At 43.0% G+C, this 54613-nt stretch carries 67 protein-coding genes, 4 tRNA genes and 1 pseudogene (2 of these 72 running past the window's edge); 23 read left to right on the forward strand and 49 right to left on the reverse strand.

Features of this window, described 5'->3' with window-relative positions; genetic code table 11:
* On the forward strand, positions 1-52 hold the final stretch of the coding sequence (locus M3221_RS05305) for an H-type small acid-soluble spore protein (RefSeq protein WP_242232294.1). 137 nt of this gene lie to the left of the window's left edge; only the last 52 of its 189 coding nucleotides appear in the window; its start codon lies off the left edge, out of view; it ends in the stop codon at positions 50-52.
* Positions 53-300: 248 nt separating this feature from the next.
* On the opposite strand, the gene trhO is transcribed toward M3221_RS05305, so the two are convergent.
* A complete protein-coding gene (trhO, locus tag M3221_RS05310) occupies positions 301-1245 on the reverse strand; it encodes an oxygen-dependent tRNA uridine(34) hydroxylase TrhO (protein ID WP_251270476.1) in 945 nt (314 codons plus the stop codon).
* Positions 1246-1594: 349 nt separating this feature from the next.
* Here trhO and M3221_RS05315 point away from each other — a divergent pair.
* Positions 1595-1664: transfer RNA gene (locus M3221_RS05315), tRNA-Cys, on the forward strand.
* Positions 1665-1826: 162 nt separating this feature from the next.
* On the opposite strand, the gene M3221_RS05320 is transcribed toward M3221_RS05315, so the two are convergent.
* The 4 genes from M3221_RS05320 to M3221_RS05335 all read right to left on the reverse strand — a co-directional run bounded on the left by M3221_RS05320 (position 1827) and on the right by M3221_RS05335 (position 4032).
* A complete protein-coding gene (locus M3221_RS05320; RefSeq protein WP_251270477.1) occupies positions 1827-2333 on the reverse strand; it encodes a GNAT family N-acetyltransferase in 507 nt (168 codons plus the stop codon).
* A gap of 295 nt (positions 2334-2628) precedes the next feature.
* A complete protein-coding gene (locus M3221_RS05325) occupies positions 2629-2925 on the reverse strand; it encodes a putative quinol monooxygenase (RefSeq protein ID WP_251270478.1) in 297 nt (98 codons plus the stop codon).
* Between the two features lie 20 nt (positions 2926-2945).
* Positions 2946-3581: a nitroreductase family protein gene (locus M3221_RS05330; protein WP_251270479.1), complete on the reverse strand. Its 636-nt coding sequence runs from the start codon at positions 3579-3581 to the stop codon at positions 2946-2948.
* Positions 3582-3600: 19 nt separating this feature from the next.
* Complete coding sequence (locus M3221_RS05335; RefSeq protein ID WP_251270480.1) at positions 3601-4032, reverse strand: MarR family winged helix-turn-helix transcriptional regulator; 432 nt, start codon at positions 4030-4032, stop codon at positions 3601-3603.
* Between the two features lie 234 nt (positions 4033-4266).
* Between M3221_RS05335 and M3221_RS05340 the strand changes: the two genes are divergently transcribed.
* On the forward strand, positions 4267-4986 hold the full coding sequence (locus M3221_RS05340; RefSeq protein WP_251270481.1) for a hypothetical protein: 720 nt from the start codon (positions 4267-4269) through the stop codon (positions 4984-4986).
* Between the two features lie 16 nt (positions 4987-5002).
* Here M3221_RS05340 and M3221_RS05345 read toward each other — a convergent pair whose 3' ends face one another.
* Both M3221_RS05345 and M3221_RS05350 read right to left on the reverse strand, forming a co-directional pair.
* Positions 5003-5443: a hypothetical protein gene (locus tag M3221_RS05345; RefSeq protein WP_251270482.1), complete on the reverse strand. Its 441-nt coding sequence runs from the start codon at positions 5441-5443 to the stop codon at positions 5003-5005.
* Positions 5444-5543: 100 nt separating this feature from the next.
* Positions 5544-6239 (reverse strand): hypothetical protein, encoded by a 696-nt coding sequence (locus tag M3221_RS05350; protein WP_251270483.1) that lies wholly within the window; start codon positions 6237-6239, stop codon positions 5544-5546.
* A gap of 177 nt (positions 6240-6416) precedes the next feature.
* On the opposite strand from M3221_RS05350, the gene M3221_RS05355 reads away from it, so the two are divergent.
* A complete protein-coding gene (locus M3221_RS05355) occupies positions 6417-6797 on the forward strand; it encodes a hypothetical protein (RefSeq protein ID WP_251270484.1) in 381 nt (126 codons plus the stop codon).
* 36 nt (positions 6798-6833) lie between these two features.
* Here the strand turns inward: M3221_RS05355 and M3221_RS05360 are convergent, their stop codons facing one another.
* From M3221_RS05360 to ltaS, 12 genes are all read right to left on the reverse strand, one after another.
* A complete protein-coding gene (locus M3221_RS05360) occupies positions 6834-6983 on the reverse strand; it encodes a hypothetical protein (protein WP_251270485.1) in 150 nt (49 codons plus the stop codon).
* A 178-nt stretch (positions 6984-7161) separates the two neighbouring features.
* Positions 7162-7788 (reverse strand): TVP38/TMEM64 family protein, encoded by a 627-nt coding sequence (locus M3221_RS05365; RefSeq protein ID WP_242232303.1) that lies wholly within the window; start codon positions 7786-7788, stop codon positions 7162-7164.
* Positions 7789-7854: 66 nt separating this feature from the next.
* Positions 7855-8742, reverse strand: a complete 888-nt coding sequence (locus M3221_RS05370; RefSeq protein WP_251270486.1) for a TIGR01777 family oxidoreductase — start codon at positions 8740-8742, stop codon at positions 7855-7857.
* 162 nt (positions 8743-8904) lie between these two features.
* Positions 8905-9561 carry a hypothetical protein gene (locus M3221_RS05375; protein WP_251270487.1) on the reverse strand — a complete coding sequence of 219 codons (657 nt, stop codon included), beginning with the start codon at positions 9559-9561 and terminating at the stop codon, positions 8905-8907.
* Between the two features lie 718 nt (positions 9562-10279).
* Complete coding sequence (locus M3221_RS05380) at positions 10280-11500, reverse strand: hypothetical protein (protein WP_251270488.1); 1221 nt, start codon at positions 11498-11500, stop codon at positions 10280-10282.
* 222 nt (positions 11501-11722) lie between these two features.
* Positions 11723-13279: a histidine kinase N-terminal 7TM domain-containing diguanylate cyclase gene (locus tag M3221_RS05385; RefSeq protein ID WP_251270489.1), complete on the reverse strand. Its 1557-nt coding sequence runs from the start codon at positions 13277-13279 to the stop codon at positions 11723-11725.
* Positions 13280-13453: 174 nt separating this feature from the next.
* Complete coding sequence (locus tag M3221_RS05390; protein ID WP_251270490.1) at positions 13454-14023, reverse strand: hypothetical protein; 570 nt, start codon at positions 14021-14023, stop codon at positions 13454-13456.
* The gene (locus M3221_RS05395) at positions 13948-14316 is read right to left on the reverse strand and encodes a hypothetical protein (RefSeq protein ID WP_251270491.1); all 369 of its coding nucleotides are present in this window, start codon (positions 14314-14316) and stop codon (positions 13948-13950) included. The genes M3221_RS05390 and M3221_RS05395 overlap by 76 nt, the downstream gene beginning before the upstream one ends.
* 23 nt (positions 14317-14339) lie before the next feature.
* Positions 14340-15137 carry a DUF4097 family beta strand repeat-containing protein gene (locus M3221_RS05400; protein WP_251270492.1) on the reverse strand — a complete coding sequence of 266 codons (798 nt, stop codon included), beginning with the start codon at positions 15135-15137 and terminating at the stop codon, positions 14340-14342.
* A complete protein-coding gene (locus M3221_RS05405) occupies positions 15130-15690 on the reverse strand; it encodes an HAAS signaling domain-containing protein (protein ID WP_251270629.1) in 561 nt (186 codons plus the stop codon). Before M3221_RS05405 ends, M3221_RS05400 begins: the two co-directional genes overlap by 8 nt.
* On the reverse strand, positions 15683-16006 hold the full coding sequence (locus M3221_RS05410; RefSeq protein WP_251270493.1) for a PadR family transcriptional regulator: 324 nt from the start codon (positions 16004-16006) through the stop codon (positions 15683-15685). The genes M3221_RS05405 and M3221_RS05410 overlap by 8 nt, the downstream gene beginning before the upstream one ends.
* A gap of 691 nt (positions 16007-16697) precedes the next feature.
* Positions 16698-18611 (reverse strand): lipoteichoic acid synthase, encoded by a 1914-nt coding sequence (gene ltaS / locus M3221_RS05415; protein WP_251270494.1) that lies wholly within the window; start codon positions 18609-18611, stop codon positions 16698-16700.
* Positions 18612-18867: 256 nt separating this feature from the next.
* On the opposite strand from ltaS, the gene M3221_RS05420 reads away from it, so the two are divergent.
* Positions 18868-19047, forward strand: coding sequence for a hypothetical protein (locus M3221_RS05420; protein ID WP_251270495.1), 180 nt, complete (start codon positions 18868-18870; stop codon positions 19045-19047).
* 486 nt (positions 19048-19533) lie between these two features.
* Positions 19534-20523 carry an S-layer homology domain-containing protein gene (locus M3221_RS05425; RefSeq protein ID WP_251270496.1) on the forward strand — a complete coding sequence of 330 codons (990 nt, stop codon included), beginning with the start codon at positions 19534-19536 and terminating at the stop codon, positions 20521-20523.
* 41 nt (positions 20524-20564) lie between these two features.
* Here M3221_RS05425 and M3221_RS05430 read toward each other — a convergent pair whose 3' ends face one another.
* Positions 20565-20858: an HNH endonuclease gene (locus tag M3221_RS05430; protein WP_251270497.1), complete on the reverse strand. Its 294-nt coding sequence runs from the start codon at positions 20856-20858 to the stop codon at positions 20565-20567.
* A gap of 285 nt (positions 20859-21143) precedes the next feature.
* Here M3221_RS05430 and thiT point away from each other — a divergent pair, with 285 nt between their 5' ends.
* Positions 21144-21677 carry an energy-coupled thiamine transporter ThiT gene (gene thiT, locus M3221_RS05435; protein WP_251270498.1) on the forward strand — a complete coding sequence of 178 codons (534 nt, stop codon included), beginning with the start codon at positions 21144-21146 and terminating at the stop codon, positions 21675-21677.
* Positions 21678-21796: 119 nt separating this feature from the next.
* Here thiT and M3221_RS05440 read toward each other — a convergent pair whose 3' ends face one another.
* A complete protein-coding gene (locus M3221_RS05440; protein ID WP_251270499.1) occupies positions 21797-22318 on the reverse strand; it encodes a cupin domain-containing protein in 522 nt (173 codons plus the stop codon).
* Positions 22319-22385: 67 nt separating this feature from the next.
* Entirely contained in the window at positions 22386-22769 is a 384-nt protein-coding gene (locus M3221_RS05445; RefSeq protein WP_251270500.1) for a sporulation protein, read from the reverse strand.
* A gap of 240 nt (positions 22770-23009) precedes the next feature.
* Here M3221_RS05445 and M3221_RS05450 point away from each other — a divergent pair, with 240 nt between their 5' ends.
* Positions 23010-23153, forward strand: coding sequence for a hypothetical protein (locus M3221_RS05450; RefSeq protein ID WP_251270501.1), 144 nt, complete (start codon positions 23010-23012; stop codon positions 23151-23153).
* 284 nt (positions 23154-23437) lie between these two features.
* Here M3221_RS05450 and M3221_RS05455 read toward each other — a convergent pair.
* Positions 23438-23600, reverse strand: a pseudogene (locus M3221_RS05455) (low molecular weight phosphatase family protein); the annotation flags it as partial.
* Between the two features lie 357 nt (positions 23601-23957).
* Positions 23958-24152: a hypothetical protein gene (locus tag M3221_RS05460; RefSeq protein ID WP_242232322.1), complete on the reverse strand. Its 195-nt coding sequence runs from the start codon at positions 24150-24152 to the stop codon at positions 23958-23960.
* Positions 24153-24686: 534 nt separating this feature from the next.
* Between M3221_RS05460 and yyaC the strand changes: the two genes are divergently transcribed.
* Positions 24687-25268, forward strand: a complete 582-nt coding sequence (yyaC, locus tag M3221_RS05465; protein ID WP_251270502.1) for a spore protease YyaC — start codon at positions 24687-24689, stop codon at positions 25266-25268.
* An 11-nt stretch (positions 25269-25279) separates the two neighbouring features.
* Here the strand turns inward: yyaC and M3221_RS05470 are convergent, their stop codons facing one another.
* Positions 25280-25633, reverse strand: coding sequence for a hydrolase (locus tag M3221_RS05470; RefSeq protein ID WP_251270503.1), 354 nt, complete (start codon positions 25631-25633; stop codon positions 25280-25282).
* A 91-nt stretch (positions 25634-25724) separates the two neighbouring features.
* Positions 25725-26153: a MarR family winged helix-turn-helix transcriptional regulator gene (locus tag M3221_RS05475; protein WP_251270504.1), complete on the reverse strand. Its 429-nt coding sequence runs from the start codon at positions 26151-26153 to the stop codon at positions 25725-25727.
* A 140-nt stretch (positions 26154-26293) separates the two neighbouring features.
* Between M3221_RS05475 and M3221_RS05480 the strand changes: the two genes are divergently transcribed.
* From M3221_RS05480 to speD, 3 genes are all read left to right on the forward strand, one after another.
* Entirely contained in the window at positions 26294-26761 is a 468-nt protein-coding gene (locus tag M3221_RS05480) for a DUF2798 domain-containing protein (RefSeq protein ID WP_251270505.1), read from the forward strand.
* Between the two features lie 93 nt (positions 26762-26854).
* On the forward strand, positions 26855-27640 hold the full coding sequence (locus M3221_RS05485; protein WP_251270506.1) for an SDR family oxidoreductase: 786 nt from the start codon (positions 26855-26857) through the stop codon (positions 27638-27640).
* A 131-nt stretch (positions 27641-27771) separates the two neighbouring features.
* Complete coding sequence (gene speD, locus M3221_RS05490) at positions 27772-28605, forward strand: adenosylmethionine decarboxylase (protein ID WP_251270507.1); 834 nt, start codon at positions 27772-27774, stop codon at positions 28603-28605.
* A gap of 100 nt (positions 28606-28705) precedes the next feature.
* Here the strand turns inward: speD and M3221_RS05495 are convergent, their stop codons facing one another.
* Complete coding sequence (locus tag M3221_RS05495; protein ID WP_251270508.1) at positions 28706-29293, reverse strand: NAD(P)H-dependent oxidoreductase; 588 nt, start codon at positions 29291-29293, stop codon at positions 28706-28708.
* Between the two features lie 119 nt (positions 29294-29412).
* Here M3221_RS05495 and M3221_RS05500 point away from each other — a divergent pair, with 119 nt between their 5' ends.
* The 3 genes from M3221_RS05500 to M3221_RS05510 all read left to right on the forward strand — a co-directional run bounded on the left by M3221_RS05500 (position 29413) and on the right by M3221_RS05510 (position 30565).
* Positions 29413-29847, forward strand: coding sequence for a MarR family winged helix-turn-helix transcriptional regulator (locus M3221_RS05500; protein ID WP_251270509.1), 435 nt, complete (start codon positions 29413-29415; stop codon positions 29845-29847).
* Between the two features lie 197 nt (positions 29848-30044).
* Positions 30045-30308 carry a DUF3243 domain-containing protein gene (locus M3221_RS05505; protein WP_396120255.1) on the forward strand — a complete coding sequence of 88 codons (264 nt, stop codon included), beginning with the start codon at positions 30045-30047 and terminating at the stop codon, positions 30306-30308.
* A 171-nt stretch (positions 30309-30479) separates the two neighbouring features.
* Positions 30480-30565 (forward strand) — tRNA-OTHER (locus M3221_RS05510).
* A gap of 73 nt (positions 30566-30638) precedes the next feature.
* Here the strand turns inward: M3221_RS05510 and M3221_RS05515 are convergent.
* The 5 genes from M3221_RS05515 to M3221_RS05535 all read right to left on the reverse strand — a co-directional run bounded on the left by M3221_RS05515 (position 30639) and on the right by M3221_RS05535 (position 35248).
* Positions 30639-31640: a LacI family DNA-binding transcriptional regulator gene (locus tag M3221_RS05515; protein WP_251270511.1), complete on the reverse strand. Its 1002-nt coding sequence runs from the start codon at positions 31638-31640 to the stop codon at positions 30639-30641.
* A gap of 77 nt (positions 31641-31717) precedes the next feature.
* Positions 31718-33106, reverse strand: a complete 1389-nt coding sequence (locus tag M3221_RS05520) for a glycoside-pentoside-hexuronide (GPH):cation symporter (protein WP_251270512.1) — start codon at positions 33104-33106, stop codon at positions 31718-31720.
* Positions 33107-33599: 493 nt separating this feature from the next.
* On the reverse strand, positions 33600-34106 hold the full coding sequence (locus tag M3221_RS05525; RefSeq protein WP_251270513.1) for a hypothetical protein: 507 nt from the start codon (positions 34104-34106) through the stop codon (positions 33600-33602).
* A 137-nt stretch (positions 34107-34243) separates the two neighbouring features.
* The gene (locus M3221_RS05530; RefSeq protein ID WP_251270514.1) at positions 34244-34795 is read right to left on the reverse strand and encodes a general stress protein; all 552 of its coding nucleotides are present in this window, start codon (positions 34793-34795) and stop codon (positions 34244-34246) included.
* A gap of 117 nt (positions 34796-34912) precedes the next feature.
* Positions 34913-35248, reverse strand: a complete 336-nt coding sequence (locus M3221_RS05535; protein ID WP_251270515.1) for a hypothetical protein — start codon at positions 35246-35248, stop codon at positions 34913-34915.
* A gap of 33 nt (positions 35249-35281) precedes the next feature.
* On the opposite strand from M3221_RS05535, the gene M3221_RS05540 reads away from it, so the two are divergent.
* Both M3221_RS05540 and M3221_RS05545 read left to right on the forward strand, forming a co-directional pair.
* The gene (locus tag M3221_RS05540) at positions 35282-36403 is read left to right on the forward strand and encodes a mandelate racemase/muconate lactonizing enzyme family protein (protein ID WP_251270516.1); all 1122 of its coding nucleotides are present in this window, start codon (positions 35282-35284) and stop codon (positions 36401-36403) included.
* 117 nt (positions 36404-36520) lie between these two features.
* Complete coding sequence (locus tag M3221_RS05545) at positions 36521-37522, forward strand: LLM class flavin-dependent oxidoreductase (protein WP_251270517.1); 1002 nt, start codon at positions 36521-36523, stop codon at positions 37520-37522.
* Positions 37523-37569: 47 nt separating this feature from the next.
* Here the strand turns inward: M3221_RS05545 and M3221_RS05550 are convergent, their stop codons facing one another.
* Together M3221_RS05550 and M3221_RS05555 are read right to left on the reverse strand one after the other, a co-directional pair.
* Positions 37570-38652 (reverse strand): Nramp family divalent metal transporter, encoded by a 1083-nt coding sequence (locus tag M3221_RS05550; protein WP_251270518.1) that lies wholly within the window; start codon positions 38650-38652, stop codon positions 37570-37572.
* 21 nt (positions 38653-38673) lie between these two features.
* Positions 38674-38838 carry a hypothetical protein gene (locus M3221_RS05555; protein WP_251270519.1) on the reverse strand — a complete coding sequence of 55 codons (165 nt, stop codon included), beginning with the start codon at positions 38836-38838 and terminating at the stop codon, positions 38674-38676.
* Between the two features lie 202 nt (positions 38839-39040).
* Between M3221_RS05555 and M3221_RS05560 the strand changes: the two genes are divergently transcribed.
* Positions 39041-40015, forward strand: coding sequence for an LLM class flavin-dependent oxidoreductase (locus tag M3221_RS05560; RefSeq protein ID WP_251270520.1), 975 nt, complete (start codon positions 39041-39043; stop codon positions 40013-40015).
* A 60-nt stretch (positions 40016-40075) separates the two neighbouring features.
* Here M3221_RS05560 and M3221_RS05565 read toward each other — a convergent pair whose 3' ends face one another.
* The 6 genes from M3221_RS05565 to M3221_RS05590 form a co-directional block, all read right to left on the reverse strand.
* Positions 40076-40498: a hypothetical protein gene (locus M3221_RS05565; protein WP_251270521.1), complete on the reverse strand. Its 423-nt coding sequence runs from the start codon at positions 40496-40498 to the stop codon at positions 40076-40078.
* A 379-nt stretch (positions 40499-40877) separates the two neighbouring features.
* Positions 40878-40950 (reverse strand) — tRNA-OTHER (locus tag M3221_RS05570).
* A 140-nt stretch (positions 40951-41090) separates the two neighbouring features.
* On the reverse strand, positions 41091-42167 hold the full coding sequence (locus tag M3221_RS05575) for a hypothetical protein (RefSeq protein WP_251270522.1): 1077 nt from the start codon (positions 42165-42167) through the stop codon (positions 41091-41093).
* Positions 42157-42789 (reverse strand): hypothetical protein, encoded by a 633-nt coding sequence (locus tag M3221_RS05580; RefSeq protein ID WP_251270523.1) that lies wholly within the window; start codon positions 42787-42789, stop codon positions 42157-42159. The genes M3221_RS05575 and M3221_RS05580 overlap by 11 nt, the downstream gene beginning before the upstream one ends.
* A 36-nt stretch (positions 42790-42825) precedes the next feature.
* Positions 42826-43896 (reverse strand): hypothetical protein, encoded by a 1071-nt coding sequence (locus M3221_RS05585; RefSeq protein ID WP_251270524.1) that lies wholly within the window; start codon positions 43894-43896, stop codon positions 42826-42828.
* Positions 43897-44392: 496 nt separating this feature from the next.
* Complete coding sequence (locus M3221_RS05590; RefSeq protein ID WP_251270525.1) at positions 44393-45463, reverse strand: hypothetical protein; 1071 nt, start codon at positions 45461-45463, stop codon at positions 44393-44395.
* A 786-nt stretch (positions 45464-46249) separates the two neighbouring features.
* On the opposite strand from M3221_RS05590, the gene M3221_RS05595 reads away from it, so the two are divergent.
* Positions 46250-47371: a tyrosine-type recombinase/integrase gene (locus M3221_RS05595; protein ID WP_251270526.1), complete on the forward strand. Its 1122-nt coding sequence runs from the start codon at positions 46250-46252 to the stop codon at positions 47369-47371.
* A 113-nt stretch (positions 47372-47484) separates the two neighbouring features.
* On the opposite strand, the gene M3221_RS05600 is transcribed toward M3221_RS05595, so the two are convergent.
* Positions 47485-47557: transfer RNA gene (locus M3221_RS05600), tRNA-Val, on the reverse strand.
* Between the two features lie 182 nt (positions 47558-47739).
* Complete coding sequence (locus M3221_RS05605) at positions 47740-49461, reverse strand: ABC1 kinase family protein (RefSeq protein WP_251270527.1); 1722 nt, start codon at positions 49459-49461, stop codon at positions 47740-47742.
* A 59-nt stretch (positions 49462-49520) separates the two neighbouring features.
* On the opposite strand from M3221_RS05605, the gene M3221_RS05610 reads away from it, so the two are divergent.
* From M3221_RS05610 to M3221_RS05620, 3 genes are all read left to right on the forward strand, one after another.
* Complete coding sequence (locus M3221_RS05610) at positions 49521-50234, forward strand: alpha/beta hydrolase (protein ID WP_251270528.1); 714 nt, start codon at positions 49521-49523, stop codon at positions 50232-50234.
* A 79-nt stretch (positions 50235-50313) separates the two neighbouring features.
* Positions 50314-50829: a YjcG family protein gene (locus tag M3221_RS05615; protein WP_251270529.1), complete on the forward strand. Its 516-nt coding sequence runs from the start codon at positions 50314-50316 to the stop codon at positions 50827-50829.
* Between the two features lie 3 nt (positions 50830-50832).
* Positions 50833-51261 (forward strand): GNAT family N-acetyltransferase, encoded by a 429-nt coding sequence (locus M3221_RS05620; protein ID WP_251270530.1) that lies wholly within the window; start codon positions 50833-50835, stop codon positions 51259-51261.
* Positions 51262-51329: 68 nt separating this feature from the next.
* On the opposite strand, the gene M3221_RS05625 is transcribed toward M3221_RS05620, so the two are convergent.
* From M3221_RS05625 to M3221_RS05645, 5 genes are all read right to left on the reverse strand, one after another.
* The gene (locus tag M3221_RS05625) at positions 51330-51590 is read right to left on the reverse strand and encodes a hypothetical protein (protein WP_251270531.1); all 261 of its coding nucleotides are present in this window, start codon (positions 51588-51590) and stop codon (positions 51330-51332) included.
* A 155-nt stretch (positions 51591-51745) separates the two neighbouring features.
* Entirely contained in the window at positions 51746-51994 is a 249-nt protein-coding gene (locus M3221_RS05630; protein ID WP_050182196.1) for a stage VI sporulation protein F, read from the reverse strand.
* A 23-nt stretch (positions 51995-52017) separates the two neighbouring features.
* A complete protein-coding gene (locus tag M3221_RS05635; protein ID WP_285879211.1) occupies positions 52018-52131 on the reverse strand; it encodes a YjcZ family sporulation protein in 114 nt (37 codons plus the stop codon).
* 68 nt (positions 52132-52199) lie between these two features.
* The gene (gene spoVAE / locus M3221_RS05640) at positions 52200-52556 is read right to left on the reverse strand and encodes a stage V sporulation protein AE (protein ID WP_242232356.1); all 357 of its coding nucleotides are present in this window, start codon (positions 52554-52556) and stop codon (positions 52200-52202) included.
* A 16-nt stretch (positions 52557-52572) separates the two neighbouring features.
* Positions 52573-53022, reverse strand: coding sequence for a sporulation protein (locus M3221_RS05645; RefSeq protein ID WP_242232357.1), 450 nt, complete (start codon positions 53020-53022; stop codon positions 52573-52575).
* Positions 53023-53154: 132 nt separating this feature from the next.
* Between M3221_RS05645 and M3221_RS05650 the strand changes: the two genes are divergently transcribed.
* A complete protein-coding gene (locus M3221_RS05650) occupies positions 53155-53658 on the forward strand; it encodes a CotY/CotZ family spore coat protein (protein WP_242232358.1) in 504 nt (167 codons plus the stop codon).
* 33 nt (positions 53659-53691) lie between these two features.
* Here the strand turns inward: M3221_RS05650 and M3221_RS05655 are convergent, their stop codons facing one another.
* Both M3221_RS05655 and fabI read right to left on the reverse strand, forming a co-directional pair.
* Complete coding sequence (locus tag M3221_RS05655) at positions 53692-54099, reverse strand: CotO family spore coat protein (RefSeq protein ID WP_251270532.1); 408 nt, start codon at positions 54097-54099, stop codon at positions 53692-53694.
* Positions 54100-54167: 68 nt separating this feature from the next.
* Positions 54168-54613, reverse strand: partial view of an enoyl-ACP reductase FabI gene (fabI, locus tag M3221_RS05660; protein WP_251270533.1) — the 3' portion only. It continues 334 nt past the right edge of the window; the window shows 446 of its 780 coding nt (coding positions 335-780); its start codon lies off the right edge, out of view; its stop codon occupies positions 54168-54170.

A 54613-nucleotide genomic window follows, 5' to 3' on the forward strand; every position in this document is an offset into this window, starting at 1 on the left:
CGAAGAACGGACACAAGTTGGGATTGAAGACTTGAAGGAAGTCACACACTAATGAAAGAGGGCTGTTTCCTTTTAAAAGGAAACAGCCCTCTTTTAGAGCTTTTATTCACATTTTTCAACACACTCGCTGTTTTGGCCGCTGATGAAATTTTTTAAGCCGGGCTGGGCTGAGCACTTCCGCTCTTTTCCTTGTCATAACCTTTTCCTGCTGTAAGAATAAATCGGTTTTTACTTCAAAGGAACGAGAAAAGCCCCCTGTTTTTCAAAACAGGGGGCTGCTTCCGTATGTGTCTATCCAGTTTACATCGTCTGCTTTAAAGCTTCAAGACGCTCTTCTACTTCTTCTGCTGTTAGTCCATGCTCAGCGATGTATCGGTTGCGCGGATGTGTCCGGCATTCGTCTGAACAGCTGCGCAGGAAGCGGTGCTCGGACTCTTCTGATGCCAAAATCTTTTTGTTGCATTCCGGATTGGCACAGCTGACATACCGTTCGCACGGTTCACCGGTAAAGTAATCTTTGCCGACTACAGTCGGGTTTACGCGGTTGACCGGCACACTGAGGCGGTCGTCAAACACAAAGCACTGGCCTTCCCAATCCTCGCCACGTACTTCCGGGTCTTTTCCGTAAGACACGATACCGCCGTGCAGCTGGACAACATCTTCAAAGCCTTCTTTTTTAAGGAAACCAGAAAACTTCTCGCAGCGGATGCCGCCCGTACAGTACGTAAGAATTTTCTTTCCTTCAAGTTCTTCCCGGTGATCCCGGATCCATTGCGGCAGTTCGCGGAATGTTTCCACATCCGGACGAATGGCGCCTTTGAAATGGCCAAGTTCGTGTTCATACGTATTACGCGCATCAAGAATTACCGTATTTTCTTCTTTCATCGCCGCCAAAAATTCTTTTGGCTCTGCATATTTACCAGTCAGCTCAAGCGGATTTACGTCATCTTCAAGGCGAAGCGTCACCAATTCAGGACGTGGACGCACTTTTAATTTTGCAAAAGCATGTTCTTCTGCTTCATCGATTTTAAAGACCATGTCTTTAAAACGCGGATCCGCATGCATCGCCTCCATATATCGCTCTGTTTGCTCGACCGTTCCGGATACAGTGCCGTTAATGCCTTCGTTGGCAACCAAAATACGCCCTTTCAGCTCAAGCCCCTCGCAAAACTGCTTATGTTCCTTCGCAAACGTTTCTGGATCATCTATTGATACATATTGATAATAAAGCAATATTCTGTACATCTTTTTTCCTCCACCTATTTACTTCTTTTTTTCTTTTGGTATCATATCATGTTTATCCGCATTACGGGGATTTGATGCACTGGGTACGGGAGAGGAGTTTTATCCACTTTTTCATTCTTTGGCCTCCACTGCCTCAAGCTGTTTATCAGCTCAATAGCCCTTTCGCTTCTTTCTATCCATTTCATAAAATTTTTTCTTTTTCATAGGAATAAGAGATCAAATAGATTAATAAAATATTCGCAGCTAAAAAAGAAAAAATAGATAAGGATTTTAAAAGAAAATACTTACATAAATACAGCAAAATATATGAGAATTAACAGCTCTTCTTATCAACCTTTAAGAAAAATATGGTGGTACGGCCAAGCGGTAAGGCAAAGGTTTGCAAAACCTTCACCCTCAGTTCAATTCCGAGTCCACCTTTCAAAAAAAAAGGCCGGATCCACAGTTAGTATGTGGATCCGGCCTTTTCTTATGCAGATGCGGACATCCTTTGCAAAAAGAAAAAGAACCTTTTGCCTCTGTTTTCTTTTCCTGCCGGCTAACCTTTCACTGCCTGTTTCTGTGCTGCCAGCCGCATACACTTATGTAATAGAAAGCCGGTATGCTTTGACAATAATTCCGTCGTTAGCTGGTTCAAAATCAAACTGAGGCATGCGCTCAAAGCCCAAACGCTCATAAAGGCGCACAGCTGCTTCCATAAAATCGGCTGTATGAAGGCCAATATAAGGCAGGCCGCTTTCTTTTGTTCGCCGGATACATTCATTGATCAGCGCTTTGGCTGCCCCTTTATTCCGGGCTTGCGGATCAACCGCCAGCATTCGGATCTCCGGGTAATCCAGCATATCAACAAGCCCCGTATACGCGTCTGACTTCGCCGGAAACAGAGCTACACTGCCGATCACTTCTCCTTCTTCAACCGCTACAATCAGTTCAACGCCTTCTTGTTCATCTGTGTTAGATGAGACGGCACTTTTTAATGCTTCCCAATGCCCGGGAGGGATTTGTTTTGCATGCTCTTCATACGATTTTATTCTTTGCTTACGAATAGATGCTTTTTCACTTGGTAATGCCTGCCGAATCGTAATCATCTGATCCACCTTTTTCACATTCCTTTTTTGATTATTTCATCTATAAGCCGACCAGCTGGCAGCGACACTCTTTTGTTCAATCTGTTTGTGGGCTGACAAACTAAACAGATTCCCACATAATGTCGGGAAATTGTGAAGCCGCTCCCTTTATACTTACGAATAAACACAGCTGCCGCTGATTTTATAAACATGTTACCATTGGATTAAGAGGGATGGAACCCTTTTTGTTGAACACAGGAACTTTAGGTGCGAAATAAAAAACAGCCGAAATTACTCCGGCTGTTTTTTCTATTCTTTATTTGGACAAAGGAGACGCTTCATAGCTGTTTACATCCAAAGGCGCTGTTAAAAATTCGGGCGCTTTACCAACGAAAGCCGTAAAGTGGCTGCTCGTATTATGGAAGGCCACTGCATCTGCATCCTTCCATACTTCTACCATTGTGTAAGCATGCGCCTGCTCGGTGTCTTTCATTAAATCGTAAGCAATGTTTCCATCTTCCGCTCTTGATCCTTCAATAAGCGGACGAATTTCCTCCAAAAATGCTTGTTCTTTTGCTGGATTCACTTGAAAGCGTGCATGAATAATAATCATTTTTATATCCTCCTTTTTTCTTATCGCCACTCTGTAATTTGGTCAACAGGCAGCCGAACCGACTGATAGCCTTGATTTGCCGCTTTGCCAATAGAAATAAGCATAACCGGATAATAGCGGTCCTTGTCCAGGCCAAATGCCTGGGCAATCTCAGCTTTCTCAAATCCGCCAATTGGATTTGTATCATACCCATGCGCCCGGGCTGCAAGCATAAGCTGCATGGACACAAGCCCGGCATCAATTAAGTTCATTTCTTTTAACTGATCCGTTGTCATAACTTCAAAAAAACCTTTGATTGATTTGACCTGCTGATTTTTCACATCTTCTGGCATAAACCCTTTTTGAACGGCTGTATCATAAATACCATCCAAATAGTCACTGCTGTTCATATCAGCAAACACGGCGATTACAGCAGCAGACGTTTCGACCTGGGACTGGTTGAACCGGGCAAGCGGCGCAAGCGTTTCTTTGCCTTCCGGTGTATCGATCACAAGAAAACGCCATGGCTGCAGGTTCACAGAAGAAGGTGCAAGCGATGCTGTTTCTAATATTTCCTTTATTTCCTCACGGCTAATTTTAACCGACGGATCATAATACCGAATCGAACGGCGGCCGGTTACAATTTCCTGAAAATCATTTGTTTTGATGTGGTTCATCGATGTCTCTCCTTTATGTTCACTCAATGTTTTCGACGTTTTGCTGTATACGGGCAAGCAGGTCAGCAAGATGAGCACGGTCAGCTTCCGGCACATTCCGCAGAACCTGTTGAATAAACCGCTTTTTTTCACTGCAGTAGCCTTCCATCCGGCTGCGTCCTGCCTCGGTCAAACGAACGAAGGTAACGCGGTTGTCAGCTGGGTTTTTGCGCCGCACAACAGTGCCGCGCTCCTCCAGCTGCTTGAGATGCCGCGTTACAGCCGCATGATCAATATTTATCCTTTTCTGTAAAGCCGTCTGGCTGATCTCTTCTACTTCAAACAGCACATGCAGCAGCTCTAAGCGGGACTGGCTTACACCTGTACATCGTTCAAACTTTGGCATGATCCCCTTGTTGATTTCATGCAAGTGGTAAATGATTCGCTCATCTTCCTTGTATAAATTAGTCAAAAACACCTTCTCCTATCCGTCTCCTCAATTCATTGACGGGTCAACCTTTGATCCATCAATTAATATACAGGATGTGTATATGTGCGTCAAATTATTTGCCCTGACAGCGGACACGGCATTAAACAGCGGCTATATTAAAAGTGAGCAGACCCCGAATGTTTTCAACCGGCATTCTTTGGATAAAAAATGAACACGATGCTTATAGGAAAAAGTGTCCCAAAAGGAGTGTTTTTTATGTGGATGGATATCATGGTACCGATTGACCGCCCAGGTTTTTTACCGGGCTTCCAGGCTGTTTCACCAGAACCATATATGTTTGACCGGCAGGACCGGTTTACAAGCTATCGACACGAGGATTTACCTTATACACTTATGAAAGATGACCATCACCAATGGTATCTTGCCGTACGCTGGGAATGTGAATCGTTGACCGAGGTGAAATATGCACGTCAGGTTCACCGCCCTTCCTATGTGGACAAGCAAACAACATTAAAATTAGTCGATTACATGAACGAAACAGGCTTCAGCGCCAGGATGGCCGACTTCGACAAAGCGTTTGTTCATACAACGGTTTTTGCCGACAGGCTGGAGAAAGTACCGGCAGACCGTCAGCTGCGAATAGCCAATGCGGACGGAGAAGATGATCCCGCAGTTATTCGGAACCTGCACTTTATCGATAACCTATACAAGAGCAGGCGGACACGCTTTCTGTCTGGATTTGAAACGTACTCAATCGCTACCATTACCGAAAACCGCTTCTACCTCGAGCAGGTGCACCTGCCCGCATCAGCTTCTCTTTATTTGCAGTATTTTGTTTATTACCATCAATACGGACATGTTCCTTCTAAACAAATGATGGCCAAGATGCTCGAAAATTTATGGGCCTCTACCCAAGCGATGAACACAGGATGGAATCCAGCACTTTTCACAGCAGAAACCATCCCGGAAAATTGAACCATCTGCCGGACGGCTACAGGGCGCCTGCTTTCTCACGCTGGTGAGTAAAGTCAATACGGCACCCGCCTTTTGTTTGATTGCCCTCAACGATAAGTGAATGCAGCCGATGCTCGGCGGTAAACACAATAGTGCCTTCTTCGTTCTTTGTAAACGTCCGGCTCCAGATAGGAGATGTTCGATCCTGCCACTCGAGGTGCAGTTCTCCTTCTTCGACCTTCACTTCATAGGCAAGCGTGACTGTACTCCCTTTGCTGAAGTAGAAGGAATATTCATCAACACCATGAAACCTTTTATAAGAAATCCGCAGGTGTTCAAAGCTCTGCTTATACACATAGCGGATTTTCGTTACAGCCCTTACTCTCAGCCTGCCTGTTTTCCAAAGAAAAAAGCTAATGAGCCCGATGACTACGAACGGTGCGGCCTCACTGACATAAGTGATAAAATGATTTGGCATATACGTTATTTCTCCTTCAGGGATCCTATGTATTTTTTACTATTATGCTAAATGCAGTTTAAAATTTGATACAATAAAAAGGAGCGGCAAGCGCTCCTTTTTACTCTACCTGGCTTTCAAGAAACGGCTTAATGTCATCATCCAAAATCGCCGTATCCCATGGATGCCAGTAGTAGGTTATTCCATCATATTGCACGCTGTATTGATATGCAACCGCCTCGCCGGTATACAGTACGATATGATACGAGACACCTTCTTCTTGCGTATTTGGTGTAAAGGAATCAACCGGTTCGCTCGTCGTTAACAGTTTTAATAAATGCTTTAAATCTGAACCGGAGATACTTCTTCCCTGTTTTTGTCCATCCGGGAAAACTTCAGCCCGGATTACCTTTTCAATTGGCACATTATCAAAATGCCACCTATAGCCGCCCGCTTTTGTTGAGTAATAGAGCTTGTATCCATTCTTCGCTTGTTTATCCCTTACAGCCAGCAGACCCGGATGTTCTTTAACGGCATAAAGCCCTGTTCCTTTTCCATAAAAAGCGGCATCGCCATCCTTTGGTTTATAGGATGGCTCGGTAATATGGCCCGCTACCGTAAAGGTGACCTGTCCAACTTTTTCGCCAACTGCATTTTTGTCTGCCAAAATTCCGGTATGAATGCCGTGATACTCCACTCCATTCCATTTAACAAAATCAACCCAATCAATGGCATCTGCCTGGCCTTCTTCCGGATCACCGGAACGACAGCCTACAAGCAAAACAGCTAACAGAATCAAAAAAGCGTAGTGTCTCAACAAATCCCTCCTGCCTTGTGAATGGCTTTGCCTCGCTGCTCTTTATAGTATTCGATGCAGGCTGGAAGATCCCTCCGTGCAGAAAGAACGATTGGAAAAATGGAGTATTATTGTTTGAAATATCCTTTGGACGGGCATGCTGATTTTTACCTGTCATAAAAAGAAAGGAGCAAAAAAATGAATGAAGCAATCCGCTTGGTTCTGTCCATGGAATGGCTCACTGAACAAAATATCGTGCGTGTGGTCTCTTATAGCTTTTTCTTTGTAACGATCGCTGTGTTTCTCTGGCAGCTGTTCCGCTCCATTGCAGCAATTAAAACGGCAAGAGTGCAAAAAAAGATCGGATTTCGAACCATCGTACAGTGCCTGGGCGCGTTTTATTTGCTTGTTGTAACCCTCCTTGCCGCCGGGATTAATGGGCTTTCGGGTATTTTCTGGGTACATTCATTTATCGGCTTTTCCCTTACCTGTATTTTTTTTATGGACAGGGCTTCCAAAAAAGGCGTGCAGCCGGCGAAATTAAAACGGCGTTCCATGAAAAAAGCCAATTCTCATTAAAAAAAGAGAATTGGCTTTTTTGTTTATATAAAAAGATTATCTTGATTTTACTTTAATGATTGCTTCTCCATATTGGTCCATAGACTGGCGGAAGCTGTTTACTGCTGCAGCGATTGCCTGTACGTATTTTCCAAAACCTGCTTTTTCTTTTAATACCATTGCTGTATCGATCATATATTTAGTCATTTTATTATCTCCCCTCATCGCTCGTATCTTGCCTTTATTATCCTACACGCCCTCAAAATTGAAAAACCTAAAGAAAACGGAAACATTGGCTATGTAAGCGTGCATCATCGCCTTTTTTCTAACTCTTGCTTTCATTTTCTTTGTTTTTCTTCTTTTTTAAAATAAAAAAGCGCCGGTATTATTCCGGCACTTTGTTCATTCGTTTATAAACAATTACATAATTGACAGCCATAATAATCAGCACATAGACGCCGTACAGCCCAAACGAAAACCATTTGTTTTCCGCAAAGCTTGCACCAGCAAATGACAGCAGAAGAATATTCGGCAGCTTTCCAATTGCTGAAGCGAGTAAAAACACAAATCCGTTAACACGGCTTAATCCGCAGACAATATTTACAACAGGAGATGGAACAACCGGCACTAAGCGCACAAGCAGAATCGCCAGAAACGCATTTTTGTGCAGCTTGTCTTCATAGTCCTTCACCTGTGGATACCGGTCAAGTTTTGCCTGTGCCCATTCTTTAAAACCGTACCGGGCAATGTAGAAAAACAGCATCGTTCCAATCATTGAACCGCTGAGTGTAACAAGTACGCCTTCTGCCGTGCCGAAAATACCACCAATGAGTCCGGCCAGCACCGGAAACGGCACAATCGGAACAAACACACAGATCGCCACGAGCAGCATGCTGACTAAAACAGCATATGTGCCTCCTTCATTTACAATAGCAAGCAGCCCTTCTTTTTGTGTAATGCCAAGCAGCAGAATGCCGGCCAGAACGGCAATGCTGACGATTCTTTTGATCATACTGCACCTCTTCTTTCCTCACGTTGCTGTGTTTAGTTTACCATAGATAGCCTGCGTAAGGCTCGTTTAAGAGGATAAAATAGATTGAAGGGATTTGTCTAATGTTGGAAATAAAAAGGTATAGCCTGCACGCTCCAGCCGCTCTGGAAGTACCCACCGGCTTTTAAGCACGAGCTCGGTTTCTGTCCGGATTACTTTAGCGCCAAGCTCGAGCAGCCATTCGGGCGTAGGAAGGCCAAACCCCACATTTGCCGCTCTGCGCAGGGCTGCCATTAATTCATCATTTTGAACGGGGTTAGGCGCCGCACAGTTAAATACTCCGTTTAACTCAGGCCGTTCATTTAAAAACATGATAATTCCAAACAAATCCTCGAGATGAATCCAGCTGAACCACTGCCGGCCGCTTCCTTGAGGACCTCCAAGACCATATTTCACCAAGTTCCGGTAAGGCGTCATAACGCCACCCCCTGGTCCAAACACAATGGCGATGCGCAGGGCAGTTTGCCGCGTTTTCGTCAGATCAAATGAAAAAAACGCTTCTTCCCAGCTCCTGGCAACATCAACTGAAAATCCTGATCCAATCTCTCCTGCTTCTCCCGTCATTGGCCTGTCTTCTGCATGCCGGTAAATGGTAGCTGTGCTTGAATTAATCCACATCTTCGGCGGATGTTCACATGCCTGCACGGCTTCACCAAGCCGGTTCGTCGTACTTGTCCTAGAAAGCATAATAGCTCGTTTATTTGTTTCATTATACCGGCAGTTGACCGATTTTCCCGCTAAATTTACAAGCAGCTCCGCCCCGTCCAGTGCTTCGATCATACGGTCCTTGTTTTCCCAAGAAATGTGAGGCTCCTGCCGAGAAATAATGTGTACTGTATAGCCAAGCTCCTTACATCGTTCCTCCATGTACCGGCCAATAAATCCCGTTCCGCCTGCTAACACAACTTTTTTCATGTTAAAACCCCGCTCTTTGAAAGATTGGTTTTTCTGAAACGCGCTTCGCTGATTCTTCTTTACTTTAGCATAATAAGGGAATATTTTCCGAAAAAAAATACTCCAACAACTGCTGGAGCAGGCGGGCTCGCAAAGAATAAAGGCTGCTCTTTTTCATTCTTCTTACATCATAAGAAAAATGACGGCGAGCAGCAGGACTAAAAGAATGCTCCCAGTCACTAGCAGTACTTTCCGCTGGTAATCTACATAAGGCTTAACATCATAATCAATGCCGTAATACGCAAAAACCTCTCCATTCTCATCCAAATATGGTTTAACGACTGTAAGCCAGGTTCCATAATCATCTGAATAAGGCTTGGATATGATAGTGGTTTTCTTTTTTTTCATTTCTTCTATTACATTTGCAATATTGGCCGGCTGTGTGTAAAAATCTCCCGTTTCTAAACCGTTTTTCTCCGCTGCATTGGCTAAGTCCGTTGATGCTGCTACGAAGCGGGTATCAGTACCATTTTTCAATTCTGCACCAAATATATATCCGTGTGTCAGCTGCGGCTCACACCGAGACAGCCGGTTAAAATGCTCTTCAAGCTTCCGGGCTGCTTTACCATCTCTGCTTTTACTTTGAATAACCTTCTTTATTTCTTCTTTTGTTATCCCTTTTGACCATGCCTCCGCCGTCCTTCTCGCATCCGGGGCAATACGGCTGATTACTTCCTTTGTGTCCGCATACCTGACTGCTCCAACAGCAATAACAACTGCGATGGCCATTATGAGACAAACAAACAAGATCCATTTTGTTTTTGCAGATAAGGCTCCCACCAATGACCACGCTCTCTTTTGATTCGATTATAAATGATGCTTTCCCCTTTAAGAAAGCCGCGGCTCCAACAATGAATGCCAGGCTTAAAATACGCACTTTTTTACAAATAGATTTATAGGTTAATTGTCACAGTTTCACTTTTCTTATCATAGTATGAACTTAAACAGATAGCAAACCCCATAATTATCCATAATATAACAAATATTTTCAAACTGTTTTTTATAGGAACTTAAACAGTCAGCCATTATAAACCGAATTCTATTTTGTCGCTTTTTAGAACTGTATATCCTTATACAACGAAAACTGGCTGATATAGCAGAAAAAAAGAGATTCAATTCAAAAGAAGTCTTGCTTTTTTGAATGGATTCGACAAAAATTGAGGTAAGCAGCATCTCCTTTATTTGGTACTTAAAAACAGCTTTTTTGCATAATTATTCACAAACCTTCCCTACCATTGTTCTGAACCGCCGAAAAACTACTTTTCTGATATAACATTTCCAAACAGTAGATTTTCTTCGTTTAACTTTTTATATTATTCCTTTTATTGTAAATGAACAACTGTAAAAAAAGCCTGTTTGCTCCTATAAGCAAGGCAGGCTGTTCACTCCGTCACGCAAAATAAAACAAAAAAACCGCCGGAACTGAGCCCAGCGGTGCAATCTATTGCTGCTTCTCCTGCCGGCGGCGAAGCGTTATCGTTTCTCGAGACAGATAAGCTTAAGAAAACACAATTTTTTCTTCCACTTCTTTTAATAAATGAATCGTCGCTTCCACATTCACAGTTCCATCTTCATTTGTTTGCAAATAATCGTTTTTTACCATAATCGTCATCGTTTTTCCATTTTGGGGACGGCCTGGTTTTTCAAAGGAGAGATCTTTCACTGCTGGCTGCTCCAGCAGACGCGCAAAAGTCTTCATACGTGCCTCCCGCTGGCGGAGCGGATCTGGCTCTGCTAGTTTGATACATAAACGACTTTGTTCAAGCTGGAAATAACACGCATGGTTTCTGTTTTTTGCCCACCAGAACCCTTCAAATCCACCGGCCATATTGGCCACATAACTCCAATTTCCATTTTGAAGCTCACGTTGAAGCAGCCGGTAAAATCCCTGCCATGAGGAGGAGGTCCAAGCTGAAACCGGAAGCCACCGGTATGATTGATACCCTGCTTCGATTTCCTCCAGTCGTTTTAAATAATCAAGGAAAATGTGATTTGTAATACCCGCTCTCTTGCCTTCGTTCAGCACATCGATCATGTCTTCCCGCAAAAATGGCGCATAACCCGCTTTTTCGCACGACCGATAATGACTCTGGCTTGCTGGCTTATAGTAAATCGGCAGCGGCTTTCGGTGAGGATACACTTTTTGAACCGCTTTCAAATAACAGGCCAGCTGATCGGAATGATCGCTTGTATTCGTTTTCTCTTCAATTAAAACAGCTGCATGATCATTTACTAGCAGTAACACATCCAGTCCTTGAAGCTGCTGAATCATTCCAATGGACCTTACTTCTGGAAGTACTTCTCCATGCTTTTTAAACATCCGCTCCAAAAACAACAGCGCACATTTATGTAAAAATTCATCTGCTGTTTTCCCATATGGTGCCGCCCACTGTGCAAACCAGCACAAAAACGCATCTTGTGACAGCTCACCTGTCGCAAATTGGAATAAGCTTTTTGGCTCATCCGCTTTTTCCGCATAAGCATCGATCCAGGCGGCCACATTTTCTCCCCTGTATTCGTTCCAATAGCCAGACTTTAAAATAGCCTCGTAATGCATCGCGGCATACAGTTTATTTTCATTCTTTATATATACGCGGCCTTGATCATGTGAGTAGAGAAGCAGCAGGGCATCTCCCCGGTCTGCGATGACTTGTGGATAAGCTGTTCTATCCGCCGTCTGCTTTGCATATCCGAGGTCTAGGCATGTTCTTTTTTCCATTTCTCTCCTCCTTTTTCATTCTATTGTATCATGAATATGATCATAAAAAATATTCATAAAAGCTCCTGATAACCACCATACTGTACGATTCATCTTTGTTTAAATATACATTTCCTATAAAAGTAAGCGCCTTAATCGACGGTTTCTACATAGAAAAAAGGAGAACAGGCGTGATGTTCTCCTTTTCTAATAGATTCCTTGTCTCCTGGAAGCTGCTTTCACTTAAAGTGCCTGCTTAAACACCTGCACACGATTTCGGCCATTTCGTTTAGCCGTATAAAGCGCTTGATCCGCTTCACGCATCAGTTCCTGTACCGGAGAATCGGGACTGCCTGCTTGGATCCGCGTATGGGACAGGCCAAAACTCGATGTTACACTGAGCGTTTCTTCTCCGAGCTGGATGACCGTTTCTGCGATAGCTGTACGGATGGACTCTGCCCGCTCGCGTGCTTCTGGTAAAGAAGCGTGGGGAAGGAAAATAATAAATTCCTCTCCGCCATAACGGCCGAATAAATCGTTTGTCTGCATGTTCTTCCCAACCCGGTGTGCAATACTTGTGAGCACACGGTCTCCTGCTTCATGGCCGAATGTATCATTCACCCGCTTAAAATGGTCAATATCAAACATAATTATCGAAACGACGCCTTCTTCTTTTTGAAGCTGCCTGCAGGCTGCTTCTGCCTGCCCTAAAAAGAAAGTCCGGTTTAATATACCGGTCAAGCCGTCCAGGCGAGCCAGTTTCTGCAATTGTTTTTCCATTTGCACCCGCTCGGTTACGTTGATAAACATGACGATTTTGCCAATCTTCTCCCCCTTTTTATCTTTTAAAGGGGTAAAACGGACTTGGAAATGAAGCGTTTCTTCGGGTTGATCGAGCTTATAATCACATTCCTCCCCCTGGCACAGAATGGAGGCCAGCTGCTCGTTTGCCGAAATCACTTCTCTCAACGGCCGGCCAATCGTGTGAACGGTCAAAGCAGGCAGAACGGTTTTCATTGCCTGGTTGTAATCTACGACAATATCATTTTCATTTAAAACGACTACCCCTTCTTCCAGTCCTTCAAAAACCGTTTCACGGGCGATAGGCACTACATCAAACATTTGAAAGCGCAAAAGCGCTGCTCCTTGAAATAAAAAAGCAAGACACATAGACACCGGACCGAGATCGATTCCCCTGCTCCAGCCGCTTATATAAAAAATACTTGAAACTGGCGGAACCAAAAGGCCCGCTACCATTAATAAAATTTGCATTCGAAAACGAAAAGTTACTTTTCTCAGCTGCCAAAGCAGAATGCATACACTTGCTGCCATGCAGAAATAAAGAAACACAGATTGAACAAAAAACCACAATCCTCCTTCAAGGTTTGCCAGCGGGTAGGCCGTACCGGTGCGCAAACCGACGGAGGAGTAATAAAGGTGATGAAAAGAATTTGTCCAATGCAGAATAAGCGTTACAGCCGGAATGCCAAGCAGGGGAATATACATCCACCTTTTGACGTTTCGCCCGGTATAATCAAGGCACATAAGCAAAATCACCGCTGGCAGAAAAGAGATCGCCACATATTCAACGGCGACCCATAACAAAATATCCTTCAATGATTGAGACATCAGCTCAAACGCATAAGTTACCGCAAAAAAAGCAGCCAGAAAGGCAGCCACGCAAAAGTACTTTCCACCGGGTGCATGTTTAATTTTTATAAAAGCGTAGATTCCTAAAAAAGAACTCACGGAGGCACCTGCGATCAACACTAGGATATAAATCAGTATGTAGTGCGGCATATCTTTCTCCTCACTTAGTAAAAAAGCATGACATTCTTTATTACTATATCATCTCCACCTTACTTTGGACGAATGCTTTTATATATTTCTTAGTTGAAGCATGAGCCTTCCGTAATTTACCATGCATTCGATATGAAGAAAATACAAAAAGAAGCAGAGGTTATCTGCTTCTTTTTATATTTTTTTATGAGACAAAAAAAGACGCCTTTTTTTCAAAACCGGTATAATGGCCATGATAAATACGGCGGCCCAGCCAATCAGTAAACCGCCGCTTATGAGCATAATAGCATTCGGATAAAGAACAGAATGACCCAGAGTCGTCTGCCATCCAATCAGGATAATCAATAACAGCCAGGCAGTGCCGCCTGCATGAAGAAAGTACCGTCGGCTCTTCTCAGACATGGATTGATTTCTTTCAACCAGCAGGGCCAAAATCGGCATCATCTGCAGGCCATGAAAGCCAAGGCCGTGAAACCAAATGATATTTCCTTCTAGTCCGGTGTAGCGGCTTTGAAGGGCAATCATCCAGAGACCTCCGGCAAATGAAAGCATCGTTGTTGCCATGCCATACCGAATACCAATCGTTAGAAGCGGCCGGTCCTTTAAAAGGCGCGAGCGGAAAAATGGCCAGGCAAGCACAACGTAATAAACAATCATCAAAACGGCTATCAATCCAAATACACCGCCGACAATCGAATCAGCAGTCCCGCCGGCCTGACTGTACCGAGGAGAGAAACCGCGCATATGCTGAACCGTTTCGGCTCCATAGCTGTAAAAGCACACACGAGATAGGACCAGCAAAAAATCTGCCGCTTACGCCGGCTGAATCCGGCTAAGGGCACTAAAAAAGCGGTTGTAATCAAAAACAAGCCGAGCGCTGCATTAAATGAAAAAGCGCTGAGTAAGTTTCCCTCTGGCGGTACAATGACTCCTTGAACAGCCATCATGACTGCACAAAAAGCAGCCAGCGTAAATCCCAGCAAACCGGCCGCTGTAAGGACCGGCTCTTCTCTCCATACGTTTTTTACAGCGTTCATTTTTCCCGCTCTCCTTCTCACTTTTATTTTGTGACTGTAATTTTCCCGTTGTTTGTCCTCAGCTTAATAAGATTTTTTCCGTCACCGAAACGGGCATTACCGCTGTACTTGTTTAAAATATTAATTTCACCGTTGTCTTTATGCACATCAAATGTCGTATTCGTTGGTTCTTGTTCGGCTTGCACGGTAATGCTGCCATTGTGGCTCTCCAACTGCATCGGCCGGTCTAAATCTTTTGTTAAAACATGAATACGCCCATTGGCGACTTTTCCGTTTATTGTTCCGTCCACATGTTCAAGCAAAATCTCTCCGTTGTCAGCTTTCACTTTTACTTCGTTGGATGCTGTGTTTTTTACATTTACTTTCCCATTGTTCAGTTGAACATTTACCTTACGGGCACTTAATTGTCCAAGCTCTACCTGGCCGTTATGATTTGCAATATCAATGGAGTCGTACGTTTTTTTTGGAAGGTAGACATGCAGTGTCAGATCCGTTAACACAAAATCGGCCGTGAATAATTTATTTTGTTTTTCATTCACCTTGACCACCAAGGTATCCCCCTCCGCTTCTACCTGGAAGGTTAAAGTATCATTCGGTTTCCGCTTTCCGGCGAGTTCCACCCGCACAGCTGTTTCCTTAGTTGGCAGGACTTCTACCTCTGCATTATTTGTTTCAAGCTTCACCGCTTTGATAGGCGGCCCGCTGATTGTTCTTTCTTCTGCTACCTCAACAGGAGTATTGGCCTGACTGAATGTCAGCGCACTTCCGGCACCGCCGACAAGCAGTAAAATAAGCCCTGCGACCGACAATTTTTTAATCATGCTGCAGCCCGCCTTTCACAAGTGATGCATTCCATTTTAAGTAGCGCAGAAATCCTTTTAAGGTTGCTTTGGTCGCAAAGAACATACCAATAAGGATAAACAGCCCTATACCGCAAAGAGCAATAGAAAGAAACAGGTCAAACCATTCAAATGTGCCCATGTTGATGACCGCATTAACAAGAACTAAAAGCGGAGAAGCGACAAACGCACTGCCAGCGGCCCACCCGCCTGCCAAAACTCCGATAAGCCCCGCCAGTGGCCCAAGTACAATAACCAAATTGAAAAAGCCCAGTCCGATAACCGCCCAGACAGCCCGCATTATATTGCCGGCCGTGGCAGATGTTTTTGCCTTCTCTACCTGATACGATGCGGCCAGTTCTTTGCCGATCTGGCGCGGTGAACCAAGTGAAGAAGCAATAGCCTCTTCCGTCTTTCCTTCTTCAAGCCCAATGGAAAAATACTCCTCATAATCCTGCAGAATCTCGCGTCGCTCAGCTGAAGAAATAGCTTCCAGCGACGAATCAAGCTCACGCAAAAATTGCTGTTTATTCATCATTCCCACCCTCTTTAATTAATTGGTTAACTCCTCTTGAAAATTCATTCCATTCTGCAATCAGCTCGCGCAGATAGGTTCGTCCTTTGTCCGTTAACGCGTAATACTTGCGTGATGGACCTTCGGATGATTCCTGCAAATAGGTCGTAAAGTATTCTTCTTTTGTCAGGCGGCGCAGCAGCGGATAAACGGAGCCTTCTGAAATCTCAATCTGGTCCGAAATCTTTTGCACCAGCTCATAGCCGTACCGGTCTTTTTTATTTAAAAGTGCCAGTACGCATAATTCCAAAACCCCTTTTTTAAATTGTACATTCAAACGTTATTCACCTCTCTTCACTACTGTATAATAAACAGTACCAGTTTATACTTGATACACTGTAAATATATAGTAACACCCACTACTAATTATTACAAGGTACTGAATTTTATTTCCACTTGTTCTGCTGCCATTTGTGATGCTTCACCAAAACAAGTGAAGCTATGCATGACATAACTATGCTTTTAAACATAAAAAGCCTGAGGGTCGTTACATTCCTCAAGCTTTCATTTATTATTTTTCCTGCAGAAGCATTACCTCATGCATTTTTTACACAGCGGGTTTTGAAAGCAAACTTTGCATAGATCGCCCAAGATCATTCGCTGAACGTCATGAAATCTTTCTCCTGAACAGTGATGGACCGTTTTTTTAAAGCAAGGGTCGCTCGATATCACATAAAATTCATCACGAATCCAGTTTACGCAGCAGTTATGCCTGCCTAAACAATTCCAGCCGTGGTCATGTGAACAACCGCAGTGACACTCGTTCCTGCTGAAGCCCGAACACATCTCTTTTCCTCCTTTCAATGAATCTATTAACAAGATATGCAGGCGTCTGCAAAGCTGAAGCGGCTGTTATCAGGCAGCATCATTCGTTTTTACCAACTAAAGTAAAAGAGCATCTATTTGTATATAAAAAAGCCCGCAGAATGGGGGTCAGTCCCTGGCTCTGCGGGCTTTTTATTACAATCTTATTCCTCGGCTGTTTCTTTTCCGTACTGGTACTGAGTTGGGTCAACCGGCTCCATGCCTTCTATATCATGGAAGCGCAGTAAATCACCATACAATACTTGATCAGAGAAAGACAGCTGATCAGCTACTTTCTTTTTAGCCGCCTGCATATCGGCGGTCGGCTCTAATGTTGCACCTGTTTTTGAATCATAGTACGTTCCATCAATCGATGTGTACTTCGGTGATACAAAGTCGCCGTTGCGGAATGCTACTACTTCATCGTGCTCCGGTGAAAGGAGGTCCGTACCGAACTGAATAAATTCTTTATTGTCAATGCCTAAAAGGTGAAGCATCGTCGGCAGGACGTCAATTTCGCCGCCATACTGGTGTTTCACTCCGCCTTCAACGCCTGGCACGTGGATAAACAGCGGTACGCGCTGGAGCTGTGCGTTTTTAAAGTCCGTAATCTCTTCGCCCATAATTTGCGCCATCGCTTTGTTATGGTTTTCGGAGATGCCGTAGTGATCACCGTAAATGAGAATCATGGAGTTATCGTATAAACCAGCTTTTTTCAAGTCTGCAAAAAATGACTGAAGTGCTTCATCCATGTAACGTGCCGTCTGGAAGTACCGGTCTACAGTGCCGTCTCCCGTTGTCGCTGGCTCAATCGATGCATCTCCTTCATCCATAACAAATGGGAAATGGTTAGTCAGCGTCATTAAATGCGCGTAAAACGGCTGCTCCATTGATTGAAGCATTGGAATAGACTCTTCAAAAAACGGCTTGTCTTTCAAACCGTAGTTGATTTTCCGGTCGCCTTCCATGTTGTAATAGCTGGCATCAAAAAACGTGTCTACGCCCATTTGCTTGTAAATTTCATTCCGGTTCCAGAATGTTTTATAGTCACCGTGCAGAACAGCACTTGTATAGCCTGCTTTTTGGTTCAAAATTGCCGGTGCAGCCTGATAGGTGTTGCGGCCTTTGAGAACAAACGCAGATCCCTGCGGCAGGCCGAACAGCGAAGTATCCATCATCAATTCAGCGTCAGCGGTTTTCCCCTGGCCGGTTTGATGAAAGAAGTTATCAAAATACATATACTCGTTGTTGTGCGCCAGTGAATTTAAGAACGGTGTGACTTCCTGGCCGTTTAACTTGTAATCAATCAAAAATGTTTGAAACGACTCAAGGTGAATTTTAATCACATTCATCCCTTTTGCTTTCCCGAAATACTCTTCATTTGGCGCTGCATAATGAGACTTTGTGTAGTTTTCCACATTTGTTAAGTCGTCACTGCTCGCAAAAGCGCTTTGCTTCTCGTTTTTCACAGTTTGAATTGCATCATATACCGTGTAATTGTATGCGCCTAAATATTTGATTAAATAGTTGCGGTCAAACGCTCTAGACAGAAGCTGCGGACGGTCTGCTTCCGCAAGACCCAGATTTACCGCAAAAATTACTGCACCGGCTGCCAAAATCGCCAGTACTTTTCTTTTCGGTGTAACCTGAAGCTTCCATTCTTTTCTTTTCATCCAAAGAACCACTGCAAGAATCACTAAATCTGCGAAATAAATGACATCATGCCATTCTGTTAAATCGGCAATGCTTCCGCCCAAATGCCCGGCGTTGCTCGTTTGAAACAGTGTCGGCAGCGTAACAAAGTCATTGAAGAAACGGTAGTATAGGATGTTGCTGTATAAAATCAGCGTCATAATACTACTGAATACAAGAATCCATCTGCCGCTTCGTTTTGAAAACAGGGCGAGCCCTAAAAAGAGAACCGCTGAGCTGAGCGGATTTAAAAATAGAAGAAATGTCTGCATCGCATTGTTGATCCCCAGCTGAAATTCTGTGAGGTAGGCAATGTACGATTTCAGCCAAACCAAAATAACCGCTAAAGCAAAAAAGTGTAACGGCTTTAAAAACAATCGATTCATTTTAATTCCCTTCTTCCAACCTATTCATAATCATCCAAAGTCTTTTTTATAAAATTATCATTTAATGAGAAGCGCATTTATAAAATATACAACATTTTGCTGTTACCGTCGAGTATCTTCTCTATCACGCAAGGATGGAAGAATATAAAACGCTTTGAAAGCAGCCGGTTTTGTTCTTGGTCAGATAACCTGACAGACTCGTTGTCTTTGCGGTGATTCCCAGGCACAATAAGCGGTAAGGAAGGAGCTGTTTTTAATGGACGGACTGTTTGTTTTGCATAATCTGCTCGCTGTGCTGTGGATTATTTTATTCGTGAAAACAAAGCGGGAACACCGTCTGCAGATCACTCATGTCCTGTTTTTAGCGATAGCAGTCGGCATTTTAGTTCATTCATGCTGGACCGTTTTTTATTCAACAGGAATTCAGGATTTCTGAGTACGAATCACCTTGATCAAAATCTTCTTAAGGATAATGTTCAAATTCGGTGCTCCTTTGCCTGATAGGTATTTCTCCATTGTCAAACCAAAGAAGCGGCTCTTTTGAACGGTCCCCATTCTCTTTCTCCTATATCTACATCTCCAAAAAAATCTTCTTTATTCCCTAGTTTCACTACCCGACTGCCGCGGGCGTCTCCGCAAATAATCCGCAATGGTCATCCTCTAAAAAATAAAACAGAGAAGTACCGATTCTTTTGAACCAACTTCGATAGTAATAGATTACGTTATATTCCTTTCCACAAAAGGCAACCACTTTTTACAATGCTTCCTTCCATCCTCTTTTATCTCAGCAGGCATTTCTTATAGAGTCTGGTTCCCTTGCTCTTTTTGAACTATTTTCCAATTAAAGGTGGTAACAAGTGTAAAATAATGTTATTGTAAAAAAGAACCAAATAAATGATTTTTTTACAAAAGGAGAAAAGTCATGAAGAAAGTGTGTGCTGTTTTACTTGCTGCAGGCTTGTTGTTTACCCAGTCCATTTCCGCATCAGCTGCGTTCAAAGACGTCAGCCAGTCGTACTGGGCGAACGAAGAAATTGTTTATTTAACGAACAAAAAAATTATTAGCGGCTTTAAGGATCAATCGTTTCAGCCCAATGCGCCTGTTACTAAAATTCAAGCCATGATTATGACAGCAAGAGCGCTGAATCTGGATTTAACAAACCGCCCGGCTCCAGGATTTAACGACCTGCCCAAATCAAGCAGCGGCTATGCAGAAGCAGCCGCGGTTGTGGACGAAGGATTATTTCCCAAAAGCACATCTTTAAAACCAGCAGAACCGATCACACGCGCCCAGATGGCACGTATGCTGACTGCCGCATTCAAATGGAAAGCATCTGATGCTGTTTCATTTAAAGATGTACCGAAGAGCTTCTGGGGGCATCCTTATATTACTGCGCTTTCCAGCCAAAATATTACGCTCGGTTATCCCGATGGAACCTTTAAGCCGAATCAAGCTCTGACACGCTCGCAATTTTCGGTCTTTCTAGCGCGTGCCCTAAATGACGACTATAAAACATATACCTACACGAATACAGCACTTACATATAAGCTGGAACTGCCTAACTATATGAAAACGCAGGTAACGACAGAAAATAAAAAAGATAAAATCGGTTCATATGGAACGTATTTTTATTACAATAACACGGCTTACCTGGGCCACAAGCCGATACTTGCTATTATTTGGGCCGTACCGGAGTCGAAGCTGCCCCGCTATGAAGGCGCACCTTTCGAACTGCTGAAGAAGCAGGGACCGACGTATTATTTCTATCAGGGACCGAGCGAGCACCCGTATTTGTTTATGGATAATCAAAATCGTGTTGTTGATAAAAGAAACTCAAATGAAGCAAAGGATTATGAGCGGATTCAGTATAAGCTTGCCCATATGATAAAAGGCATCACACCAACAAACTAACGAAACGCAAAGACGGCTCCAAAAGGAAGCCGTCTTTGCGTTTATCTGGACCGCTTTCGTTCATTTGACTTACGCACACGGACAAGCGTTTCAGCCGGCTGCTTGCGGATCCATTTTATATACTTGCTAATTTTTTCATCCTGGCGCAGCCTCTCAATCGAATGGAGACGAACAGCCAGTTCTTTATTAGTGTAAAGTGCATGAATCTGCTTGTGGCACGGCAGGCACAAGTCAGCCGTCGGTCCATACGATCCTCCTTCTTCCCTCGGCGTTAAATGGTGAACGGTCGTTTCAACCGGCGAGCGGCCGCACAACTCGCAAACAGATGATTTCATCCAATATTCCGCCTCCATTTTCTTCTATTGTAACAAATCCGTTTTTACAGCCGGAGTGTAGAGAATCTGGCTATTTAGCTGCCAAACCTGCCCTTTATAAAGGTTTCCATTACTGTATCCTTTTGTCTTTTCTTGCTCTTTGCTACAATGAATAAGGCCATATGGGGAACCTTCGGGCTGAAAACAGTGTTCATCTGGTTCCATGGAGCATGTCGGATTATGCCGGCGCAAGGATTTGTACCTTTTCTTCCATCTTCGCGTACGGCAAAGAAAGGAGGAAAAACATTGAATCGCAAACTGCCGCTTCAAGCCTTAATTGAAGCAGCGATCATAGCTGCTCTTGCCTATATTATTGATGTTCTGCCTGCTATTGAGCCTTTTCCATGGGTAAAGATTTCAATTGCCATGATTCCCGTTCTGCTTTTGTCACTGCGCTGGGGATGGAAAGCAGGAATGGCTTCCGGCTTTGTTTGGGGGCTTTTACAGATTGTACTGGGCACTGCTTACGTTTTAACACCACTTCAAGCATTTATTGAATACTTTATTGCGTTTTCATTTATTGGTCTTGCCGGGCTGTTCGCCGGCCGTAATATTACGGCAAAATCCATTGTCATGGCTGTGTTCGTCGGCTGCCTGGCCCGTTACTTCTGGCATTTCCTTGCTGGATGGGTGTATTTTGGAGAGGCTGCACCGAAAGACATGCCGGCTGCCCTTTACTCTCTGGCTATCAATGGCAGCGCCGCCCTTCTCACATTTCTAGTATGCACCATTGTTCTTGTATTTCTTTTAAAAACCGCACCTCGGCTCTTTAAAGTATAATTTTGCGGCCGGTTTTTAATATAAAAAAGGACGGTTCCTTTGAGAAGATGGTTTTTAAAAAAGGACGGCTTTCCGCAGAAGCACTGCCGTTCGGCATTTTTGGCATAAAAAAAAGCTGCTCAATCGCAGCCGTCTTCTTTACAATCCTTCCAATAGTCCAGCAGCGGCCCTCTTTCGCCAAAAACGGGATCCGTTTCGGCTGCTGGCACTTGTTCAATTTCGCTAAGAGACTGTGCCCGGGAACCTGTATCACGCTTTTTTAAATTAGGGCTTTGCCCATTCGGGTACGCACCGACTACAGAAAAATCCGGACTTTGGCTGAGCCGCTTATGGCCCGTCCCAGCGGGAAGTACGATCACGTCGCCCGTTTGAATCTCCAGCCGTTCTCCCTGCTCCCCGCCGATCTGTACAACCGCGTCTCCAGACTTTACTCCAAGCACTTCATGTGTATTGGTATGGTAATGATGATAATCGAAAATACCATTCACCCAGCTGTTCGTCCAGCCATGCCGGTTAAATGCCGGCTCTATCTCGCTTGGTGTATCCGTAAATACCTGCTTATAAACGATGACCGGGAACCTCCCATTATTCGGGATTTCACCATCATCTTTACATTGAAAGGTCTGTATATCCGGTTTCATATACATCCGCTCCTTTTCGCATAACGGTTCTTTCGTTATACCCTTCTTTGGAACGTCAACTCACGATTTAAGAAAAAGACGGCTGCACAACACGAATAGGATCTTGTCCAATGCATTTTTTTCCTTCACCAAAGCAAAGCTTCGTTTGGAAATAATAACGGCTTTCACTTAATTGCTCTGGCAGCTGAAACGAAAACGGAATACGCTTGGACGCATTCGGCGGAATATGCTCTGACATAAAAATCATAATCGCATCTCCAGCGGGGGCCTCATCGCTTCCTGTCAGTAAATCACACTCAAGCCGGCTTAATTTCTGTTCAAACAAACCGCCTTTTATGACAAATGAACCCGTCACTTTTTCGCCGGGCATAAATTCATTTTTATCCAGCAACAAGTCGATATGCGGTGAACCGATGCGGCCTTTTACCTGGTTCATTAACTTAGTCAACATACCTCGCTGTTCCCTCCATTGCTCGTAAATAAAGATTGGCGCAAACGCCTGATAAACACGTACTATACGCCGGTTTTGCCCATTTGTAAAGGGGTATGGAAAAATTTATATTGTTAAAAAACTGTAAACGTTTTATTAAGGAATAAAAACACAAAAATACTTCATAAACCAGTATTTTTCCCACATAAAAAAGAACGGCCAGCTCCAAGCTAAACGTAAATAGAGAAAGGAGTGGACAGGATGGAAAAACCGCAAAATACAGGCCAGCGCATTCAGGAAACAACAGATGCTTTAATGAAGCAAGGAGTTCCGCCGCGTGCTGCTGCTTTCGCTGCTTCCATGGGATTTTTACGTGAACTGCAAAGATCAAAAAGCGGCAAATGAGAACGAGCTGACAAATATAGTCTTCACCGGCAGTACCGTTTATTCCTGCAGCAGAACTAAAACAAATGCTTCTTAGGCAAGATTCACCATTCAATGCTATATTGCTGCTCCGTCGGAATGTGCTCCCTGCATAAAAAACGGGCGGAAGCCTTCCGGCGGTGTCTTGATCTACTTCCCACATGTAGTATTGCCTATTGGCACCGCTTCTAAAACCGGTATGCCCGCCAGGCTCCTATACTTTGCTCTCATAATAAAAAAGCCGAGAGAAGCCTCCCCGATTTTTCTTACTCACCTGTTTGCGCAAAGCGGCTGATACGTTCACCAATTTCATCACGTACCCGCTGAAAAAAGCCCGCTTTTCTTCTTCAGTTTCTTCTGCCTTGGCCGGATCGTTAAATCCCAATGAACACGTTTACTGTGAGGAGGCGTTACCGGGCAGTAATCCGCCTCTCTTGTCTGCTGCAGCTGCCTTCATCTGATTTTACAAATAAAAACGCACTATTAATCTTGTAATCATCCCAAAAAGACCGCTCGTTATTCTAATTAAAGCTAAAAACAGCTTTAACACCGTTGGCCTGCTACAAACGGTGTTAGATACTGATTATAAATAAACACATGCCAGCCCGCCAAGTTGAATGTGAGCTGGCGCGGCACTTTCTTCCCGTTTTTAAAGCTTGTTCCTGCAAGCTTTGCACAAACTGGTTTATTTTCTCTCATAATAGGATAAAGCATGACTATTCATAAAGCATATAACGGCAGGGAATTCGATGCTTTCACGCCTGGAGACTTTGACAAAGTCTTTTATTATGCATGTTTCCGGAAGATTCTTGCTTCTGCGTATACAGCGCATTTCGAGCAGACACTTCGCTTTCGATTGTGCTGATTCACTTGAAACAGTGGCTCTCCTTTTGTTTTACATAAAGCACATTTTGACTTCCCCAGCCGGTTTACCACATGATACGTAATCGATTGTAAGTATGTAAGGTTGCTCGTTTTCACAATAATCATCCTCCTTTATTTAACTATTTCGCTAGAATACAAGATTTACCTGTAAAAATCGTTCATCAAATGCCGACAAAAAGCGCATTCCAAAAAGGCCGCGCTCCTTTTTCTGTCTTTTTTTGTCTTCTTGCAGCCATTCAAAACAGGCGGCAGCTGCCATTGCTGCCCATCGCAAGAAAGATTCTTAAACGTGCAGGAGCCTTCTTAAAAAATAGGCAAAGTTATTTCATATAATAACTTGCGATAATGGGCATACTATATTTAAGAAGCCTTTAAAAAGCAGCCCAAGCGGGAGCGTGCCGGCCTGTTCGGGTGTACGCCGCTGCCATAAGCGACTCAAAGAAGGCACTAAAGATTCCGATTATTTTTTCCACCTCCATCGCCTCGTTCGAAAAGATGCGAATCAAACGCAGTTTTATCTGTTTTGCCAAGTATTATCTTAAGCATTCTTATGGTAAAAGATGAATTTCTTTATAAAGACTATATAATGAGTTTAATTCTTAATAAAGAACAGAAGGGGGTTTGTCGGCAATGAGACAGTGTGTAGATGATACATTTTTTGTACATGATTTAAAGAACGAATTAAAACCTATTTTATCCAGCCGCCGGGAGATCGTTTTTGTGTGCATAGGCACGGACCGGTCGGCCGGTGACAGCTATGGTCCTTTCGTTGGTTTTAAATTAAAACAAACCTTTTTCCTCCGTAAATACACGCATGTTTCTGTGTATGGTTGCCTCGATCACCCAGTTCATGCTAAAAATTTAGCCGAAACGGTTGAACAGATCCGACAGCAGCATGCAAATCCGCTTATTATCGCGATTGACGCCTGCCTTGGGGCCGCTGCTAATATCGGCACCGTCAGCTTAGAACAAGGGGCCTTAAAACCTGGCGCCGGTGTTCAAAAAGACCTGCCTCCAATCGGTGATTATCATATTTCCGGGATTGTTAATGTCGGCGGGTTTCTTCCGATTCAGGTACTTCAAGGCACACGCCTTTCACTTGTTTATAAAATGGCCAATAAAACGGCTGATTTTATTACGCGGGCACTTGTAGAACTAGAGTATGAGAAGAAACGGACAACGGTTGCTGACCACGAAAAAAGGTGCGTATAATACGCACCTTTTTACCTGAAACGCTGAATTTCATCCGGGTCGTCCTCTTTTCGGTCTGTTAAAATCCCCATCTGCTCAATATGCTGTTTTGCTGCTTGGTCTCCCAACAAATAAATCAGAGAATAAAGAACCCTTTGTGAAGCGTCGTAACGGTCGTTTTGCGGATCATGATGATATTCTAAATAAGGAATATGCGCACGAACAAACGCCTCCACATCGGCTCCATATTTATCATCCATTACCGCTTTTAACACATCGGCTTCTTTTGGGGTCGCATGAATAACAAAGCTTGGGCTGTCTATCGGCTCGGGCAGGATACTTTCACTGTTTAAATCCACATAGTATATCTGCTTTTCCTGTTCCACCTTGATCATCTCCCTCGTTTTTTATCCTGTACCCCCTGCTCCTAAACACAAACGAAAAAAGGACAGCGTTTGCACTTAAGCCGCCGCTCATTTACATGATTTTATTATCCCAGTTCTCCTCCAGCAGCTTTTTTAGCCAGATTACGTTTTCCTGTCCAATCTTTTCTGCAATCTCTTCTTCTACTTGCTGCTTCACCTCCATGATCTCCCTGCAAAAAGCGCTGCCTTTGTCCGTGAGTACCAGCACTTTGTCACGCTCATTTTTTTGTATCATTTTGTCATCAATATAGTTTTTTTCAATCAGTCCTTTAGCACATCGATGAACGGCCTGGCGTGAAATATTCATTTTTCTTGCAGCACCAGCGATGGTTTCCGGCTGCTGCTCAAGCAGGCTGAGCAAGTGGGACTCTGCCAGTGTCACATCTTCCCTGCCTGACTGTTGCCACAGCATTCGAACCTTTTGGCGGAGCAGCAAGTGTTTGTCACTTAGCAAATCCGGTAAATAGCTCTTTTTTTGCATAATCGACCTTCCTTTTCTAATGGTCTTTTTTTTAACAATAAAGAGGCTTTTACTTTATGTCAACACCGTTGACAATAAGAAAACGAGCCGATATAATGAATCGTCAACAGTGTTGACAATATAAAAAAGGAGTTTAAGTAATGGGACAAACAAAAAAGGAAAAATTTACGTTTACCATATTGATGTGTGCAGGCATGGTCATTTTTATGAGTATGTATAACCTTCTACTGCTCGAAGGCTTTTCTTCACACTTTTTTGGGCACTTGATTGCTGGATTGATTCCCGGATTTGTCGTGGCTCTTTTGCTGGATGTATTCGTAGCGGGTCCTGCTGCACGGTTTCTTTTGAACAAGATCACAACTGAGCAAACAAAACCAATCCATAAAATTTTATGCATGTCCTGCTTCATGATTTTCTTTATGGTTTTATTTATGTCTCTATATGGTGTTATGGTGAATGTAGGCATTACACCTGCTTTTCCCCAGCTCTATGCAGATACACTTTGGAAAAATGCTCTGTTTGCTCTTCCTCTGCAGCTGCTTGTAGTCGGTCCTATTGTTAGAGCCATTTTTTTGAAACTATATGCCGAAAAAGGTACGTTAGCTTAATCTGCTGTGTTTTTTCTGTTCTTTTTTAATGTTTTACTGCCTGTAAAGAGGGGACGTCAAAAGAAACACGTTCTTTTAACAGGAGGCATACATATGAAAAAAAACATTTTCATCACGGGTGCAGGAACAGGGCTCGGACGCGGAGCTGCGATCGGCTTGGCTCAATCCGGCCAGCGCGTGATTGCGGCCACTGAAATTACCGCCCAAAAAACAGACCTGCTTCGGGAAGTTCAGGAGCAGGGCCTTGATATCGATGTAATTAAACTTGATATTACCAATCCGCGTGATACTGCCCAGATTGCGGACTATGATTTTGACATTTTCGTTGCCAATGCGGCGATTAACGAAGGCGGGCCGCTTGCCGAAGTTCCAATGGACCGCTTTCGGGCACTGTTTGAGGTAAATGTTTTTGCGACGCTCGAAACCGTTCAGATCGCAGCCCGCCAGCTGGTCCAGCGCGGCAAGGGCAAAATTGTGTTTATGAGCTCGATGGCCGGTATTTCAGCCACACCCTATGTAGGTCCTTACACCGCGATCAAGCATGCGATTGAAGGGATTGCCCAAACGCTGCAGGCGGAATTGAAGGAATTCGGCGTGCAGGTAGCGACGATCAACCCCGGGGCGTACGCAACCGGCTTTAATGACCGAAGCGCTGAAGAAAAATGGAAATGGTTCAATGATGAAACGCATTTTACCCGGAAAGAAGATATGAAACGGCAGGAAGAAGCCCTGAAGAACCAGTTCGACCCGGCGGATATGATTGCCAAGATGGTAGAAATTATACCGGCGGACCATCATAAATTCCGTACTGTCCACCCGAAGGAAACAGAAGACCAGCTAAAGAAAACCGAACAAGAACGCTGGGAAATGGACATTTAATGAGTCAAAAAAGCGGATGCTTTTCCGCTTCTTTTTTGTGAAATTTTTTCTTAAAGGGAAAGGGTTGTTTTTTCCTCGTCTGGACGGGTAACATAAACATATCCATTATGGAAACAAAGGAGTGCGTAACAATGGTCATTAAACAAAGTCAAGGTATTCAGCTGCACGATTTTAATAACCTGACAAAATCGCTCAGCTTTAATATGTACGATATTTGCTGGACAAAAACAAAAGAAGAACGAAAAGCGTACATTGAATATATCGATGAACAATACAACGCAGACCGGCTGACAGAAATTTTAAAAAAGGTAACCGATATTATCGGCGCTCACGTGTTAAACATTGCCAAGCAGGATTATATCCCGCAGGGTGCAAGCGTGACGATGCTCATTTCAGAAGGACCGGTTCATCCAGATTCGCGCGGGCAATCACAGGAAGAGTCACCAGGTCCCCTGCCTGACACGGTCGTCATGGCACTTGATAAAAGCCATATTACCGTTCATACGTATCCAGAGTATCATCCAAATGAAGGAATCTCCACATTCCGGGCCGATATTGATGTTTCCACCTGCGGCGAAATTTCCCCGCTGAAAGCACTTAACTACCTTATTCATTCATTTGATACAGACATTATGACAATGGATTACCGCGTGCGCGGCTTTACGCGTGATATTAACGGCAATAAGCTGTTTATTGATCATGATATCAATTCCATTCAAAACTACATTCCGAAGGATGTAAAAGATCTGTATCATATGATTGATGTGAATATTTATCAGGAAAATATTTTCCATACAAAGTGTAAACTGCGCCAATTTGACCTCGATAACTATTTGTTCGGTCATACGAAAAACGATTTAGACAAAGATGAAATTAAAAATATTACCGAAAAGCTCCATCATGAAATGGATGAAATTTTTTACGGAAAAAATATCGTCCGCAATGCAGATATTGAATCTGAATAAAATAGCCCGGTCCTGCGGGCTGCGAGCAAAAACAAAGTAAGAAAGCAGGCGTTTGCTCGCAGCCTGAGCCCTCCTTGATAAAGGAGGGCTTTTTTAAGTGTTACCGTTTCATCCGTTTAAAGTACCGGTAAACGCGATCGAGCTTTTTTTCCTGATTCCCGTTTTTCTTTTCCATATTGCCGAACTCAAAAAAGGTTACCCGTTTAATGCCGACAAAGCCAAACAGGGCCCTTTTCATCAATACTTGGTGCGCATTATTGAGCCAGAACCGGGGATAATGTGCCGGCCCTTTCATCGTCGATATACAAACCGTCGATTTTCCTGCCAGAAGCCCTTCCGGGAAAAGTCCAGGCCCGTCACGATATGCAAAGTTTGCTGCAAACATTTGATCAATAAAGCCAAGCAGCATGGCCGGCGGCCTTCCCCACCAGATGGGGTAAACAAACACAAGCTTATCCGCCCAGGTGATCAGCTCTCTGTAGGAAGCCAGGTCCGGATCCTTATGCATATTCCGGCGCCGCTTCGTTTCATTAAATAGTAAAGCTGGTTGAAAGTTTTCTTTGTACAAGTCGATCACTTTCGCTTCATGCACTTGATCATTTTCACTGCAGCCGTCGATCACCTTTTGTAAAAAAGCGCCATTTAAGCTTTTATGGTGAGGATACGTATAAATCACCAATACATTCAAAGCGCTGCCCCCTTACTTATCATTTGATAACTAAATCATATAAGGAGATTAAATAGTTGTCAATTGATAATTGTTTTTTGATAATCAATTTGGTATCGTACCGATATGAGGTGAAAACAATGACCCGTGATACATTATTCGAGCACTTTGTTTCTTTTATTGCCTCAGTCCACCGCGTTCAGCACAACCTGACAAAAGATGCACGGCCTGATGGGCTGACAGCTCTTCAGTACAGCATCCTCGAGCATATTGCCGTCAGCCGCCAGCCTCTTACACCGAGCGATATCAGCTCATGTTTTCATATCTCCATGCCGAATACGAGCCGTGAACTCAAAAAGCTCACTGAGCAAGGGCTGGTTGAACGAAAAGAAAGTGAGGAAGACCGCAGAAAGCAGTTCATTCACTTATCAGCGGACGGACGAGCCATGATGGATGAAGTGTTTAAGCAAATTCATACACGATTTTTGGAACGAGTTGGAGACGTATCAAACGACCAAGTGGATACGATCGCGCATGCGCTTGATGTTCTTCAGAAACATGTTTTTTATGAATAAAAACTTTTTTGCCAGACCTGCCGCTGTGAAGGGCTGCATCATTTACCAGCACATTGAGATGTGTTTTTATGTTTGATTTCTCTCCAAATGGGGCAACCAAATAAGGAATACCGAAAGGAGAGAGATGTTACATGGCAGACTTAAATCGAAATGAAATTCCAGAAACGCAAGGTCAAGTAGAAGAAAAAGTACAGTCAATGGGTCAAGATAAAAAAGAAGACATTCTGGCAAGTTTTGACACCTTTAAAAATTACCTTGGCGAGAAAGTGGAAAAAGGTGAAAAGCTGGGCATGAATGAAGAGCAGCTTGCAAAAACAGCGCAAAAAGTAGCCGATTATCTGGCAGCGCATGAGGAGCCGCGCAACCGCGAGGAAAAATTGCTTCAAGAGCTTTGGAAAGTCGGAAACGAAGAGCAGCAGCACCAGCTGGCTCATCTGCTCGTTAGACTCGTTCAGCAGTAATTCGTCGTTCATTTGGTCAACGCTTGAAACAGCTCAATGATCTCTAGAGGTACGATTCATAATGTAAAAAAGGACTGATATGATGCATATCAGTCCTTTTTTGTAGGTGCGGACTTCAACATTCCACTCACCTGTGTATAAGATTTGTTTATTTGTTTATACTAAAAACACGGACTTGTAGCTCAACGGTGAGAGCGGCCAATAGCTTCCTGGAATGACTATTGTGTATCTTGCGGGTTCAAATCCCGTCAAGTCCTTTCGTGAACGAAAAAGCAAAAAGCTTCCCCTTCTGCATTCCTTTGCTTGACAGAATGAGCAGGCCCAGGCGGCCTACTTTTTTTGTTTACTGACAGAATTCCTGATCATCAATTCCGTATTTACAAAAATCCGTTCTCCTGTTTCTGTCGACCCTTCCATAAGCCCCAAAAGCTTCTTCGCACCTTGAACGCTTATTTTTTCAATTGGCCGCTTTACAGTCGTTAAGCTTGGCGTTGTATATTGGGAAAAGCCAATATCATCGAAGCCAACAATGGAGATATCGTCCGGCACTTTTAGTCCATGCGCAAACACGGCATTCATTGCGCCGATCGCCATGTCGTCATTGGAGCAAAAGACGGCCGTCGGCGGGTCCATCTGTACCAGAAGCCGTTCCATTGCCGCATAACCGCTCGGCATATCATAGCTTCCGCATTCAATATAATGGCGCTCAACAGGAAGCTGATGGCGAATAAGCGCTTCCATATATCCTTCTTTCCGCTCTACCGTCGACTTAAATCCTTTCATCCCCTTGATAATCGCAACTTTTGTATGGCCGTTTTGAATTAAATGCTCCACCGCCTGAAATGACCCTTCCCGGTCGTTGGACAAAATATTGATCGCTTTTTGTTCCTCGACCTGCCGGTTCAAGACCACAAGCGGGATTTTTTGCTGCAAAACATGATATACAAACGTGTTGTCCACTTCACTTTGGCTCATTAAAATAATTCCGTCAAACCGCAGCTTTGTAATCGACGCATAATCTTTATAATCATCGATCCCGCGCACAAACAAGTTGAATTCCTCGCCAATTACGCTGTTTACTCCTTTTACCGTTTCGGCAAAAAAGCTTGGCGACGTTCCCGTTGAAATGCTCGTAAAAAACAAGCCGATCGTATACGATTTTTTCAGAACAAGGCTTTTAGCACTGTAGTTGGGTGTATAGTTCAGCTGGGCGGCTAAATCCAGTATCTTTTTCCGCGTATCCTCCTTGATCAATACACTGTTATTCAGCGCTCTTGAAACGGTAGTGTGGGATACATTTGCGAGTTTTGCAATATCTTTAATCGTAACCATTCCATTCACCCTTTAGAACTCAAGATTTACTCCCTCTAATAGTACCATAGCCGTTCCTCCGGCACCCTACATCCCCATTATATTTTTGCTTCAAGGTCTTTAATAATCTGCGCGTGCTTTTCATCCGTAAGCTTGTACATAAATCCGATAATTAAAACCGCAATAGTCAGCGCTGCAGCCGGATAAAGCGTCAGCATCCCTTTAATGCCGAGCAGCGTACCAGCTGACTGCGCTACATTTGGCACATAGCCGACCAGTGTTAAACTGATACCCGATAAAAAACCAGCCAGAGACTGGGCAAGCTTGCGTGAAAAGTTAAACAACGAGTATGTAGTCGCTTCTTTCCGCTCTCCCGAAACCCACTCGCCATAATCGATAATATCGGAAACAAGCGCCCATGTAATACCGTTCGGAATGCTGATCCCTATAAATGCAATCGCAGATAAAATGGTAAATGAGTAAATGTTCGTCGGAATAAAAAAGTTCAGCAAATCGGCTGCAATACAAATGACGAATCCAAGCATGGCCGTCCGCTTTTTCCCAAACCGGGCTACAAGCTTCGGCATGAAGATCACACCTAGAAAGGAAGAGCCGATAATAATAAAGCTCATGTTGGCAACGAGTGTCACATTGCCTAAGTTATATTCTGCAAAATACACAAGCAATGCTGATTTGATATTGTAAGCAGAAATAGAGAAAATCGTCATCAAGATCAGTGTCAAAAGCGGCTTGTTCGTAATGAACGTTTTGATAATTGACCCAAACGACAGCTTTTCTTTTGGCCCGCCTTTTACGACGATGCGCTCTTTTGTATTCCGGTAACAAATGAAAAATCCAATAATCCCGATGACCGACATAATCCCCATTACAACTGGATAGCCGACTTCCGCACGGTCAAACTGCACAATCAGCGGCATCACAATTACACTTGTAATGAGCAGTGCGCCCAGTGAACCGATTTGACGGAATGTGGCAAGAGACGTCCGTTCCTCCGCATTTTGCGTAATGGCCGCACCCAGCGAGCCGTACGGAATATTTGTAAACGAATAAGCAACGCCCCACATCATGTAAATGGCATACGCATACGCAAGCTTGCCTGCGGGCGGTACAGATGGTGAGATAAAAAGCAGTACAGTAACGATGGCAAGTGCTAAGCTGCCGAATAAAAGATACGGCCGAAATTTCCCACGCCTGCCGATGTTTTTTCGATAATCAATCGAGGAGCCGACAAGCGGGTCCATAACTGCATTAAACAATTTGCTGACCAGAAAAATGGTGCCTGCTGCAGCGGCTGAAATACCGGCTACATCTGTTAAAAATTTCAACAAATATAACTGGCCTAAATCGAACATAAAACCGTTTCCAAAATCGCCCATGCCATAAGAAATCTTTTCTTTTAAACTCAGCTTTTCCTTTTTGGTCTCCTGTCCTTTCGGCGCAGGATCTGCTGCAAAAACAGTACTCATCATAACCCTCCTGTGCATTGAAGTGATTGCTTGAAATCTGCTATACTGGAGACAAATGTTTTTTCAAAAGGGCTTTCTATTCTTGGTTTGGCGACTGGCGAATAGAAAGTCTTTCCTCTCCACACTACTAAAACGCTTACAAAAAGACGATACTTATTTTCTGTTACCTTATGATGTTCGGCCTGCGGGCGGCTTTTCTCCTCAGCTCCTTTCCTTTTCGTCAAAATGTTAACGTTAACATTTTTCTTTATCAAAAAGAAAGCTTACAATATAAACCTTAACATTGAGCAGAATAACTAAAATTTCTTTTTATGTTAACGTTAACATTTATAGAGGTATTATATCAAATCTTCCTTTAAATACAATCCTTTTATTTTCTTTCCCTTCTCTTGCACCCCATCAAAACCGCCGCAGTGCGCAAAGAGCAAGCTGATATGAGCAAAAACAAAAACTTTCCTCGAGAGGAAAGCTTTTGTTTTGAAGCCTTAATCGATCAGTTAAAATACTTTAATTCGTCCGCCAGTTTCGACCGCCTAAATTCTTTTTGACGAAGAAAATCTTTAATTTCCTCTTTCGTTTGGTAAGAAAGACGAATATGAAAATAATTAATGTATTCAATAAGGGCAAATACGTATAAAAACAAAAACCAATAAAATGTTGCAGGAAAGTCGAACAGCTGCTTGATAAGAATGAGAACGCCAACGCCAATCAAACATTGATCGATCCGTTTAAACCACTGGAACATTTGCCGCTGGCCTTCGGGCAAACGGGTACGGCTCCTGCGTCTGATCTGCCTCAGCTTCAAAAACCAATACATGCTTCCCTGCAGCAGAATCAGTTCTAATAAACCAAACGCATATAAAGGTGGGAAAGAGGTTAAGTATGGTTTTGTCCATTCTATTATTTCTATATACATGACCCACATGGCAGCAAAAAGAATGGCGGCGAATAGTTCACCTGTACATAAGCTGACTAACTTTTTCTCTACTTTTTTTTGCATGTCATCCCCCGCTTTATTTTATTCCTATACGGTTGAAGTGCCCACTATGTTTCATAAAATGGACCATAAGGAAAAAAATGAAGAAAACCGCCCTGTTATTGACACAAGGCGGTCCTTTCTACTATTTACCATTTATATTATAGTTCCCTTTGATGCCGATACGCGGCTCTTGTTGCCATACTGTGTGTTTCAAATATACGTTTAATTTCTGCTTCATGATTTTCTTTGGCGTCCACCAGCACAACAATATTGCCTTCCTTTAAATACCGCTCATACTCTTTTGCTTTTTCCTCCGGTATACCGGCTCCGGCGAGCGCCCCAATAATACCGCCGCTTCCCAGGCCGACGCCCGCTCCAGTCAGGCCAGCCACAATCGGTCCAGCCGCCACAATCGGTCCAATACCCGGAATTGCAATCAAGCCGGCTCCAAGAATCGCACCGAGTGATCCGACGAGAAGACCGCCGGAAAGAGCACCGATGCCCGCCCCTCTTTCTGCATGTTCCAGACGTTCACTGCTGTCTGTAATAATATCTGCATTTGTTTCATGTTCGATATCACGTACGTCCTTGCTGCTTTTTGCAAAAACGGAAATGTCATCAATGCTGTATCCTTTCAGCTTTAATTCTTCAATGACTTTAATCACCGCTTCATGCTCACGAAAGATGCCGCCTATAATTCTCATTGTCATTATCCGTTTCTCCTCTCTTTGTTCAGTCTTTTTCTTATTACCCATCACTCAGAAAACTAATCAACTAGACGAATAGAAAAAAGATTCCTGCTCGTGCCAGACAGAAAAAAATCATTCTTATTCAAAAAGCGCTGAATCAACTATAGGGGAAGCGAGCGTAATATCGTTTTTCATAAAAAGCTGAACAATAGAGTGACGGAGACGGCTTTCCACCTGCTCCTTGATTTCAAAACTTGTAATCGGAATCTCTACTAAAAAGTCCATCGACCGGCTGCGCAAATCTACAAACCGAATATCCCAAGCAGGCGCAGATAAAATTCCATCCACCCTCTCCGCTATCTTCACGGCTGCTTCCTGCAAAAGGGCTTCTACATTCTCTCCGTTTTCCGCTCTTCCGCCCGCCTGCTTGCGTATAAATTCAAAACGAACGTACAGAATAGAACCGTCGTACAAACGTGATCATAAACTTTTTAAGGTGGGTCCGCTATGCAAATCGAAAAAATTGAAACGTTTCCCCTGCTTCATCGTCTTGCCGCCCCTTACGGAGATGCGAATGGCCCTAAGAAATATAGATCGTGTTACCTCATCCGCATTACTACCAAATCCGGTGTTGACGGCTGGGGAGAATGCATCGACTGGCTGCCTGCCCTGCATGTCGGATTTACAGAAAGAATTATCCCGTACTTAATCGGAAAATCTGCCGCTGATCGCCAGCCGTTAGTGTCCGTCATTCAAAAATGGCATAAGCGGGCGGCCGCTGCAGTCAGTATGGCGTTAACGGAAATAGCCGCAAAATCTGCCCGTCTTTCGGTTTGTGATTTGTGGGGAGGAAAATGGCGGGACCGCATACCCGTGTACGCTTCCTTTCAATCTTATTCAGACCGGGACGATTGGGTCGGCCACTCTCTGCAGCTTGTAGAAGGAGCGATTCAAAAGGAGTTTGGGGCAGTAAAAGTAAAAATTGGCGGCAGAACGTTTCAAGACGACCTTACACATATTCAGTCTCTGCAAAAAATGACCGAAGAACGAATCCCGCTTATTCTGGATGCCAACCAGAGCTACGATATGGCAGCAGCACGCAGATGGGAACCTTACCTATCAAATTGGACCAATCTTTTGTGGCTGGAGGAGCCCATGCCGCTGAACAATCTGCCTGAGTACAAGCTGCTGCGTGCCAGTTCTTCTGTGCCGATTGCAGGCGGTGAAAACATAAAAAGCGCCAAACAATTTTTACCGATTTTAAACGAAAATGCGCTTGATATCATCCAGCCGGATATTCTGCATGGGACGGGTATCGACGATTTCCGCGATGCTTTGCAGCTTGCCCGGCATTTCGGGGTTAGAGTATCTCCTCACAGTTACGACGGTGCGCTTTCACGGCTGTATACGCTTTTTGCTCAGGCGAGCCTGGCCCCCTGGACAAAAATGAACGCGGAAAATATTGAACCCGTTGAGTGGGACGTAATGGAAAATCCGTTTTCCGAGCTGGTGCCTGTTACACCATCCGCTGGCTCTGTTTCGATTCCAGACGGGATAGGAATTGGAGTTGAGATCAATACGGACCTGCTCCAGGCTTACCTTTGGGATGGTTCAGCTTACTGGCAATAAACACCTATCTTCTTTATAGGAAAACAGACCTTTAGGGTCCCTAAGCATTTTAGTTTGTTTTGGATGTTTGGACTGTTACGATAGAAAAGAAACTTCATCCAGAAAGGACAAAATGAAATGTCAAATATACAAATACCTGTATCGGTTTTAAACTTGGCCCCTATCCGCAAAGGACAAAAGCCAAAAGAAGCGATTGATTCTATGATCGATTTAGCGCAGGCAGCAGAAAAAATGGGCTACAGCCGCTACTGGATTGCAGAACATCACAATACACCTACTCTTGTGAGCTCCGCTACATCCATTTTAATTAAGCATACCCTTGAGCACACAAAGCATATTCGCGTCGGCTCCGGCGGTATTATGCTGCCGAACCATTCACCTCTCGTTGTCGCTGAGCAATTCGGCACGATGGCGACTATTTATCCCGACCGTCTCGATTTAGGCCTCGGACGTGCACCAGGTACGGATATGAAAACAGCCAGCGCTTTAAGACGATCACAGCATGATACGGTTTATACATTCCCAGAGGATGTAAACAGCCTGCTGACATACTTTGGCCCGGCCGCGCTGCAAGGCGATGTAAAAGCTTACCCGGGCGCCGGTACCAATATCCCGATTTATATTCTCGGCTCTTCCACCGATTCCGCTTATTTAGCAGCGGAGCTTGGCCTGCCGTATGTTTTTGCCGCTCATTTCGCACCAAGGTACTTGGCAGAAGCCATTGCGATTTACCGCAACCGGTTTAAGCCATCCGACTATTTGGACGCTCCTTATATGATCGTCTGCTTGAACGTAATTGCAGCAGAAAGCGATGAGGAAGCCAAGTTCGAGTCTACAACGATGCAGCAATTTTTCTTAAACGTTGTACGCGGCTCCAGCGTACCGCTCAGCCCTCCTGTAGAAAATATGGACGAACTGTGGAGCGAATCAGAAAAACAAATGGCGTCTTCCATGTCCAGCGTTACACTGATGGGAAGCAAGCAATCTGTCCGCGACCAGCTGACGAGCTTCCAGGATATGTACAATGTAGACGAAATTATGGCCGTCTCTTATATTTACGATCCGGACAAGCAAAAACGGTCCTATGAAATTTTAAAAGAAATTACGGATGGGAAATAAAACAAAAAAGCAAGCTCTTCTTCCAGGAGAAGGCTTGCTTTTTTATTTTATTTGAAAAAGATATTTTTCAGTTCATTCACTGTCAGCACAATAAATAATAAAATGCTAATGCCCAGCGCAAAGTTAGACCAGCGCTGATAGCGGTCAATCGTCCCTACGTATGTTTTCTTGTTGAGTAAATAAAGCAGTGTAATCGCCATAAACGGCATAAAAATCGACCCCAGCGCCCCGTAAGCAATAATTAAAAAAACCGGCTTTCCGATAAAATGAAGCAGCATCGGCGGAAAGGTTAACCATAGCACGTAAAAACGATATGCCTTTGTTTTACTCAAATCCTCCTTGCTGATATGTTGATGGCGGATGGTCCGGATAAAATCAGCAAATAAATACGGAACCCCATTCCACACTCCAAGAACGGAGGTGAAGGAAGCAGACCAAAAGCCGATAAGGAATAAATAGCGTACAGCAGGATGCAGTTCATTTCCTAGAATAGAAGCAAAATCGATCAATCCTTTTTCACCGCTAATGTTTACATTTGTTCCATATAACAATCCTGCGCCCAATAGGAGAAGGGCAATGGTAAATAGCGCGGTTACAATATACGCAACGGCAGAATCATAGCGAACGGCACGAATAAAGGAAGGCCCCTGCCATTTATTTTCTTGGAGCCAATACCCATAAGAAGCCATTGTGAGAGAGCCGCCCACCCCGCCAATTAACCCGAGCGCATACACTAATGATCCTTCTGGAAGTGTAGGAACAGCTGTATCTACAATGTCACCAAGCTGAGGTACAACCAAAACAGCAGATCCTACTACCGTAATAAACATAATGCCAACCAGCCAGTTCATTACCTTTTCAAATGTCTTGTATTTCCCCCACCAAACCAAGCCAAAACCGGCTAATCCATGAATAACGGCCCATTGTGTTAAAGAAAGCTGAGGAAAAAGTGCGGCCAGTGCGAGGGCACAGGATGCTGTACCGGCAGCTCCATATACAAACCCCCAAATAACGGAATACACACCAAAATAGCCAGTAGCCCATTTCCCCATCATATGCCAGCCTTCTAATATGGTGTTTCCACTTGTTAAGTGCCAGCGGCCTACCCCTTCATTTAGGGCAAACTTCAAAACAGAACCGATGAAAATTGCCTAAAGAAACACCAGGCCATAATTAGCACCCGCCATCAGTGCTGCCACTAAATCACCCGCGCCTACTCCGGTGGCCGCCACGATCAATCCCGGCCCGATCACCGGCGTCTTTTTTACAGGTCCATTCAACTCCTCGTGTGTCTGTATGTGCTTTTCTGGTTTCATCGTCATCCCCCTTAGTTTAACTTGATACCGTTTACACAAAAGAATTTGGTAAACTAAACCATAAAATATGGATCACTTTCATTTTACCTTTATTTTCCTGAATAATCTCTTCTTTAAGCTCTTTTCTTTACATCTCTCCCTCGATAATCTATCTTTTGATCAAACAAGCTAAAAGCTTTACGGTTAGAAAGGTTGGGATAAAATGAAGCTGAGTGTACTGGACCAGTCTGTTATTGCGGCCGGCGAAACGGGAGCGGATGCATTAAAGAAAACCGTGAAGCTGGCGCAGTCGGCAGAAGCCATGGGCTATACCCGCTTTTGGACAGCAGAACACCATAATACAAACGGAATGGCGGGATCCGCACCAGAAATACTCATTTCGCATATCGCCTCACAAACAAAATCGATCCGCGTCGGATCAGGCGGCGTGCTTCTCCCTCAATACAGCCCTTATAAGATTGCAGAGAATTTTAAAGTGTTAGAAGCGCTGTTTCCAAACCGGATTGATTTGGGCATCGGCCGCTCCCCCGGCGGTTCTGCCGATACCCGTCTGGCTCTCACAGACGGCGTGCGGAGGAGCTTAAATGAATTCCCGAGACAAGTAAGAGACCTGCAGCGTTACTTAACGGATCGAGATGAAGCGATAAAAGCCTACCCGAAGACGAACGGGCTTCCCGAAATGTGGATGCTGGGCATTACCCACCGAGGTGCACGGACCGCTGCCGAAAACGGAACCGCTTTTACATACGGTCATTTTATTAATCCTTACAATGGCCAAAGAGCCATGAAGCAATATCGAAGCGATTTTCAGCCGTCCGCCCTGCTGAAGCACCCAAAAGTAAATGTCTGTATTTTTGTTGTATGTGCGCCTTCTCAGGAAAAAGCAGATGAAATCGCCCTCAGCCAGGATGCCTGGCTTTTAGCGGTTGAAAAAGGAGGCGATACAAGAATTCCGACGATTGAAGAAGCCAAACGAAAAATCGTTACACAGGCAGATAAAGAAAAAGTAAAAGAAAACCGAAAACGAATGATTGTCGGCACCCCGCAAAAAGTAAGGGACGAGCTTCTTGCCCTGAGCGACGTCTATCAAACAGAAGAATTTATGGTCATTGCCAACGTGCACAACTTTGAGGATAAAGTACAGTCTTATGCTCGTTTGGCCGAAGTGATGTTGTAAATAAATGGACTGCTTTTCCTAAAACAAAAAGACCCTTCTGACAACAGAAGGGTCTTTCTTTTATGAATAGTAACGGTTTGCTCTTCTTCTAAAGAAGACCTTGCGGATAATTGCAATTAACACGACAACCGCGAGCACATTAACGAGTAGTCCTAATATAGACCCAAGCATTCCCATGCTGCTAAGCAGACTGCCAAATATTAAGCCTGCCAATCCGCCAAGCATAAGCCCTTTCATTAATCGGCTTGAGAAAAAGCTGTTCTTTTTCTTTGTAGAAAAAGTCGATTTATTAGACACTGCTGAATTGGCTTTTTTATTTTGAAACGTTGAAGTAGAAGGGCTGTTCACGCTGCCATTTGTGCTCTTGAATCCGCCCTTGCTTCCTCTTGCTTCTACGGTTGTAGACTGATCGTGAAAAACCGCACTTCCAACCGGTGAAAACGCGATTGCTGCTGCAAGTATAGCCGTAATAAATTTTTTCAATGTTTTATCTCCTTCATGCTCATAAGCATGGTATTTTGTAGTAGATCCTGCCTCTTACCTATCTTTCTTATGACAACATACAATTAGTTGTTATGCTTGAGACAGCCCTTTCTTTGAAGGCAAACGCCTTTTAATTTATTCTTTCTCTTACACTATGATTATAGCATTTTTTACGTTTCTTTAAAAATGAATGAACTTGGGAACAGAGGCGAAAAGCAGGGCATTTAAACATCTTTTTTATTTAGATTACAGTACCCTGCAGATTGAATTTAAAACGTTTCCTTCTCCATAAATGAAATAGATCATTAGAATAGAAGAAAATCCTTTAAACACAAAAAATCCACCCTGCTTTCTGAACAGGATGGATTTTTAATTCCTATGATTCCTACTGGGTTCGAACCAGCGACCTCTACCCTGTCAAGGTAGCGGCGTGGATGCTGAGCTAAGGAATCTAAAGGGTTAATACGCAACTATTCAACCAACATTAACGAATTGGTCACAGGCTCGTGACCAATCTGTGACCAAAAATTTCGCTTCTTAAGCCAATTGTATAAAGGTTTCCTTATCTATACCCATTCAATAATTAAAAAAATTATTCAGAGTAATCTACAAACTCATCCTCGCGGTTCTCTATATCTCTATAATCATTATCATTTGTTATTAATTTCAAATCTATCTTGCCTATAGTTTTAAACTGTATATCATTAGCATCCCTTTGAGCTTTTAACTTAAGTAAAGCAATTATCTTATTATCTTGGTCATAAAATTTTATAATGCCTGTGGATTGCTCATTGAGATTGGTCTTTGCTAAATTTAATTCGCTAGCAAGAATATGCGAAAATCCTTCTCCAATATTATCAATATTTTTTAAAACACCAAATATCCTTATTGGGGTTTCCATGTTATTATTGTATAACTTTGCTACAAATCTTATATTTGCCAACTTAAGTGGAAAATAAATATTCAATTCATGATTTTCTTGTGAAGGATTCTTTAACAAAGTTATAGTGGGTGCAATTTTAAATAACAGCTCGTGTAAATCCCCTTTTTTCTCCAGGATTATTTGAACATCAGACAATTGTTTTTCATCTAATAAATATCCCTTATCTAACGGGTCTTTATTGAATCGAATTAAATTCAAAAGAATAGTAAGAGCTATCAATACAAAAGATAACAACCCCCATATCGCTAATACTACTAAATTAATTATTTGTTTATAGTTAATAGAACTAGATAAAACAAAATCAAAGTTTGTATAGAAGCAAATTATAATTCCCCAACTAAAAATGGAGACAGCTGAAACTATAACAAAAATCCAATAAATAAAATTTAATAGAAAATCTTTTGAAAGGTAAAGTTTGTATTCGCTAAAATTCAACATAATCTCTTCAAGACTTAACGCATAAGGTCTTAATAATTGTTGCTTTATTTTTGATGCAGTTAAAAGTTTATTTTCATATGAAAAAGCAATAAATAATGTTATAAAGCCTAGTAATGACATTATTCCGCCAAACATCCAACTAACCAAATCAGAGGTATTTGTAATTTCATCAGGCAATTTTCCATTTATTAAAAAAAACGATTGTAAGTCTTTACAGAAAAATAATAGCCCTAATATAAAAATAAAAGGAGCTATCAATAAAAGAGTTGACCACCATTTAAACAACATCCACCACTATCCTTTTGCAGACTTCATAAATTGAATCCGCTTCATCAGTCTCAAAAAAAGCTGCTACCGAATATAAATCTAAAGAAAAATATATTTTTTTATCTTCGAAAAGAATAACCAAACTTAATGTTTCCGAAGAACTCATATATTTCATTAACTTACCTGATTCAATATCAGTAACTTTTATATTTGTATAGGTGCTATCGTCAAAACCAGATTGCTGCTTTGAAATATCTATACTTGTTAAAGTAAAGCCTTTATAAGAAGGCGCGTTCAAAAACTGCTTTTTGTAAGCTTCAAATATCTCTACTTTTTCAAACGACATAGGAAAGAAAGCCGATAATTTAGAAATTGTATATGCAATATGGCTCTCTGAACCGCCAAAAATACAAATTACTCTGCTCTCTTCAAAAACAAAAAATCTTATTTTCTTTCTTTCCGAGGCAATAATTTTGTCTCGTATTTTTATGGGGTCTATCCATTCAAAACTGACGTTCAATATACCGTCTTCATAAGGCTCGAAATTAAAAAAGCAAAAGCTGTCCTCTTGTTTATTTTTAATATCACCCCAATCGGGCGCGCCATTATATTTATAAAAAATACAGTCTCTGTGAAGCAACAATATTTATTCACCTACTTTCCTATAAAATAGCCCCATTTACACCCTAGAAGTTACAAAAGCCTCGATTATAGGCTCTAAAATCTTTCTTGTTTTTTTAATATCTTTAATTCCATTCTTACACATGAGTATGTACTCCTCTTGAACATGCTCCATAACTTCTTGTTTAAGCTCCTCTGATTTGTTAGCAGTTATTACAATTTTCAACCTATCAAAGTCTTTCCCCTTTAAACTAAACTCAATGTTTACTTTGGAACCGTCATAGACAGAGCTTGTCTTAAACGAGACAATATCGTTCCCTAAAGAAATATACTTACATGCTTCATCCGAATTAATGATGTTATTACCATGAACTGACACACCTTGAACTCCACCATTTTGATGACTATTGCTTATTTTAAAACTTACCTTACTAAAGCTTGAACTTATACCTTTGGAAGGTAACCTATTATAAATAAAGTCAAAAATCAGCATTGTTTTTGGTGTTGCGCTGTCTTCATTAGAATAGTCAGCATTAAGAATCCCTATAGTATAGGGTGATAAAATTAATCCTAACCTCTTACTTAGAAAGGCAGCGATAACATCTTCAAGGTTATCGTCGCCAGATTCAATCGAAACCTTTTTAGTATCCTTTTCTATTGTGACTTTATTATCATAGAATGCAGTTAATGAACCTAAGTCCTGTACTCCACTTCTCCAATAGTTACCATATTCTTTTATTTTTATTGACAGAATAATATTTTCTTCCTCAATTTCGATGTCTGCCAGCACAATTTCGTACGTCGAATCCAGAGGGTATGATTTAATAAGTTCTCTTTTTAACTCCTCAAGTTCTTTATCCTTCAGCTTGCCCAAATTTTTATAATTATATGTATAAGCGGACAAACCTTTCTTCTTTTTCATTACACTCATTTCAGCTAAATATTGAAAATCCTTCTCAGTGAGAATATTTTCCATATCAAAAAAAGTATCTTTTAAATCCTCTTTGTTTTTCTTTTTTTTATCAAGTACCCAGCCTGCTTTTTTCTCTGTAATATATGAAATTACTTGACCCTTATTAAATCTTTTGAATGCTTTCTCTAGGATACCTTTATTATTAATCCCGCTCATTCCGAATCACTTCCAATTTTAAAGATATATAATACAAATAGTAACATTTCACTACATAAATTTACAAATACTTTATTCACGTGAAAAATTAACCATAAGAGGATTCTAAGCTACTTTTAGCAGGTGAGCATACGCGCGTGAAATTAAAGCTGATTACGGGCGTGAAAGTGCTACTATCAATTTAATGAAGTAGAGTCAGGTAATTGGGGATAAGTATCCCCTTCTCCTTCAATCACATTTAGATAGCATGAATATAGAGAGTGAAGTTATTAACCGTGTGTTTTAGTAAAGCAGCGTTCCATTTTGTGTTTGGATACATGTTTGAAGCGGTTTGTGTTTGAATGGATATGACCGCTATGATATTTTATGTAGTTTATGTTTGGGGTTTATTTAGAAGGATAACTCTGAATTACTGATTTCTGTTTTTATATTTTGGAGCGCAAAAGGACTTTCATTGCTTTCCTACTTGTTACTATGGCAATATCGGTACAATTTTTTATTCGCTATGTCTTAACTTCAACACTTCAAGCATTTTCTCGTATATATCTACGTAATCGCCATTCTTTTTCAATTCGTTTATGCGATTATATTTTTCACTTATGTTCTTCTCTCTATCTTTTGCACGGACTATCGCATTGTCACCGTATTTGCTGTAAAACCCAATCAATAATTCTAATAATCCTCTTTCACCTAATCCATGTGAGAAAACCAATTCACCTTTTCCTTTCAACTTGTTAAGGTATCTGTCAATGTCCTTATCTGGCACTTGTACAACAGCTCCATGTGCTTCATATATGTAACTAAGCCCAAAATCTGTTCTAAGACACTTGTTGTATGCTTTCCAGTATGATTCAACGTTCTTCTCATTACGCTTCCACAAGTCACTGGCGCTAATGTTATTTAGAATCATCAAGTGACGCTTCATTTCACCGATTGCCGCAAACTCGTCATTCGTTAAAGGTCTATGTTCTCCACTATCCACAACGCACCCATACCATTCAATTTTGTGCATGATAATCTTTGCTTTTGCTAGTTTATTAAAAACCGAGCGCAGATTATTTTTAAGTGTAGTCAGTTCTGTGGAGATAGCATGTTCTAACATGGCGTAATCCTTATCTTTAATCAAGTCACCGTGTTTCTCTTTAAGTTCCTTAAACAATCTGCCTTTTATAACATCACTGTAATAGGAGGAAGTGAATGTCTTGTCACCTAGTTCAAGGATTACAATCCAATGGTTCAGCGACATTAGTTTGTTTAGTTTGTTTTTCAGTAAGTAGTCAATCACCAAGCTGTTGATTTCATTTTCATAAGGTAATTCTCTGCCGTTCTTGCTACGTCCATCTTCACGTTCCGCACGTACAGCCCGCTTGGCACCGACTTCATATACTTTTCCACGACCCTTAGGATTTTTGATTATCGAAACGCTTTCAAAAATTTCATTCATCGTTTTCATCAATCCTTCCTCGTATCCTTTACTAGCGAATTTCCCATACTTATCAAAGTGTGCCTGCTGCGCTTCATTCCCAAACTCCATTACTGCTTCTCTCTTTGTCCAAATTGTTTTCATTTTTAACTTTCAAATCCTTTTTATTTTTATTTTTTAAGGTAATAAGAATCAATTTAATAAACTAAAGTTAATTAATAATTGATTTTTATTACTTTTCCAAATCATCTATAACAATGGAATCACTCCCTCTTGATAGGCTATATACGCGCAAACAAGTTTGCACGTATTCCCACTTGTGACAAACTCCAACTCGCAAGCCCGTTGTTCGTTTTGCGAACAACGTCGCAAAAGCGAGTTACAATCTTTCAACCGATTTTCTATCCCGTCACCCACCCACGCTCAACAAGTCATCAACGCCGACCTTTTTTTGCTTCTTTTTTTGGGGCGGCAAAATGCGATAATAAGACCGTAGCGTAGCGAAGGACTTAATCGCATCAGCCAAAAAAAGAAGAAGGTATATCATTTCTTTAAGCTATATTTTAACCTTGTAATAGTATTATAACATAATTTAACGAAAAAGTAAATATTATATAATACTTAAAGTAATTTGTCAACATAATAACGTGATTTTTTTACTTTTTTATAGAGTGTCAGCCCCCTGTTCGTATTTTTTTGTTTCCTGTTCTCCCCTTAATTCATAAAATCAAAGTTTTATCATACGTAGAAGCATACGTAAAAATCCTCTCTTTTGAGGAAATTTTAAATCAATTTTTGTATAAGCATACGGAGCAAATTTTTCATATGATTCGGCGGCTAGAAGTGTTATATTCTCGTTTCGGCATGTTAAAATATTCATAGGAAACCTTTAGCAGGCTTAAGAGCAACTTTTAAGGAGGTTGTTCTACTGTGAAAGGCAGCATTAAAAAAAATAAACAAACAGGCAAATGGGATTTTGTAATAGATATTGGTAAAGACCCGCTAACTGGAAAGCGTAAGCAAAAGAAAAAAAGAGGATTTGCAACTAAAAAAGAAGCAGAAAAAGCTTTGACTGCCTTATTGAATGAGTTGAATGAGCGCGCATATATTGAACCCTCTAAACAGCGGTATGATGACTACATGAAGGCTTGGATAAAGGAAAAGAAACATGATTTGAGTGTTCAGACGTTAAAGGCATATAACTCGTATTTAAAGGCACATATCTTACCTAATTTAGGAGCGGTTCCGCTCGCTAAACTAACCCCTTTACACATCCAATGCTTCGTAGGAGAACTTAGGAATAAGGGGTTAGCAGAAACTACTACAAAGCGAATTTTTAACGTAGTCAATGCTTCTTTAAACAGTGCTGTGAAATTGGAACTTATTAAGAAGAATCCGGCTTCAATTATTGAAAAACCTAAAGCACTTGCCAAAAAAAATGCAATTTGGACTGTTGAGGAAGTTTCTTTATTCCTTAAACATTCAACTTCAAGTCCTTACTATACGGCTTTTTTACTCGCAGTAACAACTGGTATGCGTCAAGGGGAAATCTTAGGTTTACGTTGGGTAGATGTAGATTTTCAAAACGAATGTCTTGTGATTAAACAAACCCTTACACACGATGGAAAAGGATTTAAGGAAGGAACTAAGAGCAAGGCTGGTAACCGTTCTATCGGTTTGGATACCACTACTCTTTCCGCTCTTAAACACCAGAGAAAAAAGAATATGGCAAACAAACTTGCTTATGGAAATACTTATAGCGACCATGACCTTGTTATTTGCACTCGTAAGGGGAAACCAATCAATCCAAGAAATTTACTTCGTACATTCAATAACTTGATTAGTAAAGCAAATCTTTCTCAAGTCCGCTTCCACGATTTAAGACATACACACGCTAGTCTGATGTTACAGCAAGGGGAAAACATTAAACTAATATCCGAGCGGTTAGGTCATAGCAGCGTAAAAATTACATTGGATACCTACTCGCATGTTTTGCCTAACATGCAGCAAGAAGCATCAAATCGTCTAGCAAATAAATTGTTCAACGGTTAATTTCTTGTCCTTGTGACCAAATATGTGACCAATGAAGCTGAGTGGATATAAGTGAACAAAATAAAAAAACCGCAAACCCTTATACATCAAGGATTTACGGTTTTGAACATTGATGATTCCTACTGGGTTCGAACCAGCGACCTCTACCCTGTCAAGGTAGCGCTCTCCCAGCTGAGCTAAGGAATCGTTTACTGACAATTTATATTTTATTCAATAAAGTCTTCCATGTCAACAAGTTTATGTATCTTTATTGATGTAAGTTTATGTTACTCCTCTTTTATGCATGTAGTATGCGGCTAATAGCCCCTATCAAGTCTTGATTACAAAAGCGGGCCCTTTTCCGTCAAACGGCAAGGGCCTGCTTTCTTCTATTTAATCTTCCGCCACATAAGATACAACACGGTCATAAAGAGAACCGTCATTAAAAACGCTGTAATGAGCGCGATAATATACGTATTCGTTCCGGAAATCGGCGACTGGTTGCCCATGGAAACGAAAATGCCTGCCATAATAATGCTGAAAGCGAGCATAATCACGCTGAGGACAATGAGTGACGCCATCCGCTCAAGGCGCCTCATCAGATTGTTATCGGCGGTTACATGCATTTTCAGCTTCGGCTGGCCGCCTTCCCATTCATTCAGCGTTTCATTTAAAATACTCGGCAGCTTGTTGGCGGCCATTTTAAACAAGCGTAAAAATGAACGGGATTCGCGTATCATTTCCTTCGGATGAATACGTCCAAACAGCACTTCTTTCGCCATATCGCGCACCATACCGGATAAGCTTGAGCCCGGATCAAGGGCAATGACGGTTTGTTCCACTTTCAGAAAAGCCTGTCCCACTTGAACAAAATCTTTTGGAATGGAAATGTGATGGCGTCCAGCAACAGCAAACAGCTCCTGCAGCATGGCGCCCATTTGTACCTCCGCAAGTTCAATGTCCATGTAGCCCGCCATCCAGCGGCTGATGTCACGCTGAAGCTGGCGCCTTTCGATCGGTTTTCGCGCACCAAGTTCGAGCACAAGCATCGACAGCGCTGCAGCATCGCGGTCAGCGAGGGCAAACAAGCAGTCTGATAACAGATGCCTCATATCCTCTGACAGCCGGCCGGTGTTGCCGAAATCAATCAGTCCAAGACGGCCGTCGTGCAGAAGCAGCAGGTTGCCCGGGTGCGGGTCGGCATGAAATACGCCATCGATAAATACCTGGCGCAGCACAGTTTCTGACAAAGCCCGTGCAAGCTCCTGCCGCCGCTCGACATCCATTTCTTTGATCACATTGCCCCGCAGTGATTTTCCGTTCACAAATTCCATTACCAGCATTCGCTCGGTCGTCCATTCCGAGAAAATACGCGGCACATAAATACGCTTGTCTTTCATCGACTCCCGCATTCCCGCCGCCTCGGTGGCCTCGAGCCGGTAGTTCATTTCCCGGCCAAGGGCGGCCGCAAAATCATCAATAATCGCTTTTAAGCTGATCTGCCGCGCAAGCTCGGAGTTTCGCTCAGCGAGGCTGGCCAGCTGGCGCAAAATCGAAATGTCGTTTCGAATCATCGGTTCGATGCCCGGCCGGCGAATTTTGATCGCAACCTCTGTTCCATCTTTTAAAGCAGCGCGGTGTACCTGTCCGATTGACGCGGCACCGAGCGGCATTTCTTCTATATACAACAGCCAGTCTTCAATCGGCTGGCCCGCTTCTAACTCCACAATTTTGCGAATATCATCAAACGGCATCGCCGGTGCACTGTTTTGCAGCTTGGCAAGCGGCTCTGTCCAGGATGGGGGCAGCAGGTCGGTTCGCGTGGATAAAAACTGCCCGAGCTTCATAAAAGTCGGACCCAGATCTTCAAGCGCCCGCCGCAGCTCTTCGCCTTTTACATTTTGCTCTTTGGCGGCCCAGCGTGTGAACGGAATTTTTTCCGCCAGCCCAAGATCTTTTATGTATCCGGCAAAGCCGTGCCTCGCAAAAACTGCCACGATTTCTGGAGCGCGCCGGAGCGTCCCGATTTTCACCACATTGTCACCTTCTTCGTTTCCATTATTTTGTTCATCATACCATACTCGCTGCTGCCTCTGCTTGAAAAAGAACATTCATTCCCTTTTGATCGTGGTACAATAAGCTGACTGCATTTTTCACAGGAGGTTTTAACATGAAACGCGGAACCATTCAGGATCACCTTATTCATTCAGCCGAATTAGGAGAAGACGTTTCTTTTTTGGTATACGTGCCGGCAGACTTTTCACCGATGTTTTCGTATACCTTTTTAATCTGCCAGGACGGCAAAGACTACTTTCAGCTTGGACGGCTTCCGCGCCTGGCCGATGAACTGCTCGAAGCGGAAGAGATAGAACCGTTGATTATAGTCGGCATTCCCTATCTTAACAAGCACGACCGGCGCGAAAAGTATCATCCGGACGGCGTGCAGCAAGCCGCATACATACGCTTTCTCGCCAATGAACTTGTTCCTTATTTGGACGAGCAGTTTCCGGGGCATGGCAACCGTTTTGGCCGTGCGCTCGCGGGCGATTCCCTTGCTGGTACCGTTTCCTTTATGGCGGCGTTAAAATATCCAGATTTATTCGGGCGCGTCCTGATGCATTCGCCTTTTGTGGACAGCACGGTAATGAATCTAGCCGAGTCAGCAGAAACCCTTCCTTCTCTTTATCATGTGATCGGCACTGAAGAAACAGATGTGCTGATGACAAACGGCGAACGGGCGGATTTTCTGACGCCGAACCGGGCGCTTTCTTCGCTCCTATCCGGCAAAAGAACCGACTATTTTTATGAGGAGTTTGCCGGTAATCACACATGGACTTACTGGCAAAAAGACATGAAACGCGCGCTTTTAAAAATGTTTGAATGAGGCCTGCCTCCCATTCTGCATTTTTGAAAACGTTTGGTATACTAATAGATGAAAGGTTATTTTAAAGGAGTGAATGAACATGAAATACGGTGTTGTCATTTTTCCATCAAAATCTTTGCAGGATAAAGTAAACGGTTACCGGAAACGGTACGATCCGCATTATGCGCTCGTGGCGCCTCATATTACGCTAAAAAGCCCATTTGACGCAGATGAACAGGATATAAGCAAGATTGCAGAGCAGCTGCGCCGTGTTGCTTCGCTTCATCAGCCGTTTTCGTATCACGTCAGCAAAGTTAAATCGTTCGAACCGGTAAATAACGTGATTTATTTTAAAGTGGATCCGAACGATACACTCACTTCTTTATATGAAATGCTCCATACGGAGGAATTTCCGGGTGAAGAGCCGTATAGATTTGTTCCCCACATTACAATCGGCCAGAAGCTGTCCAATGATGAACATTCTGATGTATACGGAGCCCTGCAGATGGAATCGATTGATTTAACGGAAAAAGCAGACCGTTTTCATTTGCTGTATCAGCTTGAGAATGGCTCATGGACAGTTTATGAAACATTTTTACTTGGGAAGGATGCATAAAACGTGAATGTTGTAAAAACAACAGATCTTGATCAGCGGGAAGATGCGTATTCTGTACGCACAACCGTTTTCGTAGGAGAACAAAATGTTCCGCCTGCACTTGAAATTGATGAATTAGAAGATGAAGCCGTTCATTTTATTTTGTATGATGAAGAGCAAAAGCCGTGCGGCGCCGGCCGGTTTCGTACTGTCGGAGAATTTGGAAAAGTGGAACGGATTTGTGTACTCAAAGAAGCAAGAGGGCGCGGCGCCGGCAATCTGATTATGGAAGCGATTGAGCAGCATGCTCAATCGGTAGCCGGCCTGACAGCGCTTAAGCTTGACGCACAGCTTCACGCTATTCCCTTTTACGAAAAGCGCGGCTATACAGTCGTATCTGGCGAGTTTTTAGATGCAGGCATTTTGCATAAAACGATGACAAAATCGCTATAACCATAAAAAAAGCGTGTTCTCGATGCAGAGAGTACGCTTTTTTGTGCGCTTATGTAAACGCTGCTGCATTATGCAAGACGGTCAATTTCAATACCTCTTCCACTGATCTGCGCCATATGTACACGAAATGCTTCATGCTCGCTTTGCCGTTTTCTTCTTATTTCTTCCGTGCTTAACTGGACCTGTGGCTCTGTGCGGTCTTGCAGCACTTTTTCAAACGTTACTTTTGAAGTCGGATCAATCGGTGTATACCCAGCGGTTGCTTCGTTTAAAACCCGTTCTCTGTAATCATTGTATTGGAATTGTGGAATTGGAAGAATGTAGCCCATGTTATTCGCTCCTTTCAATAAAATATTCATTAATCTCCATGTATATTCACTTTTTCCTCATTTATTCCTTACGCAAACGCTTTAATTGAGAAACAGATCGTTTGACCTGTATAAATAGGAAAAAGAGCAGCGTTTTTGCTGCTCTCTTTCTAGGCTCATTTGATCATCTTTGTGATCGTATTCATATCGAGCTTTTTGCCGTCTTTTAAGATCGTGCGGACGATTTCATCTTCGACCTGCTTCGGTACTTTTTTTCCGGCAAGCGCGGCTGTTTGCGCGACAACCGCACGGATTGTCCGTTCATCTTTGAAATCAGCATATTGAAGAGAGTCGACGAGTGCAAATACATCGCTCATACGCACGCCGGTCTTTTTTTCAATATTGCCGAAAAATTTATCGTTCATTGTCCGCTCCTCCTTCTAATGCATCAATAAAAGCTCGCACCGACGATGATGAGCAAAATGAACAGAACAACAATCAATACAAATGTGCTTGAGCCGCCGTAACCGCCACCGTAACCGCCGCATCCATACATTGCCATATATTTCTCCCCCTTTCGCTGTTCTCTCCTTATCATATGAGAGAGATGCAAAAAGGGATGGGCCCTGTTCACCCTTTTGGTTTAAAAAAGAGGGCACCGATAAATCCAAACACGATCGCAGCAGAAATACCTGAGCTTGTCACTTCAAACATGCCGGTCAGCACGCCGACCACTCCATGGAGCTTCGCTTCCTGCATCGCACCTTCTACAAGTGAGTTGCCAAAGCTTGTAATCGGCATTGTTGCACCGGCGCCGGCAAAACCTACAAGCGGTTCATAAAGATCAAAGCCTGCAAGCAGTGCTCCGACTGAAACGAGAATCGACAACGTATGACCTGGTGTCAACTTTCCAAGGTCCATCATAAGCTGACCAATGACACAAATAAGCCCGCCGACGACAAATGCCCAAAAAAACATTGCGATCATCTTCTTCTTCCTTTCTCTACGCCATTTCTTTTTTCAATTTAATAATTTCCGCCAGGCGTTTGTCCGCTTCTTTTTCTGTAAAATGTCCCGCTTCCATATCTTCTTTTAAACGAACTGCTTCAAGAAAAATTTTATAATCGCTTGACACAACAATTTCTACTTTTTCTTTTTCTGCCGTTTTTTTCATGCGTTCAGCCAGGTTTTTTTCGATTTGCTTCATCCGAAACCGCTCCAGATGGCGCACTTTGTAAGCTACAAGCAGCTGCTTCGTGCCTTTTACAACGGCTGTATCGTAAATTTCATCAAAAGAATCTGCTTCCTTTTTTATTTCCGCTGCCAGCTGATCATCATGGCCGTCCAGCTGAACAGCATCGGGATCTGCTTTTTCAATCATCGCCGTCCCGTCGTGCTCGGGTCCGCATCCTGCCAGCAAAAGAACTAAAAAAATGCACGCTGTTTTTTTCATACCCGCACCTCCGTTTTCGATCAGTATGTGCGAAACAAAAAAAAAAATTCCATTCAACACGGCATTTGTCCATGCCTTTTTGAATGAAATTCATACTGTAATAATGTACCGATATTAAAGGAGGAATGCACAATGGGATGCCACAAGCATCGCGATGATGACAAGTTTGAGAGCTGTGTATGCGAAGTTGTCCGCGCGATCCGTGATATTCAAGACGCACGAGAAGATGAAGAGTGCCGTGATTGCAAAGACTGCTTCGCTGAGCCGCTGGGCGACCTGGATGGACCGCGCCGCCGCAATGCAGATACACGTGTGTTTACGCTGACAACAAAAAAAGGAAAGCCGTTTTTTGCTTTCTTTAGTCCAGATGAAGCTGATGATTGTGACGCCGGCTGTGTATCCATCTTCTTCCGTGTAGAAGATGTATTTGACAGCTGCTGTGCGCGCCTGCGGGTACTTATGCCGCTTGATGATGATCATGAGCCGGTTAACCTTGCATGCGACGAAGGCATCAGCTTAAAGCAGGTGTGCAAAGTCGAAAATTTTGACAAAACACGAAGCTGCGTAACGGTCGATCTAAATGAATTTATTGCGGTTCAGTGCATCAAAGACGTTGATCTTGATATCTGCCGTTAAAATCTACCGCCTCCACTAACGGGGCGGCTTTTTTTATGTTCCAGCGAGACGGATATACACAATGTCAGCAATGGGAACCTGCACCGGTGTATGGCTTTCTTCATCAAGTATCCATACGTACGTTTCATCAAATGATTGAATAACCCCCCGAACCGCAGGACCGCTCCACTCAAAGCGGCACGGAACCGGAATGCGCCGCTCAGCAAGGTAAACGACTTTTTCTGTTATACTCATTTCCCGAAATGGTTTTAAGCGGCCGTCGCCTGACTTTTCTTCTTTTTTTTGGACCGGCGGCGTCAATTGCTTTTCCTCAGCCTCTTGTTTCACCTCTTCGATAATTTCTCCCTCTGATTCTGCTTTAGCAATTTTCTGCATTACGGGCTGAATAGGCGTCAAATGAGGCTGACCAATATAAAGCAAGGGACCAGGTGTTTTTTTCATATGCACACACCTCCGCTTTTTTGTCCAGTATATGCAGAAAAACCGCCCAATATGGACGGTTTTTTTATTTAATTGCCTGTAATGTGGTAGCCGGAATCCACATGAATGTTTTCACCGGTGATACCACGGGACATGTCGCTGAACAAGAAAACAGCTGTATCGCCTACTTCTTCCTGTGTTGTTGTCCGGCGAAGCGGTGCTCGTTCTTCAATTTGAGTCAGCATCTCATTAAAATCACTAATGCCTTTTGCAGCCAGTGTACGAATTGGTCCGGCAGAAATCGAGTTCACACGAATGCCGTCTTTGCCAAGATCAGCAGCCAAATAACGCACGCTTGCATCAAGGGACGCTTTTGCGACACCCATCACGTTGTAGTTTGTAATTACGCGCTCACCGCCGAGGTACGTCAGTGTCACAATGCTGCCGCCTTCTGTCATAAGAGGCTTCGCATATTTTGCTACCGCTGTCAGCGAGTAAGCACTGATGTTGTGGGCAAGCATAAAGCCATCACGGG

Source organism: Domibacillus indicus, assembly GCF_023715895.1.
In the GTDB taxonomy this organism is placed as follows: Bacteria; Bacillota; Bacilli; order Bacillales; family Domibacillaceae; genus Domibacillus; species Domibacillus indicus_A.

Bases quoted from the DNA above. Each gene is read 5' to 3' on its own strand.
- M3221_RS05505 (WP_396120255.1), top strand. From the start codon at position 30,045: ATGGGTCAAGATAAAAAAGAAGACATTCTGGCAAGTTTTGACACCTTT.
- M3221_RS05380 (WP_251270488.1), bottom strand. From the start codon at position 11,500: ATGGAAAAAAGAACATGCCTAGACCTCGGATATGCAAAGCAGACGGCG.
- M3221_RS05515 (WP_251270511.1), bottom strand. From the start codon at position 31,640: ATGGTTACGATTAAAGATATTGCAAAACTCGCAAATGTATCCCACACT.
- M3221_RS05445 (WP_251270500.1), bottom strand. From the start codon at position 22,769: ATGTTGACTAAGTTAATGAACCAGGTAAAAGGCCGCATCGGTTCACCG.
- M3221_RS05530 (WP_251270514.1), bottom strand. From the start codon at position 34,795: ATGACAATGAGAATTATAGGCGGCATCTTTCGTGAGCATGAAGCGGTG.
- M3221_RS05440 (WP_251270499.1), bottom strand. From the start codon at position 22,318: ATGAAACCGGATATACAGACCTTTCAATGTAAAGATGATGGTGAAATC.
- M3221_RS05330 (WP_251270479.1), bottom strand. From the start codon at position 3,581: ATGAACCACATCAAAACAAATGATTTTCAGGAAATTGTAACCGGCCGC.
- M3221_RS05525 (WP_251270513.1), bottom strand. From the start codon at position 34,106: ATGCAAAAAAAAGTAGAGAAAAAGTTAGTCAGCTTATGTACAGGTGAA.
- M3221_RS05420 (WP_251270495.1), top strand. From the start codon at position 18,868: ATGGACGGACTGTTTGTTTTGCATAATCTGCTCGCTGTGCTGTGGATT.
- M3221_RS05430 (WP_251270497.1), bottom strand. From the start codon at position 20,858: ATGAAATCATCTGTTTGCGAGTTGTGCGGCCGCTCGCCGGTTGAAACG.
- M3221_RS05480 (WP_251270505.1), top strand. From the start codon at position 26,294: ATGGGACAAACAAAAAAGGAAAAATTTACGTTTACCATATTGATGTGT.
- M3221_RS05500 (WP_251270509.1), top strand. From the start codon at position 29,413: ATGACCCGTGATACATTATTCGAGCACTTTGTTTCTTTTATTGCCTCA.
- M3221_RS05365 (WP_242232303.1), bottom strand. From the start codon at position 7,788: ATGATCAAAAGAATCGTCAGCATTGCCGTTCTGGCCGGCATTCTGCTG.
- speD (WP_251270507.1), top strand. From the start codon at position 27,772: ATGGTCATTAAACAAAGTCAAGGTATTCAGCTGCACGATTTTAATAAC.
- M3221_RS05635 (WP_285879211.1), bottom strand. From the start codon at position 52,131: ATGGCAATGTATGGATGCGGCGGTTACGGTGGCGGTTACGGCGGCTCA.
- M3221_RS05475 (WP_251270504.1), bottom strand. From the start codon at position 26,153: ATGCAAAAAAAGAGCTATTTACCGGATTTGCTAAGTGACAAACACTTG.
- M3221_RS05345 (WP_251270482.1), bottom strand. From the start codon at position 5,443: ATGCCAAATCATTTTATCACTTATGTCAGTGAGGCCGCACCGTTCGTA.
- M3221_RS05540 (WP_251270516.1), top strand. From the start codon at position 35,282: ATGCAAATCGAAAAAATTGAAACGTTTCCCCTGCTTCATCGTCTTGCC.
- ltaS (WP_251270494.1), bottom strand. From the start codon at position 18,611: ATGAATCGATTGTTTTTAAAGCCGTTACACTTTTTTGCTTTAGCGGTT.
- M3221_RS05520 (WP_251270512.1), bottom strand. From the start codon at position 33,106: ATGAGTACTGTTTTTGCAGCAGATCCTGCGCCGAAAGGACAGGAGACC.
- yyaC (WP_251270502.1), top strand. From the start codon at position 24,687: ATGAGACAGTGTGTAGATGATACATTTTTTGTACATGATTTAAAGAAC.
- M3221_RS05450 (WP_251270501.1), top strand. From the start codon at position 23,010: ATGGAAAAACCGCAAAATACAGGCCAGCGCATTCAGGAAACAACAGAT.
- M3221_RS05545 (WP_251270517.1), top strand. From the start codon at position 36,521: ATGTCAAATATACAAATACCTGTATCGGTTTTAAACTTGGCCCCTATC.
- M3221_RS05395 (WP_251270491.1), bottom strand. From the start codon at position 14,316: ATGAACGCTGTAAAAAACGTATGGAGAGAAGAGCCGGTCCTTACAGCG.
- M3221_RS05655 (WP_251270532.1), bottom strand. From the start codon at position 54,099: ATGAAAAAAACACCTGGTCCCTTGCTTTATATTGGTCAGCCTCATTTG.
- M3221_RS05615 (WP_251270529.1), top strand. From the start codon at position 50,314: ATGAAATACGGTGTTGTCATTTTTCCATCAAAATCTTTGCAGGATAAA.
- M3221_RS05605 (WP_251270527.1), bottom strand. From the start codon at position 49,461: ATGTTCTTTTTCAAGCAGAGGCAGCAGCGAGTATGGTATGATGAACAA.
- M3221_RS05390 (WP_251270490.1), bottom strand. From the start codon at position 14,023: ATGCGCGGTTTCTCTCCTCGGTACAGTCAGGCCGGCGGGACTGCTGAT.
- M3221_RS05400 (WP_251270492.1), bottom strand. From the start codon at position 15,137: ATGATTAAAAAATTGTCGGTCGCAGGGCTTATTTTACTGCTTGTCGGC.
- M3221_RS05340 (WP_251270481.1), top strand. From the start codon at position 4,267: ATGTGGATGGATATCATGGTACCGATTGACCGCCCAGGTTTTTTACCG.
- M3221_RS05645 (WP_242232357.1), bottom strand. From the start codon at position 53,022: ATGAAAAAAACAGCGTGCATTTTTTTAGTTCTTTTGCTGGCAGGATGC.
- M3221_RS05610 (WP_251270528.1), top strand. From the start codon at position 49,521: ATGAAACGCGGAACCATTCAGGATCACCTTATTCATTCAGCCGAATTA.
- M3221_RS05370 (WP_251270486.1), bottom strand. From the start codon at position 8,742: ATGAAAAAAGTTGTGTTAGCAGGCGGAACGGGATTTATTGGCCGGTAC.
- M3221_RS05560 (WP_251270520.1), top strand. From the start codon at position 39,041: ATGAAGCTGAGTGTACTGGACCAGTCTGTTATTGCGGCCGGCGAAACG.
- M3221_RS05575 (WP_251270522.1), bottom strand. From the start codon at position 42,167: ATGTTGTTTAAATGGTGGTCAACTCTTTTATTGATAGCTCCTTTTATT.
- M3221_RS05590 (WP_251270525.1), bottom strand. From the start codon at position 45,463: ATGAAAACAATTTGGACAAAGAGAGAAGCAGTAATGGAGTTTGGGAAT.
- M3221_RS05630 (WP_050182196.1), bottom strand. From the start codon at position 51,994: ATGAACGATAAATTTTTCGGCAATATTGAAAAAAAGACCGGCGTGCGT.
- M3221_RS05625 (WP_251270531.1), bottom strand. From the start codon at position 51,590: ATGGGCTACATTCTTCCAATTCCACAATTCCAATACAATGATTACAGA.
- M3221_RS05585 (WP_251270524.1), bottom strand. From the start codon at position 43,896: ATGAGCGGGATTAATAATAAAGGTATCCTAGAGAAAGCATTCAAAAGA.
- M3221_RS05650 (WP_242232358.1), top strand. From the start codon at position 53,155: ATGGGATGCCACAAGCATCGCGATGATGACAAGTTTGAGAGCTGTGTA.
- M3221_RS05485 (WP_251270506.1), top strand. From the start codon at position 26,855: ATGAAAAAAAACATTTTCATCACGGGTGCAGGAACAGGGCTCGGACGC.
- M3221_RS05325 (WP_251270478.1), bottom strand. From the start codon at position 2,925: ATGATTATTATTCATGCACGCTTTCAAGTGAATCCAGCAAAAGAACAA.
- M3221_RS05385 (WP_251270489.1), bottom strand. From the start codon at position 13,279: ATGCCGCACTACATACTGATTTATATCCTAGTGTTGATCGCAGGTGCC.
- spoVAE (WP_242232356.1), bottom strand. From the start codon at position 52,556: ATGATCGCAATGTTTTTTTGGGCATTTGTCGTCGGCGGGCTTATTTGT.
- M3221_RS05360 (WP_251270485.1), bottom strand. From the start codon at position 6,983: ATGACTAAATATATGATCGATACAGCAATGGTATTAAAAGAAAAAGCA.
- M3221_RS05405 (WP_251270629.1), bottom strand. From the start codon at position 15,690: ATGAATAAACAGCAATTTTTGCGTGAGCTTGATTCGTCGCTGGAAGCT.
- M3221_RS05355 (WP_251270484.1), top strand. From the start codon at position 6,417: ATGAATGAAGCAATCCGCTTGGTTCTGTCCATGGAATGGCTCACTGAA.
- M3221_RS05320 (WP_251270477.1), bottom strand. From the start codon at position 2,333: ATGATTACGATTCGGCAGGCATTACCAAGTGAAAAAGCATCTATTCGT.
- M3221_RS05425 (WP_251270496.1), top strand. From the start codon at position 19,534: ATGAAGAAAGTGTGTGCTGTTTTACTTGCTGCAGGCTTGTTGTTTACC.
- trhO (WP_251270476.1), bottom strand. From the start codon at position 1,245: ATGTACAGAATATTGCTTTATTATCAATATGTATCAATAGATGATCCA.
- M3221_RS05555 (WP_251270519.1), bottom strand. From the start codon at position 38,838: ATGAAACCAGAAAAGCACATACAGACACACGAGGAGTTGAATGGACCT.